The sequence below is a fragment of the Pseudomonas sp. NBRC 111143 genome, assembly GCF_001320965.1.
Lineage (GTDB): Bacteria > Pseudomonadota > Gammaproteobacteria > Pseudomonadales > Pseudomonadaceae > Aquipseudomonas > Aquipseudomonas machongensis.
This window is the reverse complement of sequence record NZ_BCBT01000040.1, coordinates 1-57,671: the sequence shown is the minus strand read 5'-3', so window position 1 is coordinate 57,671 and position 57,671 is coordinate 1. Positions and strand designations below refer to the sequence as shown.

Below are 57,671 nucleotides of genomic sequence, written 5' to 3'. Positions count from 1 at the left end.
GGCAGGTTCCCCGACCGCCAGGACCAGGCCGGGACGTGTCACCGTGCCCACGCCTTGCCCGGCGACGAAGCGCACGCCCGGCTCGTCGATCAGGCGCACCTGGCTGTAGAGCAGGGCACCGTGGGTCACGTCGGGATCGTCGCCTGCGTCTTTCACGGTGCCGGCCTCGGCGCGCTCGCCGTCTCGGCGGCAGAATTCCAGGCGCATCTGCACCTGCTTGCCCTTGGGCAGGGTGATCTGCACGGCGTCGGTGGACTGGCCGGTGAGCAGCAACTGTGCTGCCGCCAGGCTGGTGGCGGTGGCACAGCTGCCGGTGGTCAGGCCGCTGCGAAGTGGCGCGGGCTGTTCGCGGGTTTCTTCACGCATCGAGGGGTTTCACCACCTCGAGCAGCGTGATCGGCAAGGCCTGGCGCCAGGTATCGAAACTGCCCAGGGCCTGGGCCTGGGCCACGTGGATGCGGGTCAGTTCGCCGCCATGCTGCTCACGAAAATGCGCCAGGGCCAGTTCGCTTTGCAGGGTCACGGCATTGGCTACCAGCCGCCCTCCAGGGCGCAGACGCTCCCAGCACAAGGGCAGTACGCCTTCGCCGGTGACGCCGCCGCCGATGAAAATGGCATCGGGGCGTTCGAGATCGGCCAGGGCTTGTGGCGCCTTGCCGCGAATCAACTGCAGGCCAGGAACGCCGAGCTGGTCGCGGTTGAATTCGATGAACGCCTGGCGACCTTCGTCGGCCTCGATGGCCAGCGCGCGGCAGCTGGGGTGGGCGCGCATCCACTCGATACCGATCGAGCCGCAGCCGGCGCCGACATCCCACAGCAGTTCGCCTGGCTGTGGTGCCAGGCGTGCCAAGGTGATGGCGCGCACGTCGCGTTTGGTCAACTGGCCGTCGTGGCGAAAGGCGCTGTCGGGCAGGCCGCTGATGGGCGACAGGCGCGGGCTGTCCGGCGCGGCCTGGCATTCGATGGCGACCAGGTTCAGTGCTGCGACCTGGGCGTGTGGCCAGTCCTCTGCACTGCCGCTCAGGCGCTTCTCATCGGGGCCGCCCAAGTGTTCGAACACCTGCATCCGGCTCGGCCCGTAGCCGCGTTCACGCAACAACTGCGCAATGGCCGCAGGGCTGTCGCCGTCATTGCTCAGCACCAGCAGGCGCACACCGCTGTAGAGTTGGGCATTGAGCGCCGCCAGCGGCCGCGCGACCACCGACACCACCTGCACCTCCTGCAACGGCCAGCCCAGACGGGCGGCGGCCAGGGCGCAGGAGGAGGGCATCGACAGCACCTGCATCTGTTTGGCCGGGACCTGGCGCGCGAGGCTTGCGCCAACGCCGTAGAACATCGGGTCGCCGCTGGCCAGCACGCACACGGGCTCGCCGTGCAGGGCCAGCACAGGGGCGAGGGAGAACGGGCTGGGCCAGGCCAGGCGCTCACCGACCACGCAGCGTGGCAACAGGGCCAGTTGGCGCGGGCTGCCGAAGATACGTGCAGCAGACAGCAGCGCGCGCCGGGCCTGCTTGCCCAGGCCGCTGAAGCCGTCTTCGCCGATGCCTACTACTGTCAGCCAGGGGGTCATCTGATCATTTCCGTCGTGTTGGGAGTCGTGTCGCCCTTTTCGCAGGCAAGCCGCAGCGGCGAACCGCCGTTCCCATAGCTATCCGGACCTGCAGGATACCTGTGGGAGCGGGCTTGCCCGCGAAAAGGACGACACGGTCCTGATGCATTGCTCGACCATCGGCTTTTCATGCCGCCGGACAAAGCAGGCATAATACCGCGCCTTCTACACTGAAGCGCGTCTTCACGATTGCCGGAATCCCCCTTGAAGCCACCCCACACACCCGCCGTTTCGCCCCGCCCCTCGGCTTGCCCGGGGTTGTGGCGCATCGTCGCGGCGCGTGATGGCGGCATTTGCCGGATCAAACTGCCCGGCGGCCTGCTGCTGGCCGAGCAGGCCGAGGCGGTGGCCGAGGCTGCCGAGCGCTTCGCCGGCGGGGTGATCGAGGCAACCAACCGCGCCAACTTGCAGATACGCGGTATCGGCGACCACCACCTGGCGCTGGTCGGGCACCTGCTCGATGCCGGCCTCGGCCCGCGCGAGGCGGCCGGTGACGATGTCCGCAACCTGATGCTCAGCCCGTTGGCCGGTGTCGATCCGGCGATGCTGATCGACATTCGGCCCCTGGCCGGGCAGATCCTGCACCTGCTGGAAACCACCCCGCGTCTGCATGAACTGTCGGCCAAGTTCGCCGTGCAGCTCGATGCGGGGGAGTCCCTGGCGATGCTCGCGCACCCCCATGACCTATGGCTGTCGGCGCTGTTGCTTGACCGGCAGGTGTGGCTGGCCTTCGGGCTGGCGGGCTGCCCGGGCGATGGCGCAACCCTTGGCGCCGTACCGCTGGAGCAGGGGGCGTCATTGGTGCAGGCGGTGCTGGAGCGCTTCCTCGACCTGGCCACGCCCGAGCAGACACGGATGCGCCAGTTGCTGCAGACCTGCCCCGTGCAGGATTTCGTCGAAGGGCTGGGCTTGCCGATTCGTCGCGACAGCGCTGTGCGTCAATGGCGGCGTGTGCCCGTCACACCGCGCTGGCTCGGTGTGTTGGCCCAGCGTGAAGGCAGTGCGTTCGGCGTGGCGCCGCCGCTGGGGCGCTTGACGCCCGCCATGCTTCGCGGCCTGGCCAGGCTTGCGCGCGAGGCCGGTGATGGCAGCCTGCGGCTCACACCCTGGCAGAGCCTGGTGCTGCCGAACTTCGATCCATCGCTGCTCGGGCAGGCCCAAGCCGAGACAAAGGCGCTGGGCATGATCAACGACGTCTTGCAGCCACTTGCACGCATCAGCGCTTGCACCGGCTCCAGTGGTTGCGCCAAGGGCCAGTCCGACACCAAGGCCGATGCGCAGGTGATCGCCGGCCTGCTGCACCATGGCGCCCCGGCCAGTGTGCACCTGTCGGCCTGCCCGCGTTCCTGTGCCGTGGCCCATGTCGCCCCGGCCACCCTGCTGGCCCGCGCCCCGGGCCGTTATGACCTTTATTTTCGCGATGCACGCCTGCCGGGTTTCGGCCGACTGCGCGCATCCGACCTTACCCCAGAAGAAGCAGGCGCCATGCTCGACCTGCCGACGGAGCACCTTGATGATTGACTACATCCGCGATGGTCAGGAGATCTATCGCAATTCCTTCCGCATCATTCGCGAGGAGGCCCGCCTGGAGCGGATTCCGGCCGATCTGGAAAAGCTCGCGGTGCGGGTGATCCACGCCTGCGGCATGGTCGAGGCCATCGACGGCCTGCAGTTTTCCGAAGGTGCCGGAACGGCGGGGCGCCAGGCCCTGGCCAAGGGAGCACCGATCCTCTGCGACGCGCACATGGTGGCCGAAGGTATCACCCGCGCGCGTCTGCCGGCCGACAACCCGGTCATCTGCACCCTGCGGGATCCCAGCGTGCCGGGCCTGGCCAAGGACGCCGGTAACACCCGCTCGGCGGTGGCCCTCGAGCTGTGGCGCCCGCATCTGGAGGGCAGCGTGGTGGTGATCGGCAATGCTCCGACCGCGCTGTTCTACTTGCTGGAAATGCTCGACGCCGGTGCGCCCAAGCCTGCGTTGATCCTGGGCTTCCCGGTAGGCTTCGTCGGCGCTGCCGAGTCCAAGGCGATGCTGGCCGCCGACAGCCGTGGTGTGCCGTTCGTCATCATGCAGGGGCGCCTGGGTGGTAGCGCCATGGCCGCCGCTGCTGTCAATGCGCTCGCCACGGAGGTGGAATGATGCAGCCTCGTGGACGTCTGCTCGGCCTGGGGGTTGGCCCCGGCGACCCGGAGCTGATCACGGTCAAGGCCCTGCGCCTGCTGCGCGAGGCGCCGGTGGTGGCGTATTTCGTGGCCAAGGGCAAGCGTGGCAATGCCTTCGGTATCATCGAGGCGCACCTGCAGGCGCAGCAGACCCTGCTGCCGCTGGTGTATCCGGTCACCACCGAGGTGCTGCCGGCACCGCTGTCGTACGAGCAGGTGATCAGCGACTTCTACGACGAAGCCAGCGTGCAGGTGGCCGAACACCTGGACGCCGGTCGTGATGTGGCGGTGATCTGCGAGGGCGATCCGTTCTTCTACGGCTCCTACATGTACCTGCACGATCGCCTGGCCCAGCGCTACGAGGCCGAGGTAATCCCGGGCGTGTGCTCGATGCTCGGCGGGGCGTCCGTACTCGGTGCGCCGCTGGTCTACCGCAACCAGACCCTGACCGTGCTCTCCGGTGTATTGCCCCACGAAGAACTCAAGCGCCGTCTGGCCGATGCCGACGCCGCAGTGATCATGAAGCTTGGGCGCAACTTCCCCAAGGTGCGCGAGGTGCTTGCCGAGCTGGGCCTGGACGGTCGCGCGTTGTACGTGGAGCGCGCAACCATGGCCAACCAGAAGATCGTCGCGCTGGACGCGGTTGATCCGCAGTCTTCGCCGTATTTCTCGCTGATCGTGGTACCGGGTGAAAAATGGCAGGGATGAACAGCGACAAGGCACCGGCCATCGTCATTCTCGGCCCTGGCAGCCTGGCCACCGCCCAGCGAATCCAGCAGCGCTATCTACAGGCGCGGGTTTACGGCCTGAGCGGCCGGGTCGAAGGTGTCGAGCACTGCTACGAATCCTTCGGTGACACCCTGCGCGGCCTGTACCGCGAGGGTGCGCCGATCATCGCCCTGTGCGCGGCCGGGATCGTCATTCGCACCCTGGCGCCCCTGCTTGACGAGAAGGGCGCCGAGCCGCCGGTGCTGGCGGTGGCGGAGGACGGCAGCGCCGTGGTACCGCTGCTGGGCGGCCTGAGCGCCGTCAATGTCATGGCGCGGGAGATCGGCGAGGTGCTGGGGGTGGCGGCGGCCATCACCACCAGCGGTGAGCTGCGTTTCGGCACCTGCCTGCTCAATCCGCCGACAGGCTACGCCCTGGCGGACCTGGAGCAGGGCAAGCGCTTCGTCTCTGACCTGCTGGCCGGCGAAAGCGTGCGCATCGAAGGCGCGGCGCCCTGGCTGGCCCAGGCGCAACTGCCCGAAGACGCAGCAGCCCGACGCAGTATCCATGTCGGCTGCCAGGCGCGTCCTGCCAGCCGCGACGAGTTGCTGATCCATGTGCGTTCGGTGCTTGTGGCGGCCCAGGCCGGGCAGGCCGATTTGCCTGGCCGTGTGCGTGACGCCCTGGCGGCGGCGAATATCGCCGATGCATCCCTGGCGTGCTTGCTGGTTGCTGACGATGCGATGGCCGAGCCCGCCATGCACGACGCCGCCCGCAGCCTGGGTGTGCCCCTGCGATTCGTTCCAGCAGGTGGCAGCCTGGTCGAGATGGCCGGGCAGGCGTTGGGAGACGCGCAACTGATCGAACAGGGCGGGGTGGTCATCGCTGTGGCGCCGTCGCCGATCGACCCGTTGCAGGTCGGGCGCGCGCGCGGCCGCCTGGCGGTGATCGGCCTGGGCCCGGGAGCCGCCGAATTCATGGTGCCGGTAGTAAAGGCCGAACTGGCCCGTGCCGACGATGTACTGGGTTACGAAACCTATGTGCGCATGGCTGGCCCTTTCCGCACCGATCAAGTGCTGCACTGCACCGACAACCGCGAGGAGATGCAACGTGCGCGGCACGCCTTCGAGCTCGCAGCGCAAGGGCGCTCGGTGGTTGTGGTGTCTTCCGGCGATCCTGGCGTGTTCGCCATGGCGGCTGCGGTGCTCGAGGCATTGCACGAGTCCAGCGATGCGGCCTGGCATCGCGTCGACCTGCAGATTCTGCCCGGCGTTTCGGCCTCCCTGGCCACTGCAGCCCAGGCCGGTGCACCGTTGGGGCACGACTTCTGTGTGATGTCGCTGTCGGACAACCTCAAGCCCTGGTCGATCATCGAGAAGCGCCTGGACCTGGCGGCACAGGCTGACCTGGTGCTGGCCTTCTACAACCCGATCTCCCGCGCCCGACCTTGGCAGCTGGGGCAGGCCCTGGAGATCGTTCGCCGTCATCGAGATGGGCAGACCCCTGTCGTCCTGGGGCGCGATATCGGCAGGCCGGGGCAGAACCTGAGCGTCGTCACTTTGGCAGAGCTGCTGCCTGAGATGGTCGATATGCGCACGATGGTGCTGGTTGGCTCCAGCACCACGACCGTGTTCAAGCATCTCGATGGCATGCAGTGGGTCTATACCCCGCGTTGGTATCCCCCGCATCGTTGACCTTATTGGAACTCCTTCAGGCCGCCGGACCGAGCTGGCGCTGGCTAAGGTGGTCGCCCCTGGTGTTCAGGGGCAACCCAAAGGAGTTTCTGATGAGCGATGACAAACAAGTTACCACCACCGACGCCGGCCTGCTGGTCGAGGGCAACTTGCTGGCGTGCGGTGCGGGCATGACGGCGCAAAGCCGCCACGACGTGAAGAACGCGTTTCACTTCGCCACGCTCGTTGCGGACAAGACGCTGGATATCGAAGAGAACGGCAAGGCCTGGTACGACAAATTCCTCGACGCGATGCGTGACCTTGGCTTCACCACTCCCCACCGCAGTTTCGAACTGGAGACCTCCTCGGAGGTGAAAGTCACGCTGGGCGCGGTGGCCGTCCGGGTCATCGGTGCAACCGGCAGTGCACTGTTGGGCGGCACCACGCTGGGCGTACTGGCCAAGAAGGGGTTCGACAAGCTTACCAACATCGAAAACGACACCCGCATCATCCACCACAAAAAAAAGAGCAAGGCCAGGGGCGTGGTCGGGATGGCGGCTTGCCTGGAAACCGAGCAAGGCGATGTGGTCATGGTGATGAGCTGCGTGCGGGCGACGGAGCCGAACCTGGATGAAGATGTGCTGGGGGTGCAGTTCCAGATCGAGAAGTCGGAGTACTACGCCGGTCATGCAGTGCTGACGCTGAACAATTTCGTCTACGACAAAGTGCGTGCCACGGTGGAAGAGAAGCTCGGCGTGCGCAGTGTCGAGAACGTTCTGCAGTACGACATCTGATCACGGGCGCGGGCCTTCGGGCACCGCGCTTTTCAGTTTCTACAGACCGGAACACCTGCCATGACCTATACAGACCACACGCTGACCCTGATTGGCCAGACCGCGCTGCTTGTGCCACCTGGCATCGAGGTACAGCAGCGCGAGGATGCCCTGGATTCACTGCATTACTGCCAGTTGCTGGCCGACAAGCAAGCTGGCTCATGCTTCGATCATCCCGATGAGTGGGCGGTTGCTTATCGCAAGGCCTTCGCGTCACTGAACTGGATCAAGTTCGTCAGCGCGCACGACAGTATCTCGCTCGCGCCGCAGGCCACCCCCAGACAGGATACGCCCCTCTTGGGCTGGCTGAAGCAGCGCAAGATTGATGTCGATATGGCAGTGGCGACGCTGTCGCAGGTGCTGTCGGGCGCCCCCGAGGGTCTGGAGCATCTGCTGCGTTTCGCCGTGCGTAACGAGGCCGACAAGGGCGAGGTGCACATCGAGTTCGGGCTGCTCGGTGCCGGGCCGATTCTCGACCTGTGCAGCGTGTCGATGCAGTGCGACCACCCGATTACTCGGGAGACACTAGCCACCATTGCACAGCGTGCCCAGCTGCAAGGCGAACTGGCGGTACGGGCACTGTCGCTGAACCTGAGCAACCAGCGCTTTGCTGCGCGGCGTTCGGACCTGCACACCTTGATACTCGACAAGGAACTTGAGAAGCCTCGTCGACTGGCGCTGGGAGTGATTCCACATGAATGAAGCCAATGGTGCTGTGATTGGTGCGGGAGCCGTCTCGTTCCTGCCGGGCTTGTCGCTGGCACAGAAAAACAAGGTGAAGCTAGCCCTGGCATTGGCCGAGCGGGCTACCCAGACGGCTTTCGACGAAGGGCTGGTGCAGGATTGGTACGCCTACTACCGCAACCAGTTGAAATTCATGGGCTGGGACGCGGTTTCTGCCGAGCAGGTCCACTGGCCGGATACGCAGCGCGCCGAGCAGGTCGACAAAGTCCTGGGCCTGATCGCCAAGACTGCGGGTGAGCGCTTTGCCAGCAATGTGGAGGTGTCCCTGCAGCGGCTGTGCAACAGCCCGCAGACGCTCGCCATTCTGGAGAAGCACGCGCGTGAGCGAGGGCACTTCCAGTTACTGTCTTGCGCCCCTGCCGGGCAGAACCGGGTCGATATGGTGATGTATCACGAGATCGATACCCAGGATGCCTGGCGTGCCGGTTTCATCACTCGCGAGCGTGGCATGAAGAACGTACGCGCCGAGCTTGTACGGTTCAACATCCTGGCATTCGAGAACAGCTACCTGCCCAAGGTGCAAGCGCGGGTCGTGGAGGTATCCCTGCAACGGATACACGACTACGACATTTGAAGGGCGTTGGGCGATCAGGGCGTATGGAGAGGGCCGGCGGCCACTTCGCGCTGATTCGCCCAGAACTGGATCAGTTCGCGCAGTTGCGACAGCTCTACAGGCTTTGCCATGTGACCATCCATGCCGGCCAGGCGCGCGCGTTCCTTGTGTTCGCTGAGAATATGCGCGGTCAGCGCTACCACCGGGGTGCGCTGGCGCTGGTTGGCCGCCTCCCAGTCACGCAGGCGTTGGGTCGCGGAGAAACCATCGAGTATCGGCATCTCGCAATCCATCAGGACCAGGTCGTAGCGCGTGGCCTGCATCGCCTCCAGCGCCTCTTCGCCATTGCTGGCAGTGTCGGGCTCGAGGTTGAGCTTGCCGAGCATGCCGCGGATCACCTTGGTCGAGATGCTGTTGTCTTCGGCGACCAGGATACGGAAGTCGGCAGGCAGGTTCAGCGGCGTCGGCGTGCCACCGAGGGCGGCAATTATCGCCGGCTCGCGGCCGCGCTGGGCCAGCTCTTCGGCCAGGGTGGTCTTGAGCGTGTAGCCGGCTACCGGCTTGGCGAGGATGCGTTTGACCCCGGCATTGCGGGCGATGATCTTGCTGGGCGCGTTGCTGATGCCGGTCAGCATGATCACCAGGATGTCGTGGTTCAGGCTCGGATCTTCCTTGATCTTGGCTGCCAGTTGCATGCCTGTCATGCCGGGCATGTTCTGGTCCAGCAGCACGGCATCGAAGTAGTCGCGCAGGTGTGCCTTGGTGCGCAGCAGCGCCAGTGCCTCCTTGCCGGAAGGCACGGCGCTGACGTTCATGCCCCAGGCGCTGCACTGCTGCACCAGCACCTTGCGACAGGTGTCGTTATCGTCCACTACCAGCACCCGAGCATCGCGCAGCGGGCCGTCGAGGTCGGCGGGCGGCTGTTCCAGGCGCAGTGGATCGAGCGGCAGTGTCAGCCATAGCGTATTGCCCAGGCTGGTGCTGGTCTTGATGCCGAATTCGCCGTGCATCAGTCCGATCAACTGCTTGGCGATCACCAGCCCCAAGTGTCCGCCAAGCTTGTTGCTGGAGAGGAAGTGGTGGCTGTGCAGCTCGGCCTGCAGCAAAGCCTCGCGCTCGGCGCTGGCCATCGGCTCGCCGCTGTCCTGCACGGCGATACGCAGGCGCGGAGCGTCACCGCGCTGGTCGAGGGCCACCACCAGCAGGATTTCGCCTTGGTCGGTGTTCTTCAGGGCATTGTCCAGCAGGCTCGACAGGGCTTGACGCAACCGCGTCGGGTCGCCGCTGATCACGCGTGGCACCTGTGGCTGGGTGAAGCTGATCAGCTCGATGTTCTGCTGTTCGGCCTTGGCCCGGAAGATGTTCAGGCAGTCTTCGATCAGTGCGTTGAGATCGAACTGCACATCATCCAGCTCGATCTGTCGTGATTCGAGCTTGGAGATGTCGAGAATCTCGTTGATCAGCGTTAGCAACTCGTTGCCGGCGCTGTGGATGGTCTGCACATAGTCGCGCTGCTTGACCGACAGCGGTGTGCCCAGCAGCAGCTCGGTCATGCCCAGCACGCCGTTCATCGGCGTGCGGATCTCGTGGCTGATCTTGGCCAGGAATTCGGCCTTGGCGTTGATCTCGGCGTCGCTGGCGGCGAGGGCTCGGCTGGCGCGCACGCGCTCCTCGTTGATCTTGCGCAGGCGCTCGCTGACGGCAAGGTTCAGCAACAGGCCGCTGACCACGGTCAGCCCCATCAGGATGACCAGCAGCCAGGGGGTGGGGGTGCGGGTCAGGCCGAGCAGCGCCGGCAGCAGGACCAGGCCACCGAGGTTGAACACCAGCATGGCCAAGGTGAACAGGCGGGCGGGGTTGTAGCCCTTGTACCAGTAGTAGGCGCTGGCCAGGAGCATGCTCAGGCTGCCGAGGGCAAGCAGGGTGTAGGTGGTCAGGTTCAGCGGCAGGGTGTCGATGAACAGCAGGAGCAAGCCGCTGATCGCGGCGATCAGCATTTCTGCCTGCAGGATGCGGGTGAGCCGCGCGGAACCGCAGGGCGAGAAAAAGCGCTGGGTGAAGTACAACCCGCAAAGCCCGGCCAGGACCAGCGTGAGGTAGGCGGCAGGCGTTTGCGCGCTGTGCCACAGGTGCCACCACGGGCCGCTGAGGTTGAGCAGGATCAAGGCACTGAGCAGCATCAACGCGTGGTAGAGGGCCAGCACCAGGGTCGTGCTGGAGCGGGTGTAGAAGAAGCGAATCAGGTTGTGCAGGATCAGCATCACCAGGCCGCCGAACAGCAGGCCGAACAGCAGCGGCTGGCGCTGGTCGATGGCCGCGCTGGCCGCCGATTCCAGAGAAATCGCCGGGCGCAACTGGTGCTCGGAGACCAGGCGTACGTAGATGTCCAGCGGTTGCGTGGCGTTGGGCAGTGGCAGAACGTGGTCGCTGCCGCGCAGGGTGGGGCTGGCGTTGCCCAACTGTCGACCATGGTGCAACTGGCGCAGCAGCGTGCTGCCGTCGAGGGCGTAGAGGTCCAGGCGTGACAGGTCGGGGGCGAAGATGCGCAGCAGGCGCTCCTGGTCGGCGGGCTCCAGGCGGTAGTGCAGCCACAGGGCCTGGTCGGGCAGGGCGGCATCCAGCTCATCCAGTTGCAGCGGGCTGAACTGGTTGCGGTAGCGGTCGGAGCGTACGTCGGAGAGCTGCAGGCTTGCCTGTTCATCGAGCAGCACAGACCACCCGCCGCCTTGTTCGGCCGCAGCCGGAAGCAGGCAGAGCAGGGTCAGCATGCTGACGATCAGGGCAGTGGCAATCCGAAGCCGACGCACGACGAGATCCTTTCTTGGCTGATAAGCCGGATAACAACTATGCGCGGCGTGCCGCGCCGAAGGCAAGGCCCCGATGGGGCCCTGTCGACGAGCCGCAGGCCGTGCGCCATGGCGCTACGACCTGCGGGCCGCAATTTACTGCTGGTGTTCACCGCGCTCGCGGGCGATGGCTCGGTAGCCGATGTCGGTACGGTAGAAACTACCGTTCCAGCTGACTTCCTTGGCCAGGCGGTAGGCCTGCTGCTGTGCATCGGCAACGGTGCTGCCCATGGCAGTGGCACACAGGACGCGTCCGCCGTTGGTGGTCACCTGGCCATCCTTGAGTGCAGTACCGGCGTGGAACACCTTGCCTTCGATCTTGGCAGCAGCGTCCAGGCCGTGGATCACGTCACCCTTGGCGTAGTCGCCCGGGTAACCGCCAGCGGCCAGCACTACACCCAGGCTCGGGCGTGGGTCCCACTGTGCTTCGACCTTGTCCAGAGCCTTGGCGAATGCGGCCTCGACCAACAGCACCAGGCTCGACTCCAGGCGCAGCATGACCGGTTGTGTCTCGGGGTCGCCGAAGCGGCAGTTGAACTCGATGACCTTGGGGTTGCCTGCCTTGTCGATCATCAGACCCGCATAGAGGAAGCCGGTATAGACGTTACCTTCCTCGGCCATGCCGCGCACGGTCGGCCAGATCACCTGGTCCATCACGCGCTGGTGCACTTCGGCTGTGACCACCGGGGCTGGCGAGTAGGCGCCCATGCCGCCGGTGTTGGGGCCGGTGTCTTTGTCGCCGACACGTTTGTGGTCCTGGCTGGTGGCCATTGGCAGCACGTTGTGGCCATCGACCATGACGATGAAGCTGGCTTCCTCGCCGTCGAGGAATTCCTCGATCACCACGCGCGAACCGGCTTCACCGAAGGCGTTGCCGGCGAGCATGTCGCGCACGGCGTCTTCGGCTTCCTGTAGGGTCATGGCGACGATCACGCCCTTGCCTGCGGCCAGGCCGTCGGCCTTGATCACGATCGGTGCGCCTTTTTCGCGCAGGTAGGCCAGCGCCGGCTCGATCTCGGTGAAGTTCTGGTAGTCGGCGGTCGGGATCTTGTGGCGAGCCAGGAAATCCTTGGTAAAGGCCTTGGAGCCTTCGAGCTGCGCTGCGCCCTTGGTCGGACCGAAGCAGTCCAGGCCGCGGCTGCGGAACAGGTCGACCACGCCAATGACCAGTGGCGCTTCAGGACCGACGATGGTCAGGTCGACGTTCTTCTCGGCGAAATCGGCCAGTTGCTCCAGGGCGCAGACGTCGATGGCGACGTTCTCGCATTTGGCTTCGATGGCAGTGCCGGCGTTGCCCGGGGCCACGAAGACTTTCTCGACGCGTGGATCCTGGGCGACTTTCCAGGCCAGGGCGTGTTCACGGCCGCCGCTGCCGATGATCAAAACTTTCATGTCAAAACCTCGATTCAGATGATCCCGTGGCTGGCGCAGATCGTGTGGGAGCGGGCTTGCCCGCGAATGCGGCGGTGATTGCACCATCGTATTCGCGGGCAAGCCCGCTCCCACAGGGACGCTGCCAGTCTCGAGATCCGCGTGGATTAGTGGCGGAAGTGGCGCATACCGGTGAACACCATCGCGATACCGGCTTCATCAGCAGCAGCAATCACCTCGGCATCACGCATCGAGCCACCCGGCTGGATCACAGCGCTGATACCCACCTTGGCGGCGTTGTCGATGCCATCACGGAACGGGAAGAACGCGTCCGAAGCCATGACCGCACCCTGTACCTGCAGACCAGCATGCTCGGCCTTGATTGCAGCGATGCGAGCGGAGTTGACGCGGCTCATCTGGCCGGCACCGACACCGATGGTCTGGCGGTTCTTGGCGTAGACGATAGCGTTGGACTTGACGAACTTGGCGACTTTCCAGGCGAACACCAGGTCGTGGATCTCTTGCTCGGTCGGCGCGCGTTTGGTGACGACTTTCAGGTCCTCGGCGCTGATCATGCCGATATCGCGGCTCTGCACCAGCAGGCCACCGTTGACGCGCTTGAAGTCCCAGCCAGCAGCGCGCGCGGCAGGCCATTCGCCACACTCGAGCAGGCGTACGTTCTGCTTGGCGGCGACCACGTCGCGTGCGGCCTGGGAGATTTTTGGTGCGATGATCACTTCGACGAACTGACGCTCGACGATGGCCTTGGCGGTTTCGCCGTCGAGTTCGCGGTTGAAGGCGATGATGCCGCCGAACGCCGACTCTGTGTCGGTGGCGTAGGCCAGGTCATAGGCCTTGCGAATGCCACCTTCGTTTTCCGGGACCACCGCCACGCCGCACGGGTTGGCGTGCTTGACGATGACGCAGGCCGGCTTGACGAAGCTCTTCACGCACTCCAGCGCGGCGTCGGTGTCGGCCACGTTGTTGAACGACAGTTCCTTGCCCTGCAACTGGACGGCGGTGGAAATGCTGGCCTCGCCTTTCTTTTCTTCGACATAGAACGCCGCGCTCTGGTGCGGGTTCTCGCCGTAGCGCATTTCCTGGGCCTTGACGAACTGGCTGTTGAAGGTGCGCGGGAACTCGCTGCGGCCTTCGGTCGACAGGGTGTCCTTGGACTGGTCGATGCTGCCCATGTAGTTGGCGATCATGCCGTCGTAGGCGGCGGTGTGCTCGAAGGCCTTGAGCATCAGGTCGAAGCGCTGGGCGTAGGTCAGGCCGCCGGCCTTGAGGCCTTCGACGATGCCGGCGTAGTCGCTGGCGTTGACCACGATGGCGACGTCCTTGTGGTTCTTCGCCGCGGAACGCACCATGGTCGGGCCGCCGATATCGATGTTCTCGATGGCGGTCGGCAGGTCGCAACCTGGCTTGCTGATGGTGGCTTCGAACGGATACAGGTTGACCGCGACCAGGTCGATCGGCTTGATGCCGTGCTCGTTCATGATGGCGTCGTCGGTGCCGCGACGGCCGAGGATGCCGCCGTGGATCTTCGGATGCAGGGTCTTGACCCGGCCGTCCATCATTTCGGCGAAGCCGGTGTAGTCGGCCACTTCCACCGCGTTCACGCCGTTATCCTTGAGCAGCTTGTAGGTGCCGCCGGTGGACAGGATCTCGACACCGAGCTGTTGCAGCTCACGGGCGAACTCGAGGATACCGGTCTTGTCGGAGACGCTGATCAGGGCGCGGCGGATCGGCAGGCGGGTAGTCTGGTCGGTCATTTCGGATTCCATAACGCGGTGGAGTCAGCAAAAAAGGCGCCTCTTTCAACGGAGCCGCCTTTTCTGATTGGGATTCTGGCTTACAACAGGTCGTACTGTTTGAGCTTCTTGCGCAGGGTGCCGCGGTTGAGCCCGAGCATCTCGCTGGCCTTGGTCTGGTTGCCCTTGACGTGGTTCATCACGCTCTCGAGCAGCGGTGCCTCGACTTCCGAGAGCACCAGGTTGTACACGTCCGTGACGGTGGCGCCTTCCAGGTGGGCGAAGTAGTTGTGCAGTGCCTTCTCGACGCTGTCGCGCAGGGTCTGGCCCTCTTCGCTCGGCGTGTTCAGGTGCTGCTTCAGGTTGGCGTTGTCGCTCACGGGCGTTGTTCCACTCACTAATGTCTCGGTCATCATCGTCATGCGGCCACCCCTTGTCCGTCCTCTGTCTCAAGGCTCTGTCGACGTTCGGCGAAAAACGCCCGAACGTTGGCGCACTGCGCTTGGGTATCTTCCAAGGCATTGAAGCGGGCGCGAAACTCCCTGCCGCCCGTGCGTGTTGCCAGGTACCAGCCCACGTGCTTGCGGGCGATACGTACGCCCATCACATCCCCATAGAAGGCATGCAGCGCGGCAAGGTGCTCCAGCAGAATGCGTTCAACTTCATCCAGCCCGGGAGCCGGAAGATGCTCGCCTGTCCGCAGGTAATGCTCGATCTCGCGGAAGATCCATGGCCGCCCTTGGGCGGCACGGCCGATCAGCAGGCCGTCGGCCCCTGTGGCATCCAGCACCGCCCGGGCCTTTTCTGGCGACGTGATGTCGCCGTTGGCGAAAACCGGGATCGACACCGCCTGCTTGATTGCGGCGATGGTGTCGTACTCGGCTTCACCGGTGTACAGGTCGGCGCGTGTGCGGCCATGCACCGCCAGCGCCTGGATTCCGGCCTGTTCAGCGATCTTCGCCACGTTCAGGCCGTTCTTGTTCGAGCGATCCCACCCGGTGCGAATCTTCAGGGTGACCGGCACATCGACCGCACCGACCACCGCGTCGAGGATTTCGGCGACCAGCGCTTCATCTCTCAATAAAGCAGAGCCTGCCGCTTTGTTGCAGACTTTTTTTGCCGGACAGCCCATGTTGATATCGATGATCTGGGCACCGGACTCGACGTTGGCTCGCGCTGCCGCGGCCAGCATCTGTGCATCGCCACCGGCGATCTGTACCGAACGCGGTTCGGGATCGCCTTCGTGGATGCGGCGCAGGCGCGATTTGCGGCTGTTCCACAGGTTCATGTCGCTGGTGACCATCTCCGACACCACCATGCCCGCCCCCAGACGTTTGCAAAGCGTGCGGAAAGGCTGGTCCGTCACCCCGGCCATAGGCGCGAGGATCAGGTTGTTCTGCAGTGTATATGGGCCGATGCGTACCGCCGACATAGGTGTTCCCTGTTGTGGGGCCGGATCATTGGAGTTCGAAAAAGGGATGGCATGATACCCGCTCTCGGTGACCGGATAAAGATGGAACTGGATAAAATCTGAACAGTTGTGGGCTTATGACATTTAGGTTGGTGATGTCGCCCACCGCGCTCCCTCAGGTATGGCGTGCTACTCGGGGGAACGGAAACTCAAGCTGTAGTTCACCGCCTTGGGGCCTGGATCGAGGATGTCCAGAGCGATGTGGATCGGTGTCTGGCTAGGCATCTCGCCGCGCCCGGCCAGCTCGCCCGACAGGTACTCGCTGGGTTTGAACCGACGACTGGCGATCAACTGCCCGTTGAGGTCGGCGAAACGCAGTTCCAGCAAGGGGAAGGGTTGGCTGAAGGAGGCGCGATTGTAGATGATCGCGTCGACGATCAGCGCGCCCTTGAAGTCCGGATGGCTGCGCACCACCAGGTTGCTGCTCTTGATACGAGCGATGTCGACTCGGGTGGGTACCTGGCAGCCGACGATCGGGCACAGTTGCTGGAACAGCGGCCGGTAACGATCGTGCCGGGCCATTTCATCGAAGTGGTAGTAGACGTACTGGAAGGCCAGCAGGCCAGCGGCGAGTAGCGCCAGGAAGCCCCAAAGCAGGCGCTTGCCCCAGTTCGGTGCGGGCCTTTGCCAGTCCAGTTGCAGCGGGTCGTCGACCACATCGACCAATGGTTCCTTGCGCGCGCGCGAGGGTTTGCTGGCCAGGACCGGCTCCAGCCGTTCGTCGTCCTCGGCGTCGTCGCGGTCGTCACGTGCCGACAGGCGCAGATTCGCAACATCGTTGTCCAGGGCCGAGAGGCCTTTTTCCGGACGAGGCTCGTCGAGGGACGAGAGCCGCTCGGCGGCTGGTTCGTCGTGTTCGGCGGGCAAGTGTGCGGGGAGGTCTTCGTCGTCGAGCTCAAGCGTCTGTCCGAGGGTTGGCTCGGTACGCTCCTGGGCTATCGGTTCCAGGTCGAGGGGCTCCTGCTCGACCAGAACCGGCGCAGGTGCCGGTGTGGGTTGCGAGTCGGGCTCGAGGCGGTCATCGGTTGCGGTGCCGAAGGGCTCGTCACCATGTTGCTCCGGGTGCTGATCGTCACGCCGCGCCTGCAAGGATTCGTCGCGCTCGGCGTTTTGGCGCTCGGGGCGAGGGCCGCGTCGCTCCAGGCGCGCAAGCTCCTGGTCCAGATCCATGGCATCCAGCGTTGCAGCCCAGTCGTCCTGGCTCGGCGCGGGTGGCTCGACCGCAGGCGTTGCTGGTACCGGTGGCGCCACCGGTACCGTGGCGACCGGCGGCGCAACCTCCTGGCTTTGCTCGAGCAACTGCCGGGCGGCATTGAACACCTGCAGGCACTGGCCACAGCGCACCACCCCACGGGCCACGCTCAACTGGTGATACGTGACGCGAAAACGCGTCTGGCAATGCGGGCACTGGGTGACGAAACTGTCGGTCATGCGGCGATCCGGGCGTTGTGCAGGGTTGGAGTCTGGTGCTTCACGAACTGTAGCCTAGCGACGACGGCCGCTGATACGCACCCAGCCATCGCGCACGACAATCGGGTCGAGGTCGAAGTCGGCGGCGTAGGCAGCAGCCACTTCCTCGCCCTGCTCGGCGAGAATGCCCGACAGCGCCAGCAGGCCACCAGGGCGTACCAGGCCGGACAACTGCGGGGCCAATGAGACCAGCGGGCCGGCCAGGATGTTGGCGACCAGCACATCGGCTTGCATCGCCGGCATGTGCTCGGGCAGGTACAGCGCCAGCTTCTCGTCGGCGATGCCGTTGCGCTGGGCGTTGTCACGCGAGGCTTCGATGGCCTGCACGTCGATGTCGGTCCCCACCGCTTCGCGGGCGCCCAGCAGCAGGGCGGCAATGGCCAGGATGCCCGAGCCGCAGCCAAAGTCGAGCACCTGGGTGCCTGCGAGCGACTGGCCGTCGAGCCATTCCAGGCACAGAGCGGTGGTCGGATGGGTGCCGGTGCCGAAGGCCAGGCCCGGGTCGAGCAGCAGGTTGACGGCGTCTTTCTCCGGGGCCTCATGCCAGCTCGGCACGATCCACAGGCGTTGGCCGAAACGCATCGGTTGGAAACCGTCCATCCAGCTGCGTTCCCAGTCCTGGTCCTCGATGACCTCGGCCTGGTGCTCGGGGAGCGCTGCACCGGTCAGCAGCTGCAGGTGGGCGAATACCGCTTCGGGCTCGGCATCGGCTTCGAACAAGGCCAGTAGATGCGTGTGCGACCACAGTGGGGTGGTGTTGAGGTCCGGTTCGAAGATCGGCTGGTCTTCGGCATCCATGAACGTGACCGAGACGGCGCCGACTTCGAGCAGGGCGTCTTCGTAGGTTTCGGCTTGTTCCGGGCTGATGGCCAGACGTACTTGCAGCCAGGGCATGGCGGGCACCTTAAATGTGGTTCGGTGTGATCGAAGAGGCAGCCTACGACTGCCAAATCGAGCATTTTACGCGAGCGCGTCCCGTACGGACAGGCCGCAGGATGATCCGTCGAACAAATAACTACCGCTGGTCGTGCCGCGGCGCTACCTAGAATTCGGGCCCCCAAGCCTACGAGGTATAGCGTCATGAACGATCAGCCCGCTACCCATTCCCCCATTGACGATTCGTCGGCCCACTCCATCATCGAGCGACTCGGGCGCTGGAGTGCGGCCTTCGAGCAACGACGCAACTCCCAACTGAGCTTTATCGAGGCAATCGAAAGCGACGCGCTTGTGCAACTGCGCACCTACTACGCCGAAGATATCGACCCGAATTTCATCCAGGACCTGCTGGATGCTGCCTTGCAGCGCCTGGCCACCCAGCAGCCGGTGGTCTATGACGAAGCAGAACATGCCATCTATCGCATCAGCGACGGGGAGACGCGTGAAGTGCCGCTGGAACGGCGCCAGCAGGTCGAACAACTGGTGGAGGGCATCGGTGGGCGCATGGTTGAAACCTACCGGGATTACCTCACCCGCCACTGGGAGGCGAAGCCCCAGGGCTTGAGTGATGTGCTCGAGTACCAGAAGCGAATCAGCCAACGTTGCGAGCAGCACTGCCTTGATCTTGAAGCCGCGCTCGGCGCGCCACAGGTTGCCGGAATGACCAGCGTCCAGGTGCGGGCGTTGATTCGCGAGCAGGAGCGGGACTGGTATGCGCAGCCTGCGCTGTTGCTCCTCGCCGATGACGATGAGAAGCAAGTGATCGACAGGCTTGTGCGCAAGCATCTGCCGGAGTGGTACCGCAACTTGAATGCCGAGGATGTCGCGACGCTGAGTGCTGCTCAGGGCGCTTGTGACGGAGCACAATCAACGCTCGATAGCTTGCTTGGCAGTGCGCGCTCGTTGAATGAGCATGCGGGCAGCCTGGCGAGCGCCTATCTGCGCGAGCATTTCGACCTGCCACTGTCTGCCGACCTCATCACCGTCAAATGCGAACCGTCAGCCGAGGAAAATGGGAGCGTCAGGACGCAGACGCTTACCGAACTGGTGATGGAAGGCGCCATTGACGTGACACAGGTATACAAGCCGCTGCAGGTGAGCATGCCGTTACTGCATTGCAAGCCACCTTCCGCTGAGCAACTGCAGGTCTTGTTGAGCGAGCTCGATGCACCGCACAGCTACCTGACGACCCTCAAGCAACGGCATCAGGACGCTGAAGTCGGGTTGGCGCAGCTAGAACTCCATGACATGCAATTGCGCTATAGCCTGCTGATTGCCAGCAAGAAAGGGCACCTGTCGGACGCGCGTCATGATCAGGTCGTGGCATTGCTCGCCCAGGAGCCGCCAGGCGCAGAGATATGTCCTCTGCAATTGTGGGCGGGCGCAGACTGCAGTGACTTGTTGCTGTTCGCTTTAGCAGATGACGCCTTTGTGCTGTATGCCCCTGGTAAACCAGATGGCCAGGAGTGGATAGAGCTGGTATCGCAGCGTGCGCTCAACAGTGAAATAGGGGGGTGGTTGGCGGAGGAAACGGGTCGTCATTATCTGTTGAGCCAGGTTCCCTTCGATCAACGAGCCACGGTAAGCGCAACCATCCTGAGCATCGTGGAAAAACCTTCCGAGTGGTCCCTGAGCCTGGATCGCAGGCGAGCCCTGACGGGTTACGAGGCATGCCTGGCCGAGCGGGTGCGCTTGAGCAATAAAAAGCTCGAGGATGAGATCGAGGCCTCAATTGCACCGTATTACGCACTTAACCTGAGCATTGGCCATAAGCGCTTGATCAACCTGGAAAAGCAGGTGGCCTTGCAAGCTGAGCACGTGTTTGCCGCGTCGATGCAGGATTATGAAGGTTTTCACGCGTTCGCCCGGCGTAGCGTCGAGACTGCCATCAAGCCTTACCTGGCCGACAAGGGCATCACCGAACAGGTCGACCCGGAGTCTATTCTGTTCGATCTGCCGTCCACAGACACGGATACGCCGCTGACGATGAACCTGGTCGATCTGGTCTGCTATGGATATGACGACAATGCTGGCCTGGACAACCCCCAAAAGGGCGTGCGCTCTCTGGTTGGCCAGGACCTGAGCGCCTTGCGCAGCCACGATTTCACGCGCTATGCACGTCGCGCTTACATTGGCGAGAGGTACATCACACACATACGCGAACACTATCTGGACGAGTCCTCGGCGGACTATGCGGCGCGCCGGCGGATGTTCGGTCGTGCGCTGATCTCGGCGATGGATCGCGATTTGCGCCTGGCCAGTATCAAGGCTGAACTCGATCAAGCGACCTATACGAAACTGATTGCACTTGTGACGGCGCTGGGGAGGACGTTGAGCCAGCCCGACATCGTCAGTGAGTCGGAAACAGTGGTCGAAAGTTCGGCGGTGTTTCGTTTGTCGATCGACGGCTGTTTCGTACTGGGCGTCTATGTTCTACGGGATTTGACAGGCGAAGTGGCGACTGACTGGCTGTATACCCCAGACGCCCCGGATGGTGTTCTGCTGCGCCCCTATCAATCCCTGAATGCTACAGGTACGGGTGTGCTCTACGATTATCTGCTCGACCGCGTTACGTTGACCTCCAGAGCCAAGGTCAGCACGCGCCTGAAGAGGTTGGCCAGTGGGGACAGTCATCGTGACTCCTTGCGTGGGCTCAACCAGGTGGTGACGTTGGCCGGGGAGTACAACGTGTTCATCGAGCATGCGCTCGCCGATGTCGAAGATGCGACCCTTGGCAAAGCCGAGGTCATTCGCGCTCAGGTGTTCAAAGGCGTTTTGTTCAGCGCACTGCCATTGCTGGTGTATCCACCGTTCGCCATAGCGTTTGGTGCCTTCATGACCGCCTCCGCTTTGAAGAAGGCCGTCGTCGCCCACACCCGATGGGAAACCGCGGTGGCCCTGCAGAACTGGCTGGAAGCGTCGTGGAGTTTGTTGGGGGCGGTGTTGAGTGTGCCGGGAGTGAGCCTGGGAATGCTCAAGTCAGCGCTTGCGCCCTTGCGCCAGGCAGTTGTTCGCCGCCCTCAGGTGACGGGTGCGACACGAACCCCCTCCCTGCAGTTCGACAAGTCCTGGGCAGTCAAGAGCAAGCCTGGCGATCTGCACAAGGTGACGGAGGACGGTATCTGGAAGGGCACCTACCGCAGCGGCGCCGAGGACGCTGCCAATGCAGAACATTTCATCCACTCGGGCGGTCGTTACTACAAGGTCACACACGATGTCGAGCAGGCTACGTTACGGGTGTTCAAGGCCAATCGCCCGCAGAGCTACCATCGCCCTGCAGTACGATTGCATGAAGATGGCCGATGGGTTGCCAACAGCACTGGCCTTCGCGGCGGCAATCATGTGCAGGATGCTGGAACCCTGACGCAGGTAAGGCAGATTACCAATGGCGAGGGTGCGCCATCGGAGATGCGTGGCGCTCTGCAGGGAGAAGCCGTTGTGGCGCGATACGTGGGGGCGGCGGATGACTACCTGTATACCGTCAATGCACAGTCCTGTGTGGCGGTATCCTTGTACAACCCAGCAACACGTGCAGGTGCGGTACTGCATATCGACCACAATGTCCGTAGCCTGATCGAGCCTGCACTGCGGCAAGTGCTGACGCAAATCGGCGCTGCGCAGGATGGCGCGGGCGTCAGGGCAGTCATGGCCGGTGGCGACTGGCTGGGCGGTACGGATATCGGCGGCGTCGTGCGGGCGTTGCTCAGGCGCCAGGGAATCCAGGCAAGTTGGCAGCACTGGTCGTTCTCGTCGTGTTTTGGCGGTAGCTATGGCATGACGCTGAACCTGGGGAGCGGGGTTACGCGTGTTTACCGGACGCCTATGAGCGTGGTCGAGCAAGTGCTGACGCCGATCATGAAGCAGGCTAATTTCCGGTTGAAGGGGGTGCCCGCTCGCGCCCACAGATTCCAAAGCCGTTTTCGGGCCCGCCCGCTGTATGAGCGGCCAAGCGGAGTCGTGGAAGATGCTGCCGGATTGGCGCCGGCCCCGGACGACCTTGCCTTGCAGGCGATCTCCGTGGTGAGCATCTGACAACCAGATACCGCGCGCATGCGAGCCAGGGTGACCTGCTCGATTCTGCGCAGGTGCAAAAAAAAACCGATGCCAGATTCTGGCATCGGTTTTTTTGTGGCATCCCCGGCTTTTCTGAAAGGCCAATGGCTGGCATCGCAGCGGTTGCCGGGCGTGCTACCTCAACAAGCGATCACTCCTGGTTGGCCAGTTTGTGCTCGAGGTAGTGGATGTTGACGCCGCCTTTGCAGAAACCTTCATCACGCACCAGGTCGCGGTGCAGCGGGATGTTGGTCTTGATACCGTCGACAACGATCTCGTCCAGGGCATTGCGCATGCGCGCCATGGCTTCGTCGCGGTCCTTGCCGTAGGTGATCAGCTTGCCGATCAGCGAGTCGTAGTTCGGCGGAACCGAATAGCCGCTGTACAGGTGCGAATCGACCCGCACGCCATTGCCACCCGGGGCATGGAAGTGCTTGACGGTGCCTGGGCTCGGAATGAACTTCTTCGGGTCTTCGGCGTTGATCCGGCACTCCAGCGAGTGACCGCGGATCACCACGTCTTCCTGGCGGAACGACAGCTTGTTGCCAGCGGCGATGCTGAGCATCTCCTTGACGATGTCGATGCCGGTGACCATCTCCGAAACCGGGTGCTCGACCTGGACGCGGGTGTTCATCTCGATGAAGTAGAAGCGACCATTCTCGTACAGGAACTCGAAAGTACCTGCACCGCGGTAGCCGATCTCGATGCACGCATCGACGCAACGCTTGAAGACTTCCTGGCGGGCCTTCTCGTCGATACCGGGGGCCGGCGCTTCTTCCAGTACCTTCTGGTGACGGCGCTGCAGCGAGCAGTCGCGGTCGCCCAGGTGCACGGCGTTGCCCTGGCCATCGGACAGTACCTGAACTTCCACGTGACGTGGGTTGGTGAGGAACTTTTCCAGGTAGACCATCGGGTTGCCGAACGCCGCACCGGCTTCGGTACGGGTCAGCTTGGCCGACGCGATCAGGTCTTCTTCCTTGTGCACCACGCGCATGCCGCGACCACCACCGCCACCGGCGGCCTTGATGATCACCGGATAGCCGACTTCACGGGCGATGGCCAGTGCAGTTTCTTCGTCTTCCGGCAGTGGGCCGTCGGAGCCCGGCACGGTCGGGACGCCCGACTTGATCATCGCATCCTTGGCCGAAACCTTGTCGCCCATCAGGCGGATGGTGTCGGCTTTGGGGCCGATGAAGGCGAAACCGGATTTCTCCACCTGCTCGGCGAAGTCGGCGTTCTCGGCGAGGAAGCCGTAGCCCGGGTGGATGGCGGTGGCGCCAGTCACTTCGGCGGCAGCGATGATCGCCGGGATGTGCAGGTAGGATTCTTTCGACGATGCAGGGCCGATGCAGACCGATTCGTCTGCCAGGCCCAGGTGCATCAGTTCGCGGTCAGCGGTGGAGTGGACCGCGACGGTCTTGATGCCCAGCTCTTTGCAGGCACGCAGGATCCGCAGGGCAATTTCCCCGCGGTTGGCGATCAGGACTTTTTCGAGCTTCCCAGACATCGTTGGCTCTCCGCGATTCAAACGATGGTGAACAGCGGCTGGTCGAACTCAACCGGCTGACCGTCTTCCACCAGGATGGCGTCGATGACACCGCCGATATCGGCTTCGATGTGGTTCATCATCTTCATGGCTTCGACGATGCACAGGGTGTCGCCTTTCTTCACCGACTGACCGACTTCAGCGAAGTTCGGCGAGGTTGGCGAAGGCTTGCGGTAGAAGGTACCGACCATCGGCGAGCGGATCACGGTGCCTTTGAGGGCAGGTGCTGCAGCGGCTTCGGCAGCCGGGGCGGCGGCCACGGGGGCTGCGGCGGCAGGGGCTGGAGCGGCAAATTGCGCTGGGGGTGCGAAGTACTGGGCGCCGGCAGGTTGTTTGCTGTTACGGCTGATGCGAACGGACTCTTCGCCTTCCTTGATCTCCAGTTCGTCGATGCCGGACTCTTCCAGCAGTTCGATCAGCTTTTTGACTTTACGGATATCCATTAATCAGCAACTCCCAAGGTTCGGTCGGGGACTTAATTATCAAAACGTGTCGAAAACGTTTCTTCGTAGTGTTTCGAAGCCCAGGCATGTAGGCCTGGGCTTTGCGTCATCAGGGCTGTGCGTTGGCAGCCAGGTGTTCCAGAGCAGACTCCAGGGCTAGCCGGTAACCGCTGGCGCCCAGGCCGCAGATCACGCCCACTGCCACATCGGAGAAGTAGGAGTGATGACGGAACGGTTCACGCTTGTGCACGTTGGAGAGGTGCACTTCGATGAATGGGATGCTCACAGCGAGCAATGCGTCACGTAATGCGACGCTGGTGTGGGTGAAAGCGGCCGGGTTGATCAGGATGAAGTCCACGCCTTCGTTGCGCGCGGCATGGATACGGTCGATCAGTTCGTACTCGGCATTGCTCTGCAGGTACTGCAGGTGGTGGCCGGCGGCGCGTGCGCGCTGCTCGAGGTCCTGGTTGATCTGGGCGAGGGTGACGGCGCCGTAGACTCCCGGCTCGCGGGTACCGAGCAGGTTGAGGTTGGGGCCGTGCAGCACCAGTAGGGTGGCCATCTGCGGTTTCCTTGGTTTTGTAGGGCAATTCGACATAGCGCGGCGACTATGCCGCAAGAGACTAGCGAGTGTCCAGTTCCCTGCAATAGCCAGCACGATGACCGAGATTCGCGCAAAGTATGTGACCAGATGATCAGCTCTGGTCACTTCGTTGGAGAAAGTTACCGGTGCGCGGGAAGTTATAGACCGAGTTTGCTACGCGTGCCGGTGAGAATTTTCGCAAATTCGTCGGCGTTCACCTCGCCTACCACCCGATCAGTGGTCATTTCGCTGCCGTTTGCGGCAAAAAACAACAAGGCGGGTGGGCCGAACAGCTTGTAGCGGTCGAGCATCACGCGCTGTTCGGCGTTGCTCTCGGTCAGGTCGAACCGCAGCAGCTTGAAGCCGTTCAGCTGGGCCTGCACCTGTGGCGCGTTGAGTACTTCATGTTCGATCACCTTGCAACTGATGCACCAGTCGGCGTACCAATCCAGCAGCACCGGCTGGCCTGCGGCCTTGGCCTGGGCCAATGCGGCGTCCAGGGCGGCAGGGGTGGTGAGGGTTTGCCACGCATCTGCCTGGGGGGCGGCGGGGGGCGAGGTGCTGACGCCGGGGCCGGGCAATGGACGCAAAGGATCGCCCTGACCCGCGAGTGCGCCGTACCAGCACGCCAGTGCATAGACCAGGCAGAGCAGCCCCAGCAACTGGGCCAGGCGTTGACGTGGGGTCTTGACCACGAACTCCAGCGCGCCGAGGAACAGCGCCACGCCTGCCGACAACAGGCCGATCAGCAGCAAGGTCACCGGCCCCGGCAACACGCGGCTGAGCAAACCAAGCGCCACGCCCAGCAGCAGGACCCCGATCACGTTCTTCACCGTGTTCATCCACGCCCCGCTCTTGGGCAGCCAGGCGGCACCGCCGGTCGCCACCAGCAGCAGTGGCGCGCCCATGCCCAATCCGAGCGCGAACAGCTTCAGTGCCCCGCCCAGGGCATCGCCGCTGGCGCTGATATAGAGCAGGGCACCGGCCAGTGGTGCCGACACGCAGGGCGAGACCAGCAGGCTGGAAAGCACGCCCAGCACTGCAGCACCCAGCAGCGAACCGCCGCGGGTATTGCTCGCGACGCGGTCCAGGCGTTGGCTCAGGGCGTGCGGCAGCTTGAGTTCGAACAGCCCGAACATCGCCAGGGCGAACACCACGAAGAACAGGGCGAAGGGCACCAGTACCCAGGCCGACTGCAGACGTGCCTGCAGGTTGAGGCTGGCACCGAACAGGCCCATCAGCGCACCGAGCGCGGCAAAGCTGGCAGCCATCGGCAGCACGTAGGCCAGTGACAGGCTGAAGCCGCGCCAGCCACCCACCTGGCCGCGCAGCACCACACCCGAGAGAATCGGCAGCATCGGCAGCACGCAGGGGGTGAAGGTCAGGCCCAGACCGGCGAGGAAGAACAGCAGCAAGGTCTGCCAGCTCCAGCCCTCGGCCGTGGTGGTAGGCAAGGTGCTGCCTTCGCCGGGAATCGACAGTCGTGCGGTTTCCGGCGGATAGCACAACCCCTTGTCGGCGCAGCCCTGGTAGCCGACCAGCAAGGTGAAGGCCCGCGAGTCGGTGCGCGGTACCTCGATGTCGACGATGCCATGGTAGACCTCGACATCGCCGAAGAACTCGTCGTGCTTGGCTTCGCCTTGGGGAATCCGTGCGCTGCCGAGGGCGATGTCGGGCGGCTCGCTGCGAAACTGGAAGCGATGGCGATAGAGGTAGTAGCCCTCGGTGGCGACGAAGCGCAGCTTGATCGACTGGGCATCGGCGCTGATCAGGTCGAGCTTGAAGGCTTCGTGGACCGGCAGGAAGTCGGCGCTGTTGGACAGCGAGGCGGCGCCGAGGGTGGCGCTGGGACGGTTGTCGAGCAGGCCCGAGGCGAACGTGGGGCTGGCCAGCAGCAGGAACAGCAGGAGGAACAGGCGGCGCATGGCGGACTCGCGAGGCGGAACGTGCCCGGCATGATAACGGAGTTGGCTGGAGGCGGGGATGACAGGTGGTCGCAGGTTCGGCTGCTTGCAGGCCTGGCCCCTTCGCGGGCAAGCCCGCTCCCACTGGGTAGCGGCGAGGAAACCTCCTGCTGGCGCGGTTCCTGTGGGAGCGGTGGTTCGCCGCTGCGACTTGCCCGCGAAGGGGCCAGGCCTGCCGATCACACCCTGAAAGCCCCCACCGCGGTATTCAGCTCACCCCCCAGTTGCAGCAACTGCTCACCCTGCTCGCGCCCTTCGCCGATGCGTTGCAGGTTGTCTTCACCGAGCGCATGGATCCGCTCGCTGTGGTCGCGGATCTCGCTCACTGCACCGCTCTGCTGTGCGGTGACGTCGGCAATCCTCACCGCTGTATCGGAGATGGTGCGAATCGCGCTGACAATCTCATCCAGCGCCCCATCCGCCGCCTGGGCCTGGCTGGCGGTGGCCTCGGCGTGTTCGAGCTGGGTGCGCATGCCATTCACCGATTCGCGCGCCGCCTGCTGCAGGCGGTCGATCAGCGTCTGGATCTCGCCGGTGGCGCCGGTGGTGCGCTGGGCCAGCGAACGCACTTCGTCGGCCACCACGGCAAAGCCGCGGCCCATTTCCCCGGCACGGGCCGCCTCGATCGCTGCGTTGAGGGCCAGCAGGTTGGTCTGCTCGGCGATCGAGCGAATCACCGTCAGCACGCCACCGATGGTCGCCGACTCCTCGGCCAGTTGTTCGATCAACTGCGCATTGCCCTGCACCTCATCGACCAGTGCTCGCAGGCCGGAGAGGCTGTGGCCGATCACCGCCTGGCCGTGCTCCACGGCGCGCCCGGCGTCGCGGCTGGCATCGGCGGCCGAACTGGCATCGCCGGCCACCTGCTGGATGGTCGCTTCGAGCTCGCCCAGGGCATCGCGGATCTGTGCGGTATCGCCTGCCTGGCGTTCGGCACCGTCATGCAGCGCGCTGCTCATGCCGGCCAGGGCGTGGCTGCTGCCCGCGACCTGCTCGGCGTTGTGGCGGATGGTGCCGACCAGAGTCACCAGGTACTGGCGCAAGCGGTTGAGCGACTCCTGGATGTCGTGCAGTTCGAGGTTGGTCTTGCCAAGGGCGACCGGCTGGGCAAAATCGCCCTCGGCCCAGCGCGACAGGGCCGGCGCAAGGCTGGTGAGGGTGCGTGTCAGGCGGCGCTGCAAGGTGTCGATGAGCAGGGCGATCAGCAGGATCAGGCCGATCATCAGGCCCTGGATGACCCGGACCTCGCCAGCGATCTTCGCGTGCTGACCACGCACCTCTGGTTCCAGTCCGGCGATGGCCTTTCGCACAGCTTCGAGGCGCTCGCTGGTGCTGGCGGCCAGTGCGGCACGACGCTCGATCTGTTCACGGGTGCGCTGCAGTTCGGCCGGATAGCGACCGAGCAAGCTCTGCAATTCACGCTTGAGGCTCACGGCAACGTCCTCCTTCTGCTCGCTGCCCTGGCTTTGCAGGCCCATCATCGCGGCGAAGTCGTCGGCGTTGGATTCGGCCGCGCGGGTCACCCCCAGCAACGGCAGGCTGTCGATGATTTGCGCCTGGGCGCGGATCTGTTGCAGTTCACGCTCCACTTCGTCGGCCAGTTCCGCGCGACCGCTGCTGACCAGCTTGTCGCGGGCCAGTGCCAGGCGGCCCAGGTGCAGCGAGGCGTCCATCAGCGGGGCCAGGTAGCGACCCGCCTCGGCGCTGCCGCTGTCGCGGGCATAACCGGCCAGTTGCTCAAGGTTGGCGCCCAGCTCGCGCTCGGCTTGCAGCAGCAGTGCCTGCGGATCACCGGCCAGCTTGCCGGCAGCCAGCAATTCGTCGGCGGTGAAACCCTGCAGGTTGTCCAGACTCGGGCGCAGCTTGGCGGCCAGTGCGTCTGGCCATTCTCCAAGGGCGCTGTGCAGCTGCTTGTTGGCCTCCATGGCCGAGGCGTGGCGCAGGGCGTCGCCGCTGGCCAGGTAGGCCTGGATGTTGCCGGCGGCCTCGTTCTGGAACTGCTGGGACAGCCCCAGGTAGCGCTCCATCATCTGGTAGGGACGCTCGAGTGCACGTTGCGACCACCACAGGGTTGCGCCCAGGGCGAAGCATACGGTCACCAGCAAGAGGGTGTTGAAATTGGTCAGCCACTTCAGGCGCATAGCCGCGAACTTCCTGCGGGAATGGAGAGGTAGGTGCCTGAAGTTATTGCGATTTTGTGACCGGGTGATGACGATGACGGGGTGGCGCCATAAAAAAGTGGCAGAGTGCCAGTCTAGGGCTCGACCCTCACCACGCAATTGCGCCCCGCGTGCTTGGCCCGGTACAGCGCCTCATCCGCCGCGCTGGCCATGGTCAGCGCGTCCAGCGTGTCATCGAGTTGCACCACCCCGGCGCTGAAGGTGCACTGCAGGTCGTTCGGCTGGGCGGGATAGTGGATTTCGGCAAAGCGCTGGCGGATCTCGTCGAGCACCTTGTACGCAGCTTCCAGCCCGGTGTTGGGCATGACGATGGCGAATTCCTCACCGCCATAGCGACCGATGAAATCGGTCTTGCGCAGGCGCTGCTTGAGGAACAGCGCCAGGCTCTTGATCACCCGGTCGCCCATCGGATGGCCATGGCGGTCGTTGATCTTCTTGAAATGGTCGATGTCGAGCATGGCGAAGCTCAGTGGGTGTTCCTCGCGGCGGGCGCGGAAACTGCAGTCTTCGAGCAGTTGCAGGATGTGGGTATGGTTGTACAGCCCGGTCAGGCTGTCGCGCACCATGCGCGCCTTGAGATGACGGGCGCGGGCGGCGCGGTTGCGCACGGTGGTCACCAGATGGCGGGCGCGGATCGGCTTGGTGAGGAAGTCGTCGCCACCTTCGCTCATGGCGTCGAGCTGCTTGTCCAGGTCGTCCTCGGCCGACAGGTAGATGATCGGTACGCTGACATAACGGTCGTTGTGGCGGATCACCTTGGCCAGTTCGGTACCGGTGCAGTCGGGCATGTACATGTCGAGGATGATCAGGTCGGGCTGGAAGTCAGCGAGCTCGGCCATGGTGCGGATCGGCTCGGTGAGCGTGCGGGTGATGATGCCGGCGCCGTTGAGCAGGCGCTCGGTGTGCATGGCCTGGGCGCGCGAGTCATCGATGATCAGCACCCGGAACGGGTCGTATTGGGCGGCGCTGGTCAGCAGTTCGACCTTCTCCAGCAGGCTGGACGCTTCCAGGGTGCCGGTGAGGAACTCCTGGCCGCCGGCGCGCACGGCGGCCAGGCGGGTCGGGGTGTCGGTCTCGTGGAGGCTGAAGAACAGCAGCGGAATGTGCAGCTCCAGCCTTTGCTGGGCTTCGGCGGCCAGTTTGAGGCCCTGGCCGGGGCCACTGAAATCGACATCCATGACGATGGCCGAAGGCAGGCGTTCGCTCATCGAGGCACGAAAGGCATCGGCGTTGCCCAATGCCTGCACACCCAATCCGAAAAACTCCAGCTGTTGCGCCAGGCGTTCGGCGCGGTCATGGTCCTGCAGCAGGATGTACACCGGCTTGCGCAAGGGCGGCAGGGGCACATGATCGAGCTGGTCGCCCTTGCGCAGGCCGGTGCGCGACAAGCGTTGCATCAGGCGATTGAGCTCGCCGATCAGTTCTGAATTGAGCCGCGTGCTGTTCGCTTCGATGGCCCTCAGCGTCTGCTCGATGGCCGTCGACAGGCTGCCGTGCTCGGGCTGTTCGGAACGGTCGGCGTAGCGTTGCAGGCGCAGATTGGCGTCGCTCAGCTCGCCCAGCCCTGCGCTCGACCACTCGCCACGCTGCAGGCGCTGCCAGATCTCGAGGATCTGTCGGGCCTGATGGATGACCCGCTGGGCGAAATGCTGCTTCAAGCGCTCGTGGCTGGGCTCGGCTGGCTGGGTCATGTCCTGACTGCTTGTTGGAGGAGGGTGCAGGTTCAATGATGGCTCTATGCTAGCAGGTCTTTTCCTGCTCGCGAGTGCTGTGAATCAACAAAGCGTTCAGGCCCGATTATTCAGTTTCCGACCCATTGGTCGCTTATGCGTATGGCGGCGTCTGCTTTATAGTGCTGGGACGCGGGCTTGCCGTGGCACCCTGGCCGAGGCCTGTGGTCCAAGCCCCTGAACCGTCATGATTGATTAAGGACAACGCCATGCTGGACTGGAAAAACCGTGAGGCCAAGGCCGAGCGCCCTGAGCGCGCCGATGGCCGTGGCGCCGCCACCCGTAGCTACCTCGGCGGCCTCTGGAGCCGCGCCCTGGGCACTCTGATCGGCCTGTACCTGCTGGTGTGCATCGGCCTTGGCTGGTACTGGAGCGAAGAGCCCGACCTGTTCCCGGTGCAACAGAACGCCCAGGCTGCGGCCGAGCGTAACGGCCAGCAGATGGTGGTTGGCTATACCACCATCGAAACCCTCAAGAACGTTGCCGGCACCCTGCTCGACAAGCCGGGCGGTTATATCTCCAACGACCGCTTCCCGCCGGGGTTGTGGATGGACAACATGCCGAGCTGGGAATATGGCGTGCTGGTCCAGGTGCGCGACCTGTCGCGTGCGCTGCGCAAGGACTTTGCTCGCTCGCAGTCGCAATCGACCGAAGACGCCGACCTGGCCAAGGCCGAGCCGCGCTTCAACTTCGACAACAAGAGCTGGATCCTGCCGTCCAGCGAGTCGGAGTTCGAGGAAGGTATCAAGTCGCTCAACCGCTATCAGGTGCGCCTGGCCGCTGGCGACCAGGGCGCGATCTTCTACACCCGCGCCGACAACCTGAACAACTGGCTGGGCGACGTTGCCACGCGTCTGGGCTCGTTGTCCCAGCGTCTGTCGGCGAGCGTGGGGCGGGTCAAGCTCAACAGCAACCTGAAGACCGAAACCGTCCAGGCCGGCCAGGCACCGCAGGTCGACGAGGAAATCGTCGAGACGCCATGGCTGCAGATCGACAACGTCTTCTACGAAGCCCGCGGCCAGGCCTGGGCGCTGTCGCATCTGCTGCGCGCCATCGAGGTCGACTTCGCCGACGTACTGGCCAAGAAGAACGCCACCGTCAGCGTGCGTCAGATCATTCGTGAGCTGGAAGCTTCGCAGGAGCCGCTGTGGAGCCCGATGGTACTCAACGGCAGTGGCTTCGGCATGTGGGCCAACCACTCGCTGGTAATGGCCAACTACATCTCCCGGGCCAACGCCGCAGTCATCGACCTGCGTCAGTTGCTCTCGCAAGGATGACCATCAATCCCGCCGAGGTCGCGCACCGCGCGGCCTCCGATGCCGAGCTGGTGGCCTGGGTGGACGAGCACGACCAGTACCTGGGCGCACTGGCGCGGGCCGAGTTGCGCGAGCGTGGGCTGATCGGGCGCTGCACTTTCATTCTGCTGTTCAATAGCCAGGGCGAGCTGTGCGTGCACCGGCGCACCTTGAGCAAGGCGTTGTATCCCGGGTACTGGGATGTGGCGGCCGGTGGCATGGTCGGAGCACATGAGGAGTACGCCGAGTCTGCGGCCCGCGAGCTGGAAGAGGAACTGGGCATTGCCGGCGTGACGTTGCGCTTTCACGAGAAGTTCTACTTCGACCAGCCGGGTAATCGGCTGTGGTGCGCGGTGTTCTCGGCGGTGTCCGATGCGCCGCTGCGGTTGCAGCCTGAAGAGGTCATCGAGGCGCGCTTCGTCACTGTGGAGCAGGCAGAGGCCGAGAGCCGGGAGAAAGACTTCTGTCCGGACTCGCTGGCGGCGTTGCAGCGCTACAAGGCGAGCTTGTAGCAGCCAGCGCTCCCCCACGTCGCAAAACATTCGCAAAATGCCGCAATCCAGTACTTAGCAAGCCAAGGATTTATCGTTACACTGCGCGCCCTTTTCGGGCTGTCGCAACACCTGCGACAGTAGCGCCGCCCCTGCCAGAGTGGGGCTTCGCGGTCGGTCCAGTCCCCCTTTGGTCCGACCAGTTTTTGTCCTCAGCAAGAGGAACAAAAGTGGCCAAGAAAGCTTCTTCCTTCTCCGCCCTCGGCGGTCTCGTGTTTTCCACCGACGCTGGTCGGCACTGCCCCGACTGCAGCAAGCCGGTGGACGCGTGTGTCTGCAAGCAGCAACTCATCCCCGAAGGCGATGGCATCGCCCGGGTACGTCGTGAAAGCAAAGGGCGTGGCGGCAAGACCGTCACTACCATTACCGGCGTCCCGCTGCCGCTCGAGCAGCTCAAGGATCTCGCCAGCACGCTCAAACGTCGATGCGGTACCGGTGGCGCCCTCAAAGACGGCGTCATCGAGATCCAGGGTGATCACGTCGAGCTGTTGCTCGCCGAACTGATCAAGCAGGGCTTCAAGGCGAAGAAGTCCGGCGGCTGAGCCAGCCCGCAGGATTTTTTGCCCAGTGCTTTCTAAACTCGTTTCCGTTGCCGGGGTCTACCCCCGAAGACGGACGAATCGTCATTTTCAGCTTCTACACTGCGCCCGCACCCATCGCGGGGCAGTGTCTTGACTTTATCTATAGGGGACTTGAATGTCCGTACGACGCACACGCAAGGACGATGGCAGCCAATGGACCGTGGCCGACAGCCGCAGTGTTTATGGTATCCGCCATTGGGGCGCTGGTTATTTCGCCATCAATGAAGCCGGGCGTGTCGAAGTACGCCCCAACGGCCCCGACAGCGCGCCGATCGATCTCTTCGAGCAGGTCGACGAGCTGCGCCAGAGTGGCCTGTCGCTGCCCCTGCTGGTCCGCTTCCCGGACATCCTGCAGGACCGCGTACGCCAACTGACCGGTGCCTTCGACGCCAACATCGCGCGCCTGGAGTACCAGAGCCAGTACACGGCCCTTTATCCGATCAAGGTCAACCAGCAGGAAGCGGTGGTCGAGAACATCATCGCCACGCAAAACGTCTCCATTGGCCTCGAAGCCGGCTCCAAGCCCGAGCTGCTGGCCGTGCTGGCGCTGGCGCCCAAGGGCGGCACCATCGTTTGCAACGGCTACAAGGACCGCGAGTTCATCCGCCTGGCGCTGATGGGCCAGAAGCTCGGCCACAACGTGTTCATCGTCATCGAGAAGGAATCCGAGGTCGCTTTGGTGATCGAGGAGGCCGCCGAGCTCAAGGTCAAGCCACAGGTCGGCCTGCGCGTGCGCCTGTCGTCGCTGGCGTCGAGCAAGTGGGCCGACACCGGGGGCGAGAAATCCAAGTTCGGCCTGTCGGCTGCGCAATTGCTGTCGGTGGTCAGCCGCTTCCGTGATGCCGGGCTCGACCAGGGTATTCGCCTGCTGCACTTCCACATGGGCTCGCAGATCGCCAACCTCGCCGACTACCAGCACGGCTTCAAGGAAGCCATCCGCTATTACGGCGAACTGCGCGGCCTGGGCCTGCCGGTCGATCACATCGACGTCGGTGGCGGGCTGGGCGTCGACTACGATGGTACCCACTCGCGCAACGCCAGCTCGATCAACTACGACATGGATGACTATGCCGGCGTGGTGGTGGGGATGCTCAAGGAGTTCTGCGACGCCCAGGGCTTGCCGCACCCGCACATCTTCTCGGAGAGCGGTCGCTCGCTGACTGCACACCACGCCATGCTGGTGATCCAGGTCACCGACGTCGAAAGCCACAACGACGAAGTGCCGACTATCGAGAACAAGGAGGCGCTGCCCGAGACCGTGCAGTGGCTGGCCGACTTGCTCGGCCCGACCGACATCGAGATGGTCACCGAGACCTACTGGCGCGCCACCCACTACATGGGTGACGTGGCTGCGCAGTATGCCGACGGCAAGATCAGCCTCTCCGAAAAAGCCCTGGCCGAGCAATGCTACTTCGCTGTGTGCCGTCGCCTGCACAACTCGCTCAAGGCTCGCCAGCGTTCGCACCGTCAGGTGCTGGACGAGCTCAACGACAAGCTGGCCGACAAGTACATCTGCAACTTCTCGGTGTTCCAGAGCCTGCCGGACACCTGGGCCATCGGCCAGGTACTGCCGATCATCCCGTTGCACCGCCTGGACGAAGAGCCCATGCGCCGCGCGGTGCTGCAGGACCTGACCTGCGACTCCGATGGCAAGATCAACCAGTACGTCGACGAGCAGAGCATCGAAACCAGCATGCCGGTGCATGCGGTGCGTGAAGGGGAGGACTACCTGCTGGGTGTGTTCCTGGTCGGTGCCTACCAGGAGATCCTCGGCGACATGCACAACCTGTTCGGTGACACCGACTCGGTGAACATCTACCAGAACGCTGACGGTAGCGTGTACCACGCCGGCATCGAGACCCACGACACCATCGAGGACATGCTGCGCTACGTGCACCTGTCGCCGGAGGAGTTGATGACTCACTACCGCGATAAAGTCGCCAGCGCCAAGATCACCGCCCGGGAGCGGACCCAGTTCCTGGATGCGCTGCGTCTGGGCCTGACCCGCTCTTCGTACCTGTCGTCGTGATCGGCGGGCCGCTCCTGCAAGGTTTGCAGGAGCGGCCCTGCTTCAACCGATCCATGCTGCCCGCTGTTGCAACCGCCACCCCACCCACCCCAGCGTCACCGCGCGCAATCCCATGAATCCGAGAAACGCCAGCCACAGTCCATGGTTGCCGAATCCTCTGAGGGCCAATGCCAGCGGCAACGCGATCGCCACCGATACCAGCATAGCGTTGCGCATTTCGCGGGCACGTGTCGCACCGATGAACAGGCCATCCAGCAGATAGCTCCACACCGCTACCAATGGCAGCAGCGCCAGGTAAGGCAGGTAGGGGTAGGCCGCGTCACGCACGCTTTGGATATCGGTCTGCAAGTCGATGAACAGGTGCCCACCCAGCAGAAACAGCCCGGCAAAGACCAGGCTGACGATCAGCGACCAGCCACAGGCGACCACCAGCGAGCGGCGCAGGGTGTCGCGCTCACGTGCGCCGATGGCGTGGCCGCACAGGGCCTCGACCGCATGCGCCAGGCCGTCCAGGGCATAGGCAGTCAGCAGCAGGCCATTGAGCAGCAGCGCGTTGGCCGCGACCGTCGCCTCGCCCAGGCGCGCGCCCTGCACGGTGATCAGCAGGAACACCAGCTGCAAGGCCAGGCTGCGCAGAAAGATATCGCGGTTGACCGCCAGTAGCGGGCGCCAGGCCTGCCAGCGTTTCAGCGCGGCCCAGGCGATGCGCCCAGGATAGGCGCGCAGCGCCGGGCGGGTCAGGGCAAGGCCCAGCAGCGCCCCGCTCCATTCGGCGATCACCGAGGCCCGCGCCGAACCGAGTACGCCCCGGTCCAGTCCGAGCACGAACCACAGGTTGAGGACGATGTTCAGCAGGTTGGTGGTCAGCAGGATCGCCAGCGGTGCGCGGGCGTTCTGGGTGCCGAGGAACCAGCCGACCAGGGCATAGCTGGCCAGTGCCGCTGGCAGCCCGAGCAGGCGGGTATGAAAGAAGTCTTCGGTGGCGCTGTGCAGCGCTTCGCCGGGTTGAATCATGTGCAGCGCAAACTGGCTGAATGGCAGGGCAAGCAGGCCGATCAGCACGGCGAATGCCAGCGCCAGCAGCAACCCCTGTACCAGCACCTGGCGCAGCGCGGCGCCGTCGGCGCGACCGGCGGCCTGGGCGGCAAAGCCGGTCGAACCCATGCGCAGGAATCCCATTAGGCCTACCATGAAGGTGAACAGTGTGGCGCCGACGGCGACGGCACCGAGCTGGTGGGCGTGGGGCAGATGGCCGATGACCGTGCTGTCGACCAGTGCCACCAGCGGCACCGAGATGTTCGAAAGGATCATCGGCGCGGCCAGGGCCCAGACCTTGCGGTGGGTGAGGCGGTGGTGCCAGTCGGTGAGCAGTGAGGGCATGCGGGAGCGCTTATCCTGTGGGAGCGGGCTTGCGAAGGGGCGCACGGCGGCCCCGGTTTTCGGCTGGTGGCCATTGTACCGGCCAGGCAACCAATCCGTGCGAACGCGGTCTCATTTGCCACTGCAGCGCAGGTAGCCTGCCTTACGTTGCGCTATAGTTCCTGCCCTCACCACCCTGCTGCCGAAGAGTCCTCTCTCCCATGTTCAACAAAGGATTGTTGCTGGCCTGCGCGCTGGCCCTGCTCAGTGCCTGTGATTCCTCCTCCAAGGACGCCCCCGCGCCGGCGGAAAAGCCCGCGGCCAGCGCGCCAGCCGAAGCCAAGCCCGCCAAGCGCGAGGACCCGGCAGCGCTCGCCAAGCGCTACGCCGACCGTGAGCTCAACGTGCTGGACGTCTCGGAGGTCCAGCTCGACGGTGCCAGTACCCTGTCGATCAGCTTCTCGGTACCGCTCGATGCCAATCAGGACTTCGCCGCCAAGGTGCACCTGGTCGATACCGTCAAGGGCAAGCTCGACGGCGCCTGGGAACTGTCCGACAACCAGATGGAACTGCGCCTGCGCCACCTCGAGCCGCAGCGCAAGCTGGTGCTGACCGTCGACAAGGGCCTGCTCGCGGTCAACGGCAAGATGCTTCAGGGCGAGTCGGTCAGCCGCCTGGAAACCCGTGACATGCAGCCGACCATCGGCTTTGCCAGCCGTGGCTCTTTGTTGCCCACCCGCCTGGCCGAAGGCTTGCCGGTGATCGCGCTGAACGTCGACAAGGTCGATGTCGAGTTCTTCCGGGTCAAACCGGAAATGCTCTCGACCTTCCTGGTCAACTGGGGCCGTAACAGCAGCCTGTACTACTACCAGTCCAAGGAAACCCTGGACATGGCCGAGCTGGTCTACAGCGGCCGCTTCGACCTGAACCCTGCACGCAACACCCGCGAAACGGTGCTGCTGCCGATCGCCGGGATCAAGCCGTTGCAGGAACCGGGCGTCTACCTGGCGGTGATGCGCGCCTCCGGTACATACGACTATTCGCAACCGGCGACCCTGTTCACCCTCAGTGATATCGGCGTGTCCGCCCACCGCTACCGCGACCGCCTCGACGTGTTCGCCCAGGCCCTCGAGGGCGGCAAGGCCCTGAGTGACGTAACCCTCGAACTGCACGACGACAAGGGAAAGCTGCTGGCCCAGGCCAAGACCGATGGCAAGGGCCATGCCGAGTTGCCGATCACGACCAAGGCCGACACCCTGATCGCCACCCAGGGCGTGCACACCACGCTGCTGCGCCTGAACACCGCCGCACTGGACCTGGCCGAGTTCGACATCACCGGCCCCCAGGCCAACCCGCTGCAGTTCTTCATCTTTGGCCCGCGCGACCTGTATCGCCCCGGCGAAACCGTGCTGCTCAACGGCTTGCTGCGCGACCAGGACGGCAAGCCGGTCAAGGCCCAGCCGGTGACGGTCGAAGTGCGTCGCCCCGATGAGCAGGTCAGCCGCAAGTTCGTCTGGGAGGCTGACCAGAACGGCTTGTTCCAGTACCAGTTGCAACTGGCCAGCGAAGCGCCCACCGGGCGTTGGCAGCTGCTGCTCGACCTGGGCGGCGGCCGCAAGCAGGTTTACGAGTTCCTCGTCGAAGATTTCCTGCCCGAGCGCCTGGCGCTGGAGCTCAAGGGCAGCAAGACACCGCTCAGCCCCGAAGAAACCGCGCGCATCCAGGTCAATGGTCGCTACCTCTATGGCGCGCCTGCCGCCGGCAACCGCCTGAGCGGCCAGGCCTACATCCGCCCGCTGCGTGAAGCCGTGCCGGCGCTGCCGGGTTATCAGTTCGGCTCGGTCACCGAGAGCGAGCTGACCCAGGACCTGGAACTCGATGAAGTCACCCTCGACCAGGCCGGCAAGGCCACTGTCGATATCGAGAGCCGCTGGGCCGAGGCCCGCTCGCCGCTGCAACTGACCGTGCAGGCCAGCTTGCAGGAGTCTGGCGGTCGACCGATCACCCGTCGCCTGGAGCAGCCGATCTGGCCGGCCGATCGCTTGCCGGGCTTGCGCGGCCTGTTCGATGGCGAAGAGACCGACAGCGATGCCCCGGTGCAGTTCGAGGTGCTGGTCGCCGATCGCGACGGCAACAAGCTCGCCGCCGACGACCTCAAGGTGCGGTTGATCCGTGAGCGGCGCGACTACTACTGGAACTACTCGCAGAGCGATGGCTGGAGCTACAACTACAACGAGAAATTCCTCACCCAGAGCGAAGAAACCGTCAGCATCAAGGCCGGTTCCACCGCCAAGCTGACCTTCCCGGTGGAATGGGGTCCATACCGCGTCGAGGTCGAAGACCCCGAGACTGGGCTGGTATCCAGCGAGCGCTTCTGGGCCGGCTACCGCGCCCAGGACAACGCCGAAGGCGGCGCGGTACGCCCGGACCAGGTCAAGCTGGCACTGGACAAACCGTCCTACGCCGACGGTGCTACCGCCAAGGTCACCGTCACGCCGCCTGCCGCAGGAAGCGGCTACCTGATGATCGAGTCCAGCGACGGCCCGCTGTGGTGGCAGGAAATCGACGTACCTGCCGAGGGCAAGACCTTCGAGGTCGAGCTGGACAAGAAATGGGCCCGTCACGACCTCTATATCAGCGCCCTGGTGATTCGTCCGGGTGAGCGCAAGGTCAATGCCACGCCAAAGCGCGCCGTCGGTGTCTTGCACCTGCCGCTGGACCGTGCCGAGCGCAAGCTGGCGGTCAGCCTGCAGGCGCCGGAGAAGATGCGTCCCAAGCAGCCCCTGACCGTCAAGTTCAAGGCCGTCAATGCCGATGGCAGCGTGCCGAAACAGGTGCATGTGCTGTTGTCTGCGGTGGATGTGGGCATCCTCAACATCACCGACTTCAAGACCCCCGACCCCTTCGCCAGCCTGTTCGGTCGCAAGGCCTACGGCGCCGACCAGTTGGACATCTACGGCCAACTGATCGAAGCCGGCCAGGGGCGTCTGGCGAGCCTGGCCTTCGGTGGCGACGCCGCCATGGCCAAGGGCGGCAAGCGCCCGAATACCACGGTCACCATCGTCGCCCAGCAGAGCTTGCCGGTAACGCTCGATGAGAAAGGCGAAGGCCAGGCCACGGTCGATATTCCTGACTTCAACGGCGAACTGCGCCTGATGGCGCAAGCCTGGACCGACGAGCACTTCGGCATGGCCGAAGGCAAGACGGTCGTAGCGGCACCGCTGATTGCCGAGCTGTCGGCGCCGCGCTTCCTTGCCGGTGGCGACCAGACCCGCCTGGCCCTGGACCTGGCCAACCTGTCTGGCCGCGCCCAGCAGCTCAACGTGCAGGTGACGACCGATGGGCAGCTCGACCTCGCTGGGGCTGCCCAACAGAACATCAACCTCGCCGAGGGCCAGCGCAGCACGTTGATGATCCCGGTCCAGGCCCGTGGTGGCCTGGGGCAGGGCAAGGTACACGTGCGTGTCGATGGCCTGCAGCTGCCGGGCGAGACGGCCACTGGCTTCGAGCGCGAATGGACCCTGGGTGTGCGCCCGGCGTATCCGGCCATGCTCAAGCACTACCGCGTGGCGCTCAAGGACCAGCCTTGGACCCTGCCAGAGAATGAGCTGGCCGAGTTCGAATCGGCAGGCCTTGAGGCTAGCCTGGCGCTGTCGAGTCGCCCGCCGCTGAACCTGGCCGAACAGATCCGCGCTCTGGAAGCCTACCCCTACGGATGCCTGGAGCAGACCACCAGCGGCCTGTATCCCTCGCTCTATGCCGATGCCGACAGCCTCAAGCGCCTGGGTATCAAGGGCGAACCGGCCGATGTGCGCAAGCGCAAGATCGAAATGGGCATCGAGCACCTGCTGGGCATGCAGCGCTACAACGGCAGCTTCGGCCTGTGGAGTTCGGACAGCGAGGAAGAGTACTGGTTGACCGCCTATGTCACCGACTTCCTGCTGCGTGCGCGTGAGCAAGGCTACGGCGTGCCTGCCGAGGCCTTGAAGAAGGCCAACGAGCGGCTGCTGCGCTACCTGCAGGAACGCAACCTGATCGAGGTCGACTACAGCCAGGACGCCGAGCACACCCGCTTCGCCGTGCAGGCCTACGCCGCCCTGGTGCTCGCCCGCAGCCAACAGGCGCCGCTGGGTGCGCTGCGCAGCCTGTTCGAGCGCCGCAGCGACGCCCGCTCCGGCCTGCCGCTGGTGCAACTGGCGGTGGCACTGGACAAGATGGGCGACAAGCCGCGTTCGCAGCAGGCGTTGCAGGCAGGTCTTTCCATAGGCCGCGGCAAGGGTTGGCTGGCCGACTACGGCAGCGCCGTACGTGACCAGGCACTGATCCTGGCCCTGCTGCAGGAGAACAACCTGGCCAGCAACCAGGTCGATCAGCGGCTGTTTGCGCTGTCCGACGAACTGGCCTCCAACCGCTGGCTGTCGACCCAGGAGCGCAACGCGCTGTTCCTCGCCGGTCGTGGCCTGCTGGGCAAGCCCGAAGGCAACTGGCAGGCGCGCCTGGACAGCGCCGGCGAGGTTCGCGAGTTCAACAACGCCGAATCGGGCATGAAGCTCGAAGGCCCGTTGCTGGCATCGCCGCTGAGCATCCAGAACCAGGGCAGCGAGACCCTCTACCAGCAACTGACCCTGTCCGGTTATCCGCGCCAGGCACCTGCGGCCAGCAGCAATGGCATGGAGATCCGTCGCGAATACCTGGGCATGAACGGCCAGGCCCTGGACCTGCGCAACCTGCGCAGTGGCGACCTGGTGCTGGTGCACCTGGCGCTCAAGGCCCAGAGCCAGGTGCCAGATGCGCTGGTGGTCGACCTGCTGCCGGCGGGCCTGGAGCTGGAAAACCAGAACCTGGCGCAGAGCGCGGCCAGCCTCGACAACGCCAGCAGCGCGGTCAAGCAATGGCGCGAATCGATGCAGAACGCCAGCGTGGTGCATCAGGAGTATCGCGACGACCGTTATGTGGCCGCCCTCAAGCTCGACAGCTATGGCACCACGCACCTGTTGTACCTGGCGCGTGCGGTAACGCCGGGCAGCTATCGCATTCCGCCGCCGCAGGTGGAGTCGATGTACCGGCCGAACCTGCAGGCAGTGGGGGACAGTCAGGGCGAGATGGTGGTGCGTAGCCGTTGATGCGACTGTGGGAGCGGGTGAATCCGCTCCCACAGGTTCATGGATGGCGGGCCCTGGGTCAGTGAATGATCCAGCTCAACACCCACAAGCCCAGCACCAGCCAGATGATGCCCATCACGATCGACGCCCGCATGAACGCCCGGATCGCCGAGTACAGCAGCATCAGCCCGACGATCAGCGCAAGGATGCTGACCAGCGAGGTGTCCATGCCCAAGGTGCGCGCCAGCCCATCGATGAAATTGCCGCCGGCATTGGCCAGCAGATTGAACAGCCCGCTCATGATATCGACGATGAACTTGATCACCGCGCCCAGCGCCTGGCCCAACCACTCGAAAAACCCTTCTACATGCATAGCTGCTTCCTGATGATCATCCCAAGCCTTTGGCCATCGTTCGATGGGGTCGGTTCCCGATGCCAGGCGCAAGCATAGTTCGCCCGCGTACGCGCAGCGCAAAGATCTTGCGTGGTATCGGCATTACTGTGTTGTCGAGCGTCGTCTTGCTGTGGCTGGCGGATCGCCTGTGGCCGTTGCCGATGCCGGGCGACGACCTGGCGCGGGTGGTGCTCGCCGAGGACGGCACGCCGCTGTGGCGCTTCGCCGATGCCGACGGCGTTTGGCGCTATCCGGTCAACCCCGAGGAGGTATCGCCCTTGTATCTGGAGGCGCTGCTCACCTACGAAGATCGCTGGTTCTACGACCATCCCGGGGTCAACCCGCTGGCCCTGGCGCGCGCGGCCTGGCTGAACCTGCGTGGCGGGCGCGTAGTGTCCGGCGGCAGCACGCTGTCGATGCAGGTAGCACGTTTGCTCGACCCCCATGATCGCACCCTGGCCGGCAAGCTGCGTCAGCTGTGGCGTACGGCGCAACTTGAATGGCACCTGTCCAAGCGCGAGATCCTGCAGATCTACCTCGATCGCGCGCCCTTCGGCGGCACCCTGCAGGGCGTCGCTGCCGCCAGTTGGGCCTACCTGGGCAAGTCGCCCAAGCACCTCACGCCTGCCGAGGCGGCATTGCTCGCCGTACTGCCTCAGGCGCCCAGCCGCCTGCGCCCGGATCGCCATCCCGAGCGTGCGCAGCGTGCCCGCGACAAGGTGCTGCAACGCTTGGCCGATTACCAGGTGTGGCCTGAGCAGCGGATTGCCGAGGCGCGCGAGGAGCCTTTGCTGCTCGCCCCACGCCAGGAGCCGGCGCTGGCGCCACTGCTGGCTCGGCGGCTGAACACGGCGGACAGCCCGACGCTGATCCGCACCACGCTCGATGCATCGTTGCAGCGTCGTCTCGAAGACCTGCTGCTCGGTTGGCGTGCACGCTTGCCCGAGCGCACCTCGGCGGCAATCCTGGTGGTCGAGGCGCAGACCATGGCCGTGCGTGCCTACCTGGGTTCCATCGACTTGGGCGATGAGCGCCGTTTCGGCCATGTCGACATGGTGCATGCCCTGCGCTCGCCGGGCTCGACCCTCAAGCCGTTTCTCTATGGCATGGCCCTGGACGATGGGCTGATCCACTCCGAATCGTTGTTGCAGGATGTGCCGCGTCGCTATGGCGACTATCGCCCGGGCAACTTCTCGATGGGCTTCAGTGGGCCGGTGTCGGCCAGTTCGGCGCTGGCGTTGTCGCTCAACCTGCCAGCGGTTCAGTTGCTCGAGGCCTATGGGCCCAAACGCTTTGCCGCGCAGATGCGTATCGGTGGGGTGCCGCTGATACTGCCGGCACTGGCCGAACCAAACCTGTCGCTGATTCTCGGCGGTGCAGGCAGCCGTCTGGAGGACCTGGTCGGCGGTTATGCGGCGTTGGCCCGCGAGGGCAAGAGCGCGCAGATCCGCCTGCAGCCTCAGGACCCGCTGCTGGAGCGGCGCCTGTTGTCGCCGGGTTCGGCGTGGATCGTGCGGCGTATTCTCAGCGGCCAGGCGCGACCGGACCGCGACCCGCATGCCGAGCTTGTGCAGCGCCCGCAGCTGGCGTGGAAGACCGGCACCAGCTATGGCTTTCGCGATGCCTGGTCGGTGGGGGTCGGGCCGCGGTACATCATTGGTGTGTGGATAGGCCGACCCGATGGCACGCCGGTGGCGGGCCAGTTCGGCCTGGCTTCGGCAGCGCCGCTGATGCTGCAGGTGCACGACCTGCTGAGCAACCGCGACAGCCAGCGCGGTATTGCCGTGCCCGTGGAAAACGTGCCGGACAGTGTCGGCGTGGCAGCGATCTGCTGGCCGCTGGGGCAGCCGATGAGTCGTCAGGATCCGCAATGTCGCCGCCAGCGTTTTGCCTGGACCCTCGACGGCACCACGCCGCCGACCTTGCAGGCTGCCGACCAGCCGCTGGGGTTGGGGCTGCGCGAAACGGTGTGGGTCAATGAGCGCGGCTTGCGTGTCGATGCCAGCTGTCGGGGAGCGAAAGCGCAGGAAATTGCCCTCTGGCCTGCGCCTCTGGAACCGTGGCTGCCACGGGTGGAGCGGCGTAGTGCGCGGCTGCCGATGGTCGATCCTGCCTGTCCACCGAAGGTGCCGCCCAGCGCGCCGCCGCTGTCGATCGTCGGTGTGCGAGCAGGCGACAACTTGCGCCGGCCGCTCACCAGTCACGAGCCACTGCAACTGCACGTATCGGCACTGGGTGGGGCAGGACGGCGCTGGTGGTTCCTCAATGGCCGGCCGCTGGGCGAGACCGAAGGGCAGGACAGCCTGCTGGTGCGTTTCGAGCAGTCCGGGCGCATTGAGCTGAGTGCGTTGGATGAGAGCGGCGAGACGGCAAGGGTCGAGTTCCAGGTGGCGGAGTAGCCACTCTCAACCAGCGCTTCCTTGTACTAATGACATGGTATTAAACCTTTCGGTCAGCCATTCGGGCTGATCTCGCAACACACTGAATTTCATAGGCTTTCCAGCGCCGTCAGCACCTCATTCCCCCGTATTAATACCAACTTACGACCTACCGCCGTCGAACCGCCAGAGCTTCACTGCTGACTGAAGGCATAACGCTGGCCAGCCTGGCCAGCGCGCCTATCCAACAACAAAGCAGTGCGGGAGTCGCCCATGAAAACTCAGGTTTGGATGAAAGCGAGTACGGCATTGGCGCTGGTCATGGCCCTTGGGCTTGCCGGGTGCAGCAGCGGTGGTGGTGGTCATCACAGCGAGGTTGATGGCTCGTCCACCGATGGTGGCGCTGGTGCAGGTGAAGGTGCAGGTGCAGGTGCAGGCGGCGGCTCCGACGGATCGGGCGGCAGCGGTGGTGATGGCGGCGGTATGGCGGGTGGTGGCAACGGCGCAGGCAACGGTGGCACTGGTGGTGGCACCGGTGGTGGAGGAGATGGTACGGGAGGCGGCGGTACCAATCCTGGTAACGGTGGCGGAACGCCAGGCGGTGGTGATGGTGGTACCGGTGGCGGTAATACGCCGACCCCGCTGGTCACCGGTCAGGTCGTCGGCCAGGTCGGCAATACCGTTTCCGGCCTGGGCGATGGTGTCAGCAACCTGGGTGAGATGATCGGCTCGCTGCCGGTGGCAGGGAACACTTCGCTGACCGGCGGCGTCGGTTCGCTGGTGTCGTCCACGGGTGATGCAGTCAGTAGTGTCGGCTCCGGCCTGAGCGAGGGGCTTGGGCAACTGGGCACCGGAAACAATGCCGTTGGTACGACACTCGGCGTGGTGGGGGCAGCCACTTCCAACCTCGGGACCGGCGTATCCGGCCTGGGACAGGGCATAGGGGCGCTCGCAACGAGCTCACCGGTCGAGCAGGTTCCATTGGTCAACCAAGTGGTGGCAGGCGCCGGGCAAGGCGTCGACCGTGTCGGTCAGGCGGTCACCATGCTGGGCAACACGCTGATCCCTGTCGGTACCAGCGGGCCGCTGGCGGGCGCCACGCAAGGGGTAAGCAATGCGTTGGTGCCGGTGGTGTCGCTGGTGGAAAACACCACTGCCAATGTCACCCGGCAAACCGGGCTCGCTGGCCCGCTGAACCAGACCCTCAACCAGGTCGGCGGGGCGCTCGACCAGGCCGGGCAACAGGTTGCAGGCACCGGCAACGGCAATCCATTGACCAGTACGCTCGGGCAAGTGGTGAGCAATGTGGGTAGCACCGTCAGCACCACCAGCGGCCTGGCCCCAACAACCGGCGGCGCACGCACTGGCCTGCTGGAAACCGTTGGCGGCGTGGTTGCTGGCGCTGGCAGCGGGCTGGCGGCGGGCACTGGTAATCCGGCGGTAGCGTCGGTAGGTGGCAGCACGGGTCAGGTTGGCAACACCGTCGCTGCGCTCGGCACGGTGCTCGGTGGCAATGGCGTCACCAATACGGCAGCAGGTGCTCCGGTGGCCGCGGTGACGCAACAGGTGAGCGCCGGTGTGACGCCGGTCGTCAGTGGCGTGGCCAGTGTGACCCAGCAGGTTGGTGCTGCGACGGGCGTCGGTGCGCCGGTCGCCGGTTTGCTCAATCAGGTGGGCGGTGCGGTGGCCAGTGCAGGCAGCCAGCTTGGCGGGGCCACTGGCAACCCGGTCGTCAGCCAGGTGGGGGCGACGGTCAGTGCAGTCGGTGGCACCGTTGGCCAGGCTGGCACGCTGGTCAATGGCAGCGGTGGCCAGAGTGGCGGGCTCGGCGGCGTACTGGGTGGTGTGACCGGTGCCTTGGGCGGCGCGCAGCGCTGATAAAGTGCCCGGCGGATCTTTTTCGCTGATCCGCCGGGCGCTCGGTTAGACGACGGCTCGCTCAGCACCTACGCTTGCATTGACAAGGGCGTCCCTGCCGGGCGCCCCTGGTTCCACAGGATCATGGAGTGTCCGAATGCGTCCACTGCTGGTGACGATGCTGGCGCTGTCCTGGGCCTGCGTGGCCCGCGCCGAACCCCTCCCGAGTTTTCTCAACAGCAACGAAACCGAACGCCGCCTGCCCACGCCGAATCTACCGGTGGACGCCTACCGTCCGGGCAAGCCTGGGCTGAATGTACCGGCACCAGCGGCACCCCAGCAGACGCCACTGCAGATGAACACCCAGGTCCTGGTGCGCAAGGTGCGCTTCGAGGGCGGGACCGTCTACCCCTTGGCAGATCTGCGCGAGCATTACCAACCGATACTCAATCGCAGCGTGACCCTCGCTGAACTGATCGAGGTCACCCGACGCCTGACCCAGCGCTACCAGCAGGACGGCTACCTGTTGTCCTACGCCTATCTTCCGCCGCAAGACTTCGCCGATGGCCGCGTGCGGGTGGTGCTGGTGGAAGGTTATATCCGCGACTACGAGGTCCAGGGCGATATCGGCTCCGCATCGGGCTATGTCGAGCGTCTGGTCAACAAGCTCAAGGCCGAGCGACCGCTGACGCGCAAGACCTTCGAGCGCTACACCAGCCTGATCAGCCGTATCCCCGGTGTCACCTTCCAGGCCCAGGTGCCGCCACCGGGCACCACCGACGGTGCCACGCGCCTGATTGCCCAGGCTTCGCGCAAGCCCTTCACCACCACGCTCAACCTCAGCGACGGCAACCGTGACGATCTGCAAGCGCTGCTGGGCGCCAGCAGCAATGCCCAGACTCGCTTCGCCGAGCAGTTGAGCGCCAGCGTGCTGGTGCCGCCGGGCGAGGACAAGGAACACTATTACCGCGTCGACTACAGCCAGTTCGTGGATGACGAGGGTACGCAACTGCTGTTGTCGGCATCGCGCTATCGCAGCGACCCGAAGGCGCGCATTCGCCTGGACAACGGTATCGACCTGACCCAGCACCGCGAGAACGAGCGTTACTCGATGGGGCTCAGCCAGGCGTTGATCGCCTCGCCGACCGAATGGCTGGATGTGGTCGGGCGCTTCTATGCGGTCAATGACCAGATCGACTACCAGGTCGTGGGCTTCCCGCTGAAGCTCGACAGCCACACCGACATTCGCGCGCTGTCGTTCGAGGGTGATTGGCGCAAGGCCGAGGCCAAGCGCCTGCGCATCCTCAGCGCCGGGGTTTACCAGGGCCTCGACCATTTTGGCGCACGCACCAATGCAGGCTACGACCTGGACTTCCTGCGCCTGCGCCTGTCCGGCGTGCAGAGCGACAATTTCCTCGAACACTGGCAAGGGGTCGTGTCCGCTGCCGGCTACTGGAGCAACGACAGTTTGCCCGACAGCGAACGGGCGGTGTTCGGCGGGCAGAACTTCGGTCGTGGCTACCCCAGCGACCAGGCCTCCGGCGACAAGGGCTGGGGCCTGGCCTACGAGCTGAACTACAGCATCCAGCGTGATGGTCAGTGGCTGAAGGTGCTGCAGCCCTATGTGGTGCTCGATACCGCGCGGGCCTGGTTCAACGAACTGGAGGTGCAGAAGGCGAAGATGTCGTCGGCAGCGGTAGGGCTGCGGTTTGGTGATGCGCGCTATTACAACATCGCGCTGGAGGTAGCCAAGCCCATGTCGGACATCGCCCTCGACAGCCTGAACCGGCGGCCGCGGTTCACGGTGAGCTTCAGTTATCAACTGTAGGGAGGATGGATCTTCCTAGGAACTGTCTGACCTGATCTGTCGAATAGCGTCTGATTGCCGCTCATGGGGGGCCTGTCTAGTCTTTGCGAGGACGTCAGGGAAGGAAGTTGGTGATACTTGATTTTTCGTTTATTTCGAATATGTTGAAGTGAACAGAAGTCTTCAGCGAGAAAGTTCATGACTGTGCCTATCCGTACCGAGTTTCCCGAGGCCCGTGAAGTAGCAGCCGCTGTGCAGGGGCAACGAGACCTGGCAGCCGTGCTATGCACTCAGGCTGACATGCAGCGCATCGAGATCTACGACGCCGATAACAAGGCGCATGCCGTCGAGCTGCCAACCAGTGCGCTGCGGTTGCTCCTGGACATACTGGGAGAGTTGGCACAGGGCAACTCTGTGCGGGTAGTGCCGGTCCACGCGGAGCTGACCACGCAGGAGGCCGCGGATCTGCTGAGCGTTTCGCGCCCTCATCTGGTGAAACTGCTCGAGGAAGGAGCCTTGCCCCATCACAAGGCGGGTCGACATCGTCGTGTTCTCTTCTCTGACCTGATGACCTACAAACAGCAGCGGGATCAGGCCAGCCGCAAGGCGATGGACGACTTGATCGCGCTATCGGAAGAGCTTGACCTGGGGTATTGATGCGTCACTCACCGTTCACCACGATTTACGACGCATGCGTTCTTTATCCCGCCCCTTTGCGCGACTTGTTGGTCAGGCTCGCTGGCAAGGGCCTTTACAGAGCCAGATGGAGCGCCCAGATCGATGATGAATGGAAAAGGAATCTGTTGCTGAAACGGCGGGATCTTACCCGGGGGCAATTGGACCGTATTTCCACACTGATGGAAGCGGCGATTCCCGATGCACTGATTGTCGGTCATGAATCCTTGTACCCGGCTCTGAGTCTGCCCGACCCCGATGACGTACATGTTCTTGCCGCCGCGATCAGAAGCAACGCGGAAGTCATCGTGACGTTCAACCTGAAAGACTTTCCCCCATCCGCTTTGCGCTGTTTCGGTGTAGAGGCACAGCACCCTGACGAATTCATCATGGACTTGTGGGACCTCGATCAGGCTGCTGTTCTGGAGGCTGTGGCTGAAATGCGGCGCAGCTTGGTTCGTATGCCTTACACCGCCGAAGCCCTGCTGGAGTGCTATTCGAGGCAAGGCCTACCGCAGACGGCAGGAGTTTTGCGCGACTTCGCCTTGTTGATCTGAACGCATTGGCCTACCGCCCCACCACCTGCATCACCGACTTGGGAAACAGATTGTCGAGTGTCTCCAGCAAGCGGGCGTGGTAGATCGGTTTGCGAAACAGGTCGAGCACATGCAGGCGCAGCAGGTCGCTGACGTCGTCCATGTCGGCATGGCCGGACATGACGATCACCGGCAGATGCTGGCGGGCGGTGTGGTCGCGCAGGCGCTTGATCAGGCCGATGCCGCTTTCTTCGGGCATGCGCAGGTCGGTGATCACCAGGGCCACATCAGGGTAGCGGGTGAGCTGTTGCAGGGCTGTCTTCACAGAGTTGGCGGTGTGGCACTTGAAACCTTCGTTTTCCAGCAGTTCAGCCAGCTCTTGCAGTGCCTCTTCCTCGTCGTCCACCAAAAGAATCTGCTGGCGCGAGGAAGAGTTCGGCATGCTTGGCTCCTGTTCGCCTGGCGTTATGCTGCGGCGTGCTGCTCAAGGTCATAGCGCCCCGGAGATGGCATTGAACATCGTGGTGATCTTGCCGGAGATCGTCGGTACGAATGGCACCAGCACCACCGCGACCATTGCGGCGATCAGCGCGTATTCGATACCGGACGCGCCGTCCTTGCGGGTGATGAAGTTCTTGCAGTGCTGAAGGATCCGTTGCAGTTGCATGGCACATCTCCTTGCGCCGACGGCGCGGGGTAAGGACGTGGCTAAGTAACGTCCATTTGCCATCATAGAATTGCCAAGCTGGCGAAGCCTGCAAATGTAAAAAGGCATTAACCCTAAAGTATTGGAAGCCAAGGCTTTTTCTAAGTACCTGTTTTCCCTGCATGTCCGCGTGCCAGACGAAAAAATCCCGTTTCCGCTCATGGCGAACGGTGAGGTCTGCGCTACCGTTCAATAGCGAAATAGTTTCGTTTTGCCATCAATCTAATGGCGCAGGGAGGCGGAGATGAGCAGTCGCTTGACCATGGTCCTGGCTGTCCTGTTTCTTCTCGGCGCAGTACTCGCAGGTTACTGGGGGCTGGTGCTCAGCCGCCCGTCCACACCCCCCGTCAGTCCTGCTCCCACGGTCGCCGAAGCGCCTGCCGAGGTGATCGTCGCACCTCCCCAACCGCCTGAACCGGCACGCAGCTCCATCGTTGTGTTGCGCAGGGCGCTCCCGGCGAACACGCCCCTGACCGAGGACGATGTGCTGCTAGAGCGCCTGCAAGTGGTGCCTGCCGGTGCGTTCCAGCACATCGACCAGGTGCTCGGTCGCTCCAGCGCGCGTGCGCTGTCGGCGGGCAGTTGGCTGGACGAGGCGAGCTTTCAGGCGGGCGGGCCACTGTCGCGGATGATTCGTGCCCACGAGCGCGCTGTGGCCGTGGGCGTCGACGATGTGGTGGGGGCGGCCGGACTGCTGCGCCCAGGCGACTACGTGGATGTGTTGCTGTTTCTGCGCGAGGAGAACAACAACCCGCAGTCTTCAGCCCAGGTGGTGCTGCCGGCCCTGCGCGTGCTGAGTGTCGGCGAGCTGATGGGGCTGGCCAACGATGGCCGGCCGGCGCAAACCGTCGAGGAGGAACAGGCCCGGCGCGAACAGCACGGGAGCCAAGGCAGCGTCGGCGCTACCCGCACCGTCACCTTGGCCGTACCCGAAGCTCTGGCCAGCCGACTGATGCTCGCTGCCCAGGCCGGTACCCTGCGCCTGGCCGTACGCAGCGCCGATGAACAGCGCTTGGCGCGTTACTGGGCCGAACCTGAGGCGCGACCGCAGGTCGAGAGTGCCGGACGCGAGCTCTATCGCTTCAGCCAGTTGTCCCAGTCTCCCGTGGCCAGCGCTGCTCCCGCCAACGCTGCGCCCAGCATGCAGATCATTCGTGGCGCCAAGGCTGCCGACACCGACAAGACTCCCTGACCAGGCAAGGATGCAGCGATGCGACGTTCCGAGCGTAGTTTCCGACATGCGTGCCGTGCACTGCTCCTGACGGCACTGGTGCCTCACGCCCAGGCGGCGGTGAAGGGGTGCGAGGCTTTCGGCCAGTTGCCCTCGGTGATCGAGATGGACCAGGGCCTGCAGCAGGAACTGCGCCTGCCGCTGGCGATCAGCCGGGCGGCGGTGGGCGAGCCCAAGGTCGCCGACGTGCAGGCCAGCGGCGATCACGCGGTGTTGCTGACCGCCGTGGGGCCGGGCAATACCACGTTGATGCTGTGGACCGCCTGCGCGCCAGCGCCGCATCGGACCATGCTGTTCGTCAAGGGACGGGCCAGTGCCGACATGGCAGAAGGCAGCCTGCTACCGTCCCAGGACGCGCAGTTGCCAAGCCAGGTGCAGGCCGATATCCGCTTCGTCGAAGTGCGCCGCAGCAAGTACAAGGAGGCAGGTGCGCGAATGTTCTTCAAAGGCTCGAACAACAGCCTGATCGGCTCGCCGGGAACGGTGCCGAATACTGCTGTGACCCCAGGCTCGGTGCCGATCACCCGCCCCGCGATCCCGCTCGACGACAACGTCTTCAACATCGTCTGGGGCGGTGGCAGCAGCAAGTTCCTGGCGGCGATCAACGCCTTGGAAAACAGCGGCTTCGCCTACACCCTGGCGCGCCCCAGCCTCACTGTGCTCAGCGGCCTGACTGCAAGTTTCCTGGCCGGTGGCGAGATCCCGGTCCCGGTGCCCAGCTCCGGCAGCGACAACGTGTCGATCGAATACAAGGAGTTCGGCGTACGCCTGGCGCTGACCCCGACCGTGGTCAGCCGCGACCGCATCACCCTGAAGGTTGCCCCCGAGGTCAGCGAGCTGGACTACAACAACGCGGTGAACATCGCCGGCACCCTGGTGCCGGGGCTGAGCGTGCGGCGCACCGACACCAGCATTTCCCTGGCCGATGGCGAGAGCTTCATCATCAGCGGCCTGGTCAGCAACAACACCCGCTCCTCGGTGGACAAGCTCCCCGGCCTGGGCAACCTGCCGATCCTCGGCGCGTTCTTCCGCCAGTCGGCGCTGGTGCGCGAAGAGACCGAGTTGCTGATGATCGTCACCCCGCACCTGGTCCAGCCGCTGGCGGCCAATGCGCGCCTGCCGCAGTTGCCGGGTGAAGCACTGCGCACCTACGACCCGAGTTGGGGCCAGCTGTTCTTCATGGAAAACGGCAACTTCGAAGGTCATGGGGGGTTATCACGATGAACGACAGCCTCAACCAGACTTACCTGGCCATCACCCGCAACGAAGACGACCTGCAGTGGCTGCAGGACGCCCTGGCGCCGCAGGGGCAGGTGATCGGCGCCAGCGCAGGCACCCTCGACGAATTGCTGGCGCTGTTGGATGTGACGTTCAGCAACCTGGTGTTCATCGGCCTTGACCGCGAGCAGTTGGTCAGCCAGTGCGCGCTGATCGAAGGCGTGCTGGAAGCAAAGCCGATGCTGGCCATCGTCGCGCTGGGCGATGGCATGGACAATCAATTGGTGCTGCATGCCATGCGTGCCGGTGCGCGCGATTTCGTCGCCTACGGCTCGCGTGCCAGCGAGGTGGCCGGGCTGGTGCGCAGGCTTGGCAAGCGCCTGCCGACGGTGACCAACAACCCCAAACTGGGTGGCCTGACCGTGCTCTATGGTGCCCAGCGCGGCGCCGATGGCGCGCTGCTGACCACCCACCTCGCGCGGGTGGTGCAGGAGAGCGGCCAGCAGACCCTGCTGCTCGACCTGGGTCTGCCGCGCGGCGACAGCCTGGCCCTGCTCGGGCTGGAGGCGTCATTCTATTTCGGCGATGCCTTGCGCCACCTGCGCCGGCTCGACACCACGCTGATCGACAGCGCCTTCACCCGCGACAAAGGCGGCCTGCGCTTGCTGAGCTCTGCCGAGAACGACGATCCGCTGCGCCAGACCAGCGCCGCCGAGCTGTACATGCTGCTCAGTGCCTTGCGCCAACACTTCCAGCACATCGTCGTGAACCTGACCGGGCATGCCGACAGCGAAGCGCTGCGTACCATCGTCAGCCATTGCGACAAGCTGATCGTCTACACCGACCAGAACATCCTCGACTGCCGGCGCAACCTGGAAGTGCTCGAACAGTGGCGCGACCGCGGCATCAAGCTCGAGCATGCCAGCTTGCTGGTGGACCGCTACCTGCGCAACGTCGCCCCGGATGCCGAGGCGCTCGCCAAGCGCTATGGCCTGCCGCTGCTCAAGGTGATGCCCGACTGCCCAGAGGTGCGCCTGAACGTGAAGAACCAGGGCCTGAGCCTGTTCGAACTGGCCCCGCGCGAAGGCCTGACCCAGGCCCTGCGTGCCCTCGGCGAGCGCCTGGCCCGGCGCTCGGAAAACCTCGCCCCACCGAGCTTCCCCTGGCTGCGTCGGCTGTGGGGTAGCAAATGAGCGGCGACGAACCCTTCGGCGGTCAGCGCCACGCCTCGGGCGACCCGCACGCGCTCAAGCGTGCGCTGCATCGCTTCGCTATCGACGCCATCGAAGACAGCGGGCGCAACCTGCTCGAAGGTGCACGCCCGGCGTTGACCCAGTTCGTCCTCGAACAGGTGGGTGACTATGTCGGGCGCTTGCGTCTGGCGTTGTCGCGCTACGAGATGGAGCGCCTGGCCGAGGAACTGGTCGATGAACTCACCGGCTTCGGCCCGCTGGAAGTGCTGCTGCGCGATGCCAGCGTCACCGAGATCCTGGTCAACGGCCCGCACCGGGTGTTCGTCGAGCGGGCCGGGTTGTTGCAGCAGACCGACCTGCGCTTCATCGATGCGCACCATGTCGAACGGGTCATGCAGCGCATCCTTGCGCCCCTGGGGCGACGCCTGGACGAGTCTTCGCCGATGGTCGATGCGCGCCTGCCCGATGGCAGCCGGGTCAACGCGATCATCCCGCCAGTGGCGCTGGACGGGCCGTGCCTGTCGATCCGCAAGTTCCGCCAGGACATGCTCAAGAGTGCCGACTTGCTGGCCACCCGCGCCATCGATCAACCTATCTTCGATTTCTTCGAGCGCGCCGTGGGCCGTCGTTGCAACATCCTGGTGAGCGGCGGCACCGGCACCGGCAAGACCACGCTGCTCAATATCCTCAGCCAGATGATCGCGCCGCGCGAGCGCCTGGTGACCATCGAGGATGTTGCCGAGCTGCAGCTGCATCACCCCCACGTGGTGCGTCTGGAAACCCGACCACCGAACGCCGAGGGCCATGGCGAGATCAAGCCCAGCGAGCTGATCCGCAACGCCCTGCGCATGCGTCCTGACCGCATCATTCTTGGCGAAATTCGCGGCGCCGAGGTGCTCGATGTGCTCACCGCGATGAACACCGGCCACGACGGCTCGATGAGTACCGTACATGCCAACACTGCACAGGACGCCCTGCTGCGCCTGGAGACCCTGGTCGGCCTCAGCGGCCGACAGATCGCCGAGAAGACCTTGCGCCAGATGATCTGCGCGGCGCTGGATGTGGTGATCCAGTTGACGCGTTTGCCTGATGGCAGGCGTTGCGTCAGCGAAGTGCTGGAGGTGGTCGGCGTACGTGAGGATGTGTATGTGACCAATACCCTGTTCCGCCTCGACCGACGCGGCGGCGAGACCTTCCAGCGCGAGGCGCCGAACCCGGCAGGCAGCAAACTGCGTCAGGACGGTGTCTCTTGATCGGGCCGTTGCTGCTGGCGCTGGCGCCGCTGCTGCTGGGCGCCGCCATGCTGCTGTTTCGCCTGGGCTTGTACAAGCGCGGCGAGGAGCGCGTCCTGCAGCGTCTGGGGCGCGCCTACCAGACGATTCGAACGGGCAGCGCCCGGCGCGACTGGCTCGACCCACTGCTGCAACGGGCCGGCCTGATCAGCGCTGACGTGCGTCCGCAACGCTGGCTGCTGGCGTGGTGTGGGCTGGTGCTGCTGGCGGTGCTGTTGGCCGGTTGGCTGGCCGGCCTGATGGTGCTGCTCGGTGCGCCGCTGTCGGGCTATCTGTACTTGAGTTGGCGATGCCGTCGGCGCATGCGTCAGCTCGTCGAGCAACTGCCCGGTCTGCTCGACTACAGCGTGCGCAGCCTCAAGGCCGGTCGGACCCTGAGCGATGCGGTGCTCGGTGGCATCGACGGCACGCGCGAACCGTTGCATTCGACCATGGGCCGTGTGCGCCGCAATGTGCAGATGGGCGTGCCATTGGAGGATGCGCTGAGCGAGCTGGCCGAGCTGTACGACCAGGACGAATTGCGCCTGTTCGCCCTGGGCCTGCGCATCAATCAGCGCTATGGCGGCAATGCCAGCGAACTGATGGAAAACCTGATCAAGCTGATCCGCGAACGTGAGCAAGGTGCGCGCCAGCTCAAGGCCATGACCGGCGAAACTCGCGTTACTGCGTGGGTGCTGGGGGCCTTGCCGCTGTTCATGGTCGGCTACTTCCTGACGGTCAACCCCAACTACCTGATGAGCCTTTGGCGCGACAGCAGTGGGCAGTGGCTGCTGTTCCTGGCCTTTGCCCTGCAGGCGATCGGCTGCCTGGTGTTGTGGCGCATGATGAGGAGTCTTTGACATGGCCCTGCTGATCTGCGCCCTGTGCCTGCTCGTCGTCGCCCTGTTGCTGGGGCTGCAGGCCTCGCGCCAGTTGCGTGCGCGCTACCTGGTTACACGGCGCCTGCAAGGGCGCCTGGCCCGCGAGGAACGCCTGGGCGACATGCTCCACTGGCTGGGCAGCAGCCCGCTGGGGCAACGCTTGCAGACGCTCGACGGGGAGACCCAGGGCCTGCTCGAACGGATCGGCTGGCGTCGCAGTCGCCAGCGCGCGCTGTTCGCCGCCGTGCAACTGGGATTGCCGTTGCTGGCCATGGGGCTGGCGTTGCTGCTGCAGCATGCCTTCATCGGCGTCGATGCCCTGCATTGGCTGGTGCTGCCAGTGTGCGCGCTGGTGATCGGCTACCTGTTGCCCAAGCGTCTGCTGGCACTGGCTGCCACGCGCAGGCAACAGCGTATCGCCCAGGAGGTCAGCCTGATGATTCCGCTGCTGCGTATTCTCTTCGAGACGGGGCTGGCCGTGGAGCAGGCGTTGCGTGTGCTCAGCCAGGAGGGACGGACACTGGTGCCGGAGATCAGCGAAGAGCTGCGGCAGGTGTTGCAACGGGTGGATTCGGGGCTGTCGCTTGGCCCGGAGCTGGAGAAGACTGCGCGGGTACTGGCAGTGGATGAGTTCGTCGACACCTGCGTGATCCTTCAGCAACTGCTGGTGCAGGGCAGTGGCGGGATGAAGTCGCTGCTGGCGCTCAAGGCGCTGCTCGACGATCGACGCCTCACGCACCTGCAGGAGCGAGTGTCGAAGATGTCGGCAAAGATGTCGGCGGTGATGATGGTATTCCTGTTCCCGGCCTTGCTCATTGTCCTGGCCGGGCCAGGTTTTTCTGCGTTGGCACGGGCCTTGGGCGTCTAGGGTCTGTCTAGGGAGAGAAGGATGAAAACGATCCTGTTGTTCACCGGCATGCTGCTGCTGAGTGGTTGTGCCGGGCAGTCGGCGCAGGGGCTGGGTGCATTGTTCGGCGGCCCGGGCTGTGGCAAGCCGGATGCCGATCAGCAACTGGCGTTGAACCTGGCGGACGAGATGCTCAATGAGGGGCGCCCGCATGCCAGCCTGGCGCACCTTGAGCAGTTGCCGAACACCCTCGACCAGGTGCGCCTGCGCAAGGCCAGGGTTTCGCGCCTGCTGGGGCGCAGCGAGGCCGAGCCCCTGTACCGCAGCCTGCTGGGTGGCTGCCTGGCGGCCGAGGGCGAGCATGGTCTGGGCCAGCTCGCCTCGGCGCGTGGTGACGATGCGCAGGCCTTGCAGAGCCTGCAGCGCGCGGTGCGCCTGGCACCCACTGACGAGCGCGTGCGCAACGACCTGGGGGTAGTGCTGATGAACCTGGGGCGTTACGAGCAGGCACGCTTCGAGTTCCTCACTGCCATCGAGCTGAAGGACGACAACGCTTTGGCGGCGGTAAACCTGGTGACCCTGTCGCTGGTACAGGACAACTGGCAACAGGCGACCGATCTGGTCGGTCGCCTGCACTTGCGCCCCGAGCAGTTCGCCGATGCCCAGGCCCGGGCCAGGCAGGTGAAATCCACCGGGCGTGGTCCCATTGCCTTGGCCAATGGTGCCGAGGCGGTGGTCAATTGAGCAGGAGGAGGGTGGTCATGTTCAGGTATCTGATGGTGCTTGCCGGGTGTGCTTGCGTGTCAGTGACGATGGCCCAGGAGCCACCTCGCCAGGCAGAAGCGCAGACGGCCACCGAGGCGTTGCTGCGGGTGCAGTCCAGTGGTGAGCAGGCGTCGAACCGGTTGCAGGTGCAAACGGCGCAGGAGCGCGACCAGTCGATGCAGCGCTGGCTGGACACCTACAAGTATGTGATCCCGGATTTCTATCGTTGGACCAAGATGACGTCTTCGAACAACTGAGTGCGATAGCTGCAGGAGCGGCGGTTCGGCGCTCCGACATGTCCCGCGAGCACGGGCGTAGCCCGTGCCAGGCAGCGCGGTGTCTTTTTCGCGGGCAAGTCGGGGCGC

At 64.5% G+C, this 57,671-nt stretch carries 45 protein-coding genes (1 of these 45 running past the window's edge); 26 read left to right on the top strand and 19 right to left on the bottom strand.

Annotated features, from left to right (window positions below; genetic code table 11):
* Both APH44_RS20055 and APH44_RS20050 read right to left on the bottom strand, forming a co-directional pair.
* Positions 1-366: the 5' portion of a cobalt-precorrin-5B (C(1))-methyltransferase gene (locus tag APH44_RS20055; RefSeq protein ID WP_054894221.1), read on the bottom strand. It extends 729 nt beyond the left edge of the window; only the first 366 of its 1,095 coding nucleotides appear in the window; it begins with the start codon at positions 364-366; its stop codon lies off the left edge, out of view.
* Positions 359-1,570, bottom strand: coding sequence for a bifunctional cobalt-precorrin-7 (C(5))-methyltransferase/cobalt-precorrin-6B (C(15))-methyltransferase (locus tag APH44_RS20050; RefSeq protein ID WP_054894220.1), 1,212 nt, complete (start codon positions 1,568-1,570; stop codon positions 359-361). The genes APH44_RS20055 and APH44_RS20050 overlap by 8 nt, the downstream gene beginning before the upstream one ends.
* Before the next feature lie 228 nt (positions 1,571-1,798).
* On the opposite strand from APH44_RS20050, the gene cobG reads away from it, so the two are divergent.
* From cobG to APH44_RS20015, 7 genes are all read left to right on the top strand, one after another.
* Positions 1,799-3,130: a precorrin-3B synthase gene (cobG, locus tag APH44_RS20045; protein ID WP_054894219.1), complete on the top strand. Its 1,332-nt coding sequence runs from the start codon at positions 1,799-1,801 to the stop codon at positions 3,128-3,130.
* Positions 3,123-3,749, top strand: a complete 627-nt coding sequence (locus APH44_RS20040) for a precorrin-8X methylmutase (RefSeq protein WP_054894218.1) — start codon at positions 3,123-3,125, stop codon at positions 3,747-3,749. The genes cobG and APH44_RS20040 overlap by 8 nt, the downstream gene beginning before the upstream one ends.
* The gene (locus APH44_RS20035) at positions 3,746-4,480 is read left to right on the top strand and encodes a precorrin-2 C(20)-methyltransferase (RefSeq protein ID WP_172964810.1); all 735 of its coding nucleotides are present in this window, start codon (positions 3,746-3,748) and stop codon (positions 4,478-4,480) included. The genes APH44_RS20040 and APH44_RS20035 overlap by 4 nt, the downstream gene beginning before the upstream one ends.
* Positions 4,468-6,174 carry a precorrin-3B C(17)-methyltransferase gene (gene cobJ / locus APH44_RS20030; RefSeq protein WP_054894216.1) on the top strand — a complete coding sequence of 569 codons (1,707 nt, stop codon included), beginning with the start codon at positions 4,468-4,470 and terminating at the stop codon, positions 6,172-6,174. Before APH44_RS20035 ends, cobJ begins: the two co-directional genes overlap by 13 nt.
* A gap of 92 nt (positions 6,175-6,266) precedes the next feature.
* A complete protein-coding gene (locus APH44_RS20025; RefSeq protein ID WP_054894215.1) occupies positions 6,267-6,947 on the top strand; it encodes a hypothetical protein in 681 nt (226 codons plus the stop codon).
* A gap of 60 nt (positions 6,948-7,007) precedes the next feature.
* Positions 7,008-7,688, top strand: a complete 681-nt coding sequence (locus APH44_RS20020) for a hypothetical protein (protein ID WP_054894214.1) — start codon at positions 7,008-7,010, stop codon at positions 7,686-7,688.
* Positions 7,681-8,304, top strand: a complete 624-nt coding sequence (locus tag APH44_RS20015) for a hypothetical protein (RefSeq protein ID WP_054894213.1) — start codon at positions 7,681-7,683, stop codon at positions 8,302-8,304. The genes APH44_RS20020 and APH44_RS20015 overlap by 8 nt, the downstream gene beginning before the upstream one ends.
* A 14-nt stretch (positions 8,305-8,318) precedes the next feature.
* Here APH44_RS20015 and APH44_RS20010 read toward each other — a convergent pair whose 3' ends face one another.
* The 7 genes from APH44_RS20010 to prmA form a co-directional block, all read right to left on the bottom strand.
* Positions 8,319-11,090 (bottom strand): hybrid sensor histidine kinase/response regulator, encoded by a 2,772-nt coding sequence (locus APH44_RS20010; protein WP_054894212.1) that lies wholly within the window; start codon positions 11,088-11,090, stop codon positions 8,319-8,321.
* Positions 11,091-11,225: 135 nt separating this feature from the next.
* Positions 11,226-12,521: a phosphoribosylamine--glycine ligase gene (purD, locus tag APH44_RS20005; RefSeq protein WP_054894211.1), complete on the bottom strand. Its 1,296-nt coding sequence runs from the start codon at positions 12,519-12,521 to the stop codon at positions 11,226-11,228.
* A 146-nt stretch (positions 12,522-12,667) separates the two neighbouring features.
* Entirely contained in the window at positions 12,668-14,275 is a 1,608-nt protein-coding gene (gene purH, locus APH44_RS20000; protein WP_054894210.1) for a bifunctional phosphoribosylaminoimidazolecarboxamide formyltransferase/IMP cyclohydrolase, read from the bottom strand.
* 80 nt (positions 14,276-14,355) lie between these two features.
* Entirely contained in the window at positions 14,356-14,676 is a 321-nt protein-coding gene (gene fis, locus APH44_RS19995) for a DNA-binding transcriptional regulator Fis (protein ID WP_029614158.1), read from the bottom strand.
* Entirely contained in the window at positions 14,673-15,686 is a 1,014-nt protein-coding gene (gene dusB, locus APH44_RS19990) for a tRNA dihydrouridine synthase DusB (protein WP_054894209.1), read from the bottom strand. Before dusB ends, fis begins: the two co-directional genes overlap by 4 nt.
* Positions 15,687-15,854: 168 nt before the next feature.
* Positions 15,855-17,156 (bottom strand): DUF3426 domain-containing protein, encoded by a 1,302-nt coding sequence (locus tag APH44_RS19985; protein WP_054894208.1) that lies wholly within the window; start codon positions 17,154-17,156, stop codon positions 15,855-15,857.
* Positions 17,157-17,210: 54 nt separating this feature from the next.
* Entirely contained in the window at positions 17,211-18,089 is an 879-nt protein-coding gene (prmA, locus tag APH44_RS19980; protein ID WP_054894207.1) for a 50S ribosomal protein L11 methyltransferase, read from the bottom strand.
* A 186-nt stretch (positions 18,090-18,275) separates the two neighbouring features.
* Between prmA and APH44_RS19975 the strand changes: the two genes are divergently transcribed.
* A complete protein-coding gene (locus APH44_RS19975; RefSeq protein WP_054894206.1) occupies positions 18,276-22,163 on the top strand; it encodes a dermonecrotic toxin domain-containing protein in 3,888 nt (1,295 codons plus the stop codon).
* A gap of 172 nt (positions 22,164-22,335) precedes the next feature.
* On the opposite strand, the gene accC is transcribed toward APH44_RS19975, so the two are convergent.
* The 6 genes from accC to APH44_RS19945 form a co-directional block, all read right to left on the bottom strand.
* Positions 22,336-23,691, bottom strand: coding sequence for an acetyl-CoA carboxylase biotin carboxylase subunit (accC, locus tag APH44_RS19970; protein ID WP_054894205.1), 1,356 nt, complete (start codon positions 23,689-23,691; stop codon positions 22,336-22,338).
* Between the two features lie 17 nt (positions 23,692-23,708).
* Complete coding sequence (gene accB / locus APH44_RS19965; RefSeq protein ID WP_054894204.1) at positions 23,709-24,173, bottom strand: acetyl-CoA carboxylase biotin carboxyl carrier protein; 465 nt, start codon at positions 24,171-24,173, stop codon at positions 23,709-23,711.
* Positions 24,174-24,282: 109 nt separating this feature from the next.
* Positions 24,283-24,735, bottom strand: coding sequence for a type II 3-dehydroquinate dehydratase (gene aroQ, locus APH44_RS19960; protein ID WP_054894203.1), 453 nt, complete (start codon positions 24,733-24,735; stop codon positions 24,283-24,285).
* 179 nt (positions 24,736-24,914) lie between these two features.
* The gene (locus APH44_RS19955; RefSeq protein ID WP_054894202.1) at positions 24,915-26,681 is read right to left on the bottom strand and encodes a protein-disulfide reductase DsbD; all 1,767 of its coding nucleotides are present in this window, start codon (positions 26,679-26,681) and stop codon (positions 24,915-24,917) included.
* Between the two features lie 218 nt (positions 26,682-26,899).
* Positions 26,900-27,679 carry a methyl-accepting chemotaxis protein gene (locus APH44_RS30730; protein WP_371105617.1) on the bottom strand — a complete coding sequence of 260 codons (780 nt, stop codon included), beginning with the start codon at positions 27,677-27,679 and terminating at the stop codon, positions 26,900-26,902.
* Positions 27,680-28,974: 1,295 nt separating this feature from the next.
* A complete protein-coding gene (locus APH44_RS19945) occupies positions 28,975-30,591 on the bottom strand; it encodes a PleD family two-component system response regulator (RefSeq protein ID WP_054894200.1) in 1,617 nt (538 codons plus the stop codon).
* Positions 30,592-30,839: 248 nt separating this feature from the next.
* Between APH44_RS19945 and APH44_RS19940 the strand changes: the two genes are divergently transcribed.
* The 4 genes from APH44_RS19940 (at position 30,840) to speA (ending at position 35,086) form a co-directional block, all read left to right on the top strand.
* Positions 30,840-31,907 carry a DUF2333 family protein gene (locus APH44_RS19940; protein WP_054894199.1) on the top strand — a complete coding sequence of 356 codons (1,068 nt, stop codon included), beginning with the start codon at positions 30,840-30,842 and terminating at the stop codon, positions 31,905-31,907.
* Positions 31,904-32,437: an NUDIX hydrolase gene (locus APH44_RS19935; protein WP_054894198.1), complete on the top strand. Its 534-nt coding sequence runs from the start codon at positions 31,904-31,906 to the stop codon at positions 32,435-32,437. Before APH44_RS19940 ends, APH44_RS19935 begins: the two co-directional genes overlap by 4 nt.
* Positions 32,438-32,646: 209 nt before the next feature.
* Positions 32,647-33,018, top strand: coding sequence for a translation initiation factor Sui1 (locus APH44_RS19930; RefSeq protein ID WP_054894197.1), 372 nt, complete (start codon positions 32,647-32,649; stop codon positions 33,016-33,018).
* Between the two features lie 154 nt (positions 33,019-33,172).
* Complete coding sequence (gene speA, locus APH44_RS19925; protein WP_054894196.1) at positions 33,173-35,086, top strand: arginine decarboxylase; 1,914 nt, start codon at positions 33,173-33,175, stop codon at positions 35,084-35,086.
* A 42-nt stretch (positions 35,087-35,128) separates the two neighbouring features.
* Here speA and APH44_RS19920 read toward each other — a convergent pair whose 3' ends face one another.
* Positions 35,129-36,466, bottom strand: coding sequence for an MATE family efflux transporter (locus APH44_RS19920; protein WP_054894195.1), 1,338 nt, complete (start codon positions 36,464-36,466; stop codon positions 35,129-35,131).
* A 200-nt stretch (positions 36,467-36,666) separates the two neighbouring features.
* Here APH44_RS19920 and APH44_RS19915 point away from each other — a divergent pair, with 200 nt between their 5' ends.
* The gene (locus APH44_RS19915; protein ID WP_054894194.1) at positions 36,667-41,568 is read left to right on the top strand and encodes an alpha-2-macroglobulin; all 4,902 of its coding nucleotides are present in this window, start codon (positions 36,667-36,669) and stop codon (positions 41,566-41,568) included.
* 58 nt (positions 41,569-41,626) lie between these two features.
* On the opposite strand, the gene APH44_RS19910 is transcribed toward APH44_RS19915, so the two are convergent.
* On the bottom strand, positions 41,627-41,920 hold the full coding sequence (locus APH44_RS19910; RefSeq protein ID WP_054894193.1) for a hypothetical protein: 294 nt from the start codon (positions 41,918-41,920) through the stop codon (positions 41,627-41,629).
* A gap of 59 nt (positions 41,921-41,979) precedes the next feature.
* Here APH44_RS19910 and pbpC point away from each other — a divergent pair, with 59 nt between their 5' ends.
* The 5 genes from pbpC to APH44_RS19885 all read left to right on the top strand — a co-directional run bounded on the left by pbpC (position 41,980) and on the right by APH44_RS19885 (position 49,215).
* Positions 41,980-44,340 (top strand): peptidoglycan glycosyltransferase PbpC, encoded by a 2,361-nt coding sequence (pbpC, locus tag APH44_RS19905; protein WP_054894192.1) that lies wholly within the window; start codon positions 41,980-41,982, stop codon positions 44,338-44,340.
* Between the two features lie 252 nt (positions 44,341-44,592).
* A complete protein-coding gene (locus APH44_RS19900) occupies positions 44,593-46,197 on the top strand; it encodes a collagen-like triple helix repeat-containing protein (protein ID WP_054894191.1) in 1,605 nt (534 codons plus the stop codon).
* Between the two features lie 136 nt (positions 46,198-46,333).
* Positions 46,334-48,004, top strand: a complete 1,671-nt coding sequence (locus APH44_RS19895; protein WP_054894190.1) for a ShlB/FhaC/HecB family hemolysin secretion/activation protein — start codon at positions 46,334-46,336, stop codon at positions 48,002-48,004.
* 177 nt (positions 48,005-48,181) lie between these two features.
* Positions 48,182-48,640, top strand: coding sequence for a helix-turn-helix domain-containing protein (locus APH44_RS19890; protein ID WP_054894189.1), 459 nt, complete (start codon positions 48,182-48,184; stop codon positions 48,638-48,640).
* Entirely contained in the window at positions 48,640-49,215 is a 576-nt protein-coding gene (locus APH44_RS19885) for a PIN domain-containing protein (protein WP_054894188.1), read from the top strand. Before APH44_RS19890 ends, APH44_RS19885 begins: the two co-directional genes overlap by 1 nt.
* 10 nt (positions 49,216-49,225) lie before the next feature.
* Here the strand turns inward: APH44_RS19885 and APH44_RS19880 are convergent, their stop codons facing one another.
* Entirely contained in the window at positions 49,226-49,636 is a 411-nt protein-coding gene (locus APH44_RS19880) for a response regulator (RefSeq protein WP_054894187.1), read from the bottom strand.
* Positions 49,637-49,684: 48 nt separating this feature from the next.
* Positions 49,685-49,861 carry a Flp family type IVb pilin gene (locus tag APH44_RS19875; RefSeq protein ID WP_054894186.1) on the bottom strand — a complete coding sequence of 59 codons (177 nt, stop codon included), beginning with the start codon at positions 49,859-49,861 and terminating at the stop codon, positions 49,685-49,687.
* A gap of 283 nt (positions 49,862-50,144) precedes the next feature.
* On the opposite strand from APH44_RS19875, the gene cpaB reads away from it, so the two are divergent.
* From cpaB to APH44_RS19835, 8 genes are read left to right on the top strand one after another with little or no spacing between them, the layout of a single operon-like run.
* On the top strand, positions 50,145-51,092 hold the full coding sequence (cpaB, locus tag APH44_RS19870; protein WP_054894185.1) for a Flp pilus assembly protein CpaB: 948 nt from the start codon (positions 50,145-50,147) through the stop codon (positions 51,090-51,092).
* 18 nt (positions 51,093-51,110) lie between these two features.
* Positions 51,111-52,355 carry a type II and III secretion system protein family protein gene (locus APH44_RS19865; protein WP_054894184.1) on the top strand — a complete coding sequence of 415 codons (1,245 nt, stop codon included), beginning with the start codon at positions 51,111-51,113 and terminating at the stop codon, positions 52,353-52,355.
* Entirely contained in the window at positions 52,352-53,542 is a 1,191-nt protein-coding gene (locus APH44_RS19860; RefSeq protein ID WP_054894183.1) for a pilus assembly protein, read from the top strand. The genes APH44_RS19865 and APH44_RS19860 overlap by 4 nt, the downstream gene beginning before the upstream one ends.
* The gene (locus APH44_RS19855; RefSeq protein WP_054894182.1) at positions 53,539-54,795 is read left to right on the top strand and encodes a CpaF family protein; all 1,257 of its coding nucleotides are present in this window, start codon (positions 53,539-53,541) and stop codon (positions 54,793-54,795) included. The genes APH44_RS19860 and APH44_RS19855 overlap by 4 nt, the downstream gene beginning before the upstream one ends.
* On the top strand, positions 54,792-55,673 hold the full coding sequence (locus APH44_RS19850; protein WP_054894181.1) for a type II secretion system F family protein: 882 nt from the start codon (positions 54,792-54,794) through the stop codon (positions 55,671-55,673). The genes APH44_RS19855 and APH44_RS19850 overlap by 4 nt, the downstream gene beginning before the upstream one ends.
* A gap of 1 nt (position 55,674) precedes the next feature.
* Positions 55,675-56,562 (top strand): type II secretion system F family protein, encoded by an 888-nt coding sequence (locus APH44_RS19845; RefSeq protein WP_054894180.1) that lies wholly within the window; start codon positions 55,675-55,677, stop codon positions 56,560-56,562.
* Positions 56,563-56,583: 21 nt separating this feature from the next.
* Positions 56,584-57,285, top strand: coding sequence for a tetratricopeptide repeat protein (locus APH44_RS19840; protein WP_082420900.1), 702 nt, complete (start codon positions 56,584-56,586; stop codon positions 57,283-57,285).
* A 17-nt stretch (positions 57,286-57,302) separates the two neighbouring features.
* A complete protein-coding gene (locus APH44_RS19835) occupies positions 57,303-57,563 on the top strand; it encodes a DUF3613 domain-containing protein (RefSeq protein WP_054894179.1) in 261 nt (86 codons plus the stop codon).
* The last annotated feature ends 108 nt before the right edge of the window (positions 57,564-57,671 follow it).

Excerpts from the sequence above, each read along its gene's own strand:
- APH44_RS20025 (WP_054894215.1), top strand. The coding sequence starts at position 6,267 with ATGAGCGATGACAAACAAGTTACCACCACCGACGCCGGCCTGCTGGTC.
- APH44_RS19940 (WP_054894199.1), top strand. The coding sequence starts at position 30,840 with ATGCTGGACTGGAAAAACCGTGAGGCCAAGGCCGAGCGCCCTGAGCGC.
- APH44_RS19835 (WP_054894179.1), top strand. The coding sequence starts at position 57,303 with ATGTTCAGGTATCTGATGGTGCTTGCCGGGTGTGCTTGCGTGTCAGTG.
- speA (WP_054894196.1), top strand. The coding sequence starts at position 33,173 with ATGTCCGTACGACGCACACGCAAGGACGATGGCAGCCAATGGACCGTG.
- pbpC (WP_054894192.1), top strand. The coding sequence starts at position 41,980 with ATGCCAGGCGCAAGCATAGTTCGCCCGCGTACGCGCAGCGCAAAGATC.
- APH44_RS19975 (WP_054894206.1), top strand. The coding sequence starts at position 18,276 with ATGAACGATCAGCCCGCTACCCATTCCCCCATTGACGATTCGTCGGCC.
- purD (WP_054894211.1), bottom strand. The coding sequence starts at position 12,521 with ATGAAAGTTTTGATCATCGGCAGCGGCGGCCGTGAACACGCCCTGGCC.
- APH44_RS20050 (WP_054894220.1), bottom strand. The coding sequence starts at position 1,570 with ATGACCCCCTGGCTGACAGTAGTAGGCATCGGCGAAGACGGCTTCAGC.
- APH44_RS19885 (WP_054894188.1), top strand. The coding sequence starts at position 48,640 with ATGCGTCACTCACCGTTCACCACGATTTACGACGCATGCGTTCTTTAT.
- APH44_RS19875 (WP_054894186.1), bottom strand. The coding sequence starts at position 49,861 with ATGCAACTGCAACGGATCCTTCAGCACTGCAAGAACTTCATCACCCGC.
- APH44_RS19910 (WP_054894193.1), bottom strand. The coding sequence starts at position 41,920 with ATGCATGTAGAAGGGTTTTTCGAGTGGTTGGGCCAGGCGCTGGGCGCG.
- APH44_RS20020 (WP_054894214.1), top strand. The coding sequence starts at position 7,008 with ATGACCTATACAGACCACACGCTGACCCTGATTGGCCAGACCGCGCTG.
- APH44_RS19865 (WP_054894184.1), top strand. The coding sequence starts at position 51,111 with ATGCGACGTTCCGAGCGTAGTTTCCGACATGCGTGCCGTGCACTGCTC.
- prmA (WP_054894207.1), bottom strand. The coding sequence starts at position 18,089 with ATGCCCTGGCTGCAAGTACGTCTGGCCATCAGCCCGGAACAAGCCGAA.
- APH44_RS19890 (WP_054894189.1), top strand. The coding sequence starts at position 48,182 with ATGACTGTGCCTATCCGTACCGAGTTTCCCGAGGCCCGTGAAGTAGCA.
- APH44_RS19920 (WP_054894195.1), bottom strand. The coding sequence starts at position 36,466 with ATGCCCTCACTGCTCACCGACTGGCACCACCGCCTCACCCACCGCAAG.
- APH44_RS19845 (WP_054894180.1), top strand. The coding sequence starts at position 55,675 with ATGGCCCTGCTGATCTGCGCCCTGTGCCTGCTCGTCGTCGCCCTGTTG.
- APH44_RS19935 (WP_054894198.1), top strand. The coding sequence starts at position 31,904 with ATGACCATCAATCCCGCCGAGGTCGCGCACCGCGCGGCCTCCGATGCC.
- APH44_RS19880 (WP_054894187.1), bottom strand. The coding sequence starts at position 49,636 with ATGCCGAACTCTTCCTCGCGCCAGCAGATTCTTTTGGTGGACGACGAG.
- aroQ (WP_054894203.1), bottom strand. The coding sequence starts at position 24,735 with ATGGCCACCCTACTGGTGCTGCACGGCCCCAACCTCAACCTGCTCGGT.
- accC (WP_054894205.1), bottom strand. The coding sequence starts at position 23,691 with ATGTCTGGGAAGCTCGAAAAAGTCCTGATCGCCAACCGCGGGGAAATT.
- APH44_RS19985 (WP_054894208.1), bottom strand. The coding sequence starts at position 17,156 with ATGACCGACAGTTTCGTCACCCAGTGCCCGCATTGCCAGACGCGTTTT.
- cpaB (WP_054894185.1), top strand. The coding sequence starts at position 50,145 with ATGAGCAGTCGCTTGACCATGGTCCTGGCTGTCCTGTTTCTTCTCGGC.
- accB (WP_054894204.1), bottom strand. The coding sequence starts at position 24,173 with ATGGATATCCGTAAAGTCAAAAAGCTGATCGAACTGCTGGAAGAGTCC.
- APH44_RS19895 (WP_054894190.1), top strand. The coding sequence starts at position 46,334 with ATGCGTCCACTGCTGGTGACGATGCTGGCGCTGTCCTGGGCCTGCGTG.
- purH (WP_054894210.1), bottom strand. The coding sequence starts at position 14,275 with ATGACCGACCAGACTACCCGCCTGCCGATCCGCCGCGCCCTGATCAGC.
- APH44_RS19860 (WP_054894183.1), top strand. The coding sequence starts at position 52,352 with ATGAACGACAGCCTCAACCAGACTTACCTGGCCATCACCCGCAACGAA.
- APH44_RS19955 (WP_054894202.1), bottom strand. The coding sequence starts at position 26,681 with ATGCGCCGCCTGTTCCTCCTGCTGTTCCTGCTGCTGGCCAGCCCCACG.
- APH44_RS20015 (WP_054894213.1), top strand. The coding sequence starts at position 7,681 with ATGAATGAAGCCAATGGTGCTGTGATTGGTGCGGGAGCCGTCTCGTTC.
- APH44_RS30730 (WP_371105617.1), bottom strand. The coding sequence starts at position 27,679 with ATGAGCAGCGCGCTGCATGACGGTGCCGAACGCCAGGCAGGCGATACC.
- APH44_RS19915 (WP_054894194.1), top strand. The coding sequence starts at position 36,667 with ATGTTCAACAAAGGATTGTTGCTGGCCTGCGCGCTGGCCCTGCTCAGT.
- APH44_RS20040 (WP_054894218.1), top strand. The coding sequence starts at position 3,123 with ATGATTGACTACATCCGCGATGGTCAGGAGATCTATCGCAATTCCTTC.
- APH44_RS19855 (WP_054894182.1), top strand. The coding sequence starts at position 53,539 with ATGAGCGGCGACGAACCCTTCGGCGGTCAGCGCCACGCCTCGGGCGAC.
- dusB (WP_054894209.1), bottom strand. The coding sequence starts at position 15,686 with ATGTCGGCGGTACGCATCGGCCCATATACACTGCAGAACAACCTGATC.
- cobJ (WP_054894216.1), top strand. The coding sequence starts at position 4,468 with ATGGCAGGGATGAACAGCGACAAGGCACCGGCCATCGTCATTCTCGGC.
- APH44_RS19840 (WP_082420900.1), top strand. The coding sequence starts at position 56,584 with ATGAAAACGATCCTGTTGTTCACCGGCATGCTGCTGCTGAGTGGTTGT.
- APH44_RS19900 (WP_054894191.1), top strand. The coding sequence starts at position 44,593 with ATGAAAACTCAGGTTTGGATGAAAGCGAGTACGGCATTGGCGCTGGTC.
- APH44_RS20035 (WP_172964810.1), top strand. The coding sequence starts at position 3,746 with ATGATGCAGCCTCGTGGACGTCTGCTCGGCCTGGGGGTTGGCCCCGGC.
- fis (WP_029614158.1), bottom strand. The coding sequence starts at position 14,676 with ATGACGATGATGACCGAGACATTAGTGAGTGGAACAACGCCCGTGAGC.
- APH44_RS19945 (WP_054894200.1), bottom strand. The coding sequence starts at position 30,591 with ATGACCCAGCCAGCCGAGCCCAGCCACGAGCGCTTGAAGCAGCATTTC.